This window comes from Micromonospora mangrovicola (genome assembly GCF_047200535.1).
In the GTDB taxonomy this organism is placed as follows: domain Bacteria; phylum Actinomycetota; class Actinomycetes; order Mycobacteriales; family Micromonosporaceae; genus Micromonospora.
The window spans coordinates 1-47,523 of the sequence record NZ_JBJZOG010000053.1 but is presented as its reverse complement, the minus strand read 5'-3'; the positions used below and the strand labels follow the sequence as shown (position 1 = coordinate 47,523).

The window sequence follows — 47,523 nt, the reverse complement described above, 5'->3', positions numbered from 1 at the left end:
CCCGGGACCGGTCAGGCCAGGGTGATCTGTTCCCCGGTGACCTTGATGTTCTTCGACGGCAGCGGCCTGGTGGCCGGGCCCTGCTTGACCGAGCCGTCGGCGATCGAGAACCGGCTGCCGTGGCAGGTGCAGTTGATGGTGCCGCCGTCGACGTTCGACACCGGGCAGCCCTGGTGGGTGCAGATCGGGTCGAAGCCCTTGAACTCGCCGGCCGCCGGCTGGGTGATCACCACACCCTTGCTGGCGAACACCGCACCGCCACCGACCGGGATGTCGGTGGTCCGGGCCAGCGGGCCAGTGCTGTCCCGGTTGCCGCCCTCGGCGTCGCCGGCGCCGGTCGCGCCGGGGCCGCCGCTGGTCGGCGCGGAGTTGCCCGGGCCCTGGTCGTCGTCGCTGCCGCAGGCGGCCAGCACGATCGCCGCGCCGACCGCGCCAGCGCCCGCGAGCAGGGTCCGGCGGGTCCGCGTACCCGGCTCGGTCAACTCCTGGTCATCACTCATGTCCGGCCTTTCTCTCGGCTGCCGCCGCCTGTCATGATCTACGGTCACACTGGTGGACACGCAACACTGTTCCGTACGGTTCATACTGACGCGTCACGAAATGGGTATGTAAAACGGGCGGGTCGGTGTCCCGGCCCGCCCGTCGTACGCCCGGGTCAGCGTGCCCCGGCGGGAACCTTGCGGCTGCTCCGCGACCGGGTGGTGCCGTTGGCCTTGGCGGCCCGCGAGGTGGCGGCGGCGGCCCCCTTCGCCTCCCCGTCGAGCTTGAGCATCGGCCGCAGGAACTGGCCGGTGTGGCTCTCGGGCACCTCCGCGACCTCCTCCGGGGTGCCGGTCGCCAGGACCGTGCCGCCCCGGTGGCCGCCCTCCGGACCCATGTCGATGATCCAGTCGGCCGTCTTGATCACGTCGAGGTTGTGCTCGATGGTGATCACGGTGTTGCCCTTGTCGACCAGCCCTTCGAGCACCATCAGCAGCTTGCGGATGTCCTCGAAGTGCAGGCCGGTGGTGGGCTCGTCGAGCACGTAGACCGTCCGCCCGGTGGAGCGCTTCTGCAGCTCGGAGGCGAGCTTGACGCGCTGCGCCTCGCCACCGGACAGGGTCGGGGCGGGCTGGCCCAGCCGGACGTACCCGAGGCCGACGTCGACCAGGGTCTTGAGGTGGCGGTGGATGGCCGGGATGGCGGAGAAGAACTCGGCCGTCTCCTCGATCGGCATGTCCAGCACCTCGGCGACCGTCTTGCCCTTGTAGTGCACCTCCAGGGTCTCCCGGTTGTACCGGGCGCCCTTGCACACCTCGCACGGGACGTAGACGTCCGGGAGGAAGTTCATCTCGATCTTGATGGTGCCGTCGCCGGAGCACGCCTCACAGCGCCCGCCCTTGACGTTGAACGAGAACCGGCCGGGACCGTACCCCCGGACCTTGGCCTCGGTGGTCTCGGCGAAGAGCTTGCGGATGTGGTCCCACACCCCGGTGTAGGTGGCCGGGTTCGACCGCGGGGTACGCCCGATCGGCGACTGGTCGACGCCGACGACCTTGTCGACGTGCTCCAGTCCGCCGATCCGGGTGTGCCGGCCGGGGACCAGCCGGGCGCCGTTGATCTGGTTGGCCAGCACCGTGTAGAGGATGTCGTTGACCAGCGTCGACTTGCCGGAGCCGCTGACCCCGGTGACCGCGATGAGCTGGCCGAGCGGGAAGCTCACGGTGAGGTTGCGCAGGTTGTGCTCGCGCGCGCCGTGCACCACCAGCTCCCGGCCGGGGGTCTGCGGCCGCCGGCCAGCCGGCGTCGGGATGGCCTTGCGCCCCGCCAGGTACGCCCCGGTGACCGACTCGGTGTTCTCCAGCAGGGCGGGCACCGAGCCGCTGTGCACGATCCGGCCGCCGTGCTCGCCCGCGCCCGGGCCGATGTCGACGATCCAGTCGGCGACCCGGATGGTGTCCTCGTCGTGCTCGACCACGATCAGTGTGTTGCCCAGCCCGCGCAGCCGCAGCAGGGTCTCGATCAGCCGGTGGTTGTCCCGCTGGTGCAGGCCGATGGACGGCTCGTCGAGCACATACAGGACGCCCACCAGGCCGGAGCCGATCTGCGTGGCGAGCCGGATGCGCTGCGCCTCGCCGCCGGAGAGGGTGCCCGCCGGGCGGTCCAGGGAGAGGTAGTCCAGCCCGACGTCGAGCAGGAACTTCAGCCGGGCGTTGATCTCCTTGAGTACCCGCTCGGCGATCATCTTCTGCCGGTCGGTCAGCTCGATGCCGGCGAGCAGGTCGGCCGCCTCGCCGACGGAGAGGTTGCAGACCTCGGCGATGCTCTTGCCGGCCAGGGTGACGGCGAGCACCTCGGGCTTGAGCCGGGCGCCGCCGCAGGCCGCGCAGGGCACGTCCCGCATGTAGCCCTCGTACTTGTCCCGCGACCACTCCGACTCGGTGTCCGAGTGCCGCCGCTCGATCCACTGCACCACGCCCTCGAAGCCGGTGTAGTAGGAGCGCTCGCGGCCGTACTTGTTGCGGTAGCGGACGTGCACCTGGTCGTCGGAGCCGTGCAGGATCGTCTTCTGCGCCCGCGACGGCAGCTTGCGCCACGGGGTGTCGAGATCGAAGTGCTCGGCCTCGCCGAGCGCCTCCAGCAGGCGCAGGAAGTATTCCAGGTTGTGGCCGGTGGCCCAGGGCTGGATGGCGCCCTCGCGCAGGGTGCGCTCCGGGTCCGGGATGACCAGCTCCGGGTCGACCTCCTTCTTCGTGCCCAGGCCGGTGCACTCGGGGCAGGCGCCGTACGGGGCGTTGAAGGAGAAGACCCGGGGCTCCAGGTCCTCGATCGCGAGGGGGTGGTCGTTCGGGCAGGCCAGGTGCTCCGAGTAGCGGCGCTCGCGGCCCGGGTCGTCCTCGGGCAGGTCGACGAAGTCCAGCAGCACCAGGCCGCTGGAAAGGCCCAGCGCCGCCTCGACCGAGTCGGTCAGCCGCTGCTTGGCGCTGGGCTTGACGCTGAGCCGGTCGATGACGACCTCGATGGTGTGCTTCTCCTGCTTCTTGAGCTTCGGCGGCTCGGTCAGCGGGTGCACCACGCCGTCGACCCGGGCGCGGGCGTAGCCCTTGGCCTGGAGCTCGGCGAACAGGTCGACGTACTCGCCCTTTCGCCCGCGCACCACCGGCGCGAGCACCATGAACCGGGTGCCCTCGGCCATGGCGAGGACCCGGTCGACGATCTGCTGCGGGCTCTGCCGGGAGATCCGCTCCCCGCAGATCGGGCAGTGCGGCTCGCCGATGCGGGCGAAGAGCAGGCGGAGGTAGTCGTAGACCTCGGTGATCGTGCCGACCGTCGAGCGCGGGTTGCGCGAGGTGGACTTCTGGTCGATGGAGACCGCCGGGCTGAGGCCCTCGATGAAGTCGACGTCGGGCTTGTCCATCTGGCCGAGGAACTGCCGGGCGTACGACGACAGCGACTCGACGTAGCGCCGCTGTCCCTCGGCGAAGATGGTGTCGAAGGCCAGGCTCGACTTGCCCGACCCGGAGAGCCCGGTGAAGACGATCAGGGCGTCCCGGGGCAGGTCGAGACTGACGTCACGCAGGTTGTGCTCGCGCGCGCCACGGATGATCAGTCGGTCGGCCACGTGCCTGTGCTCCCGGAAGACGAAATGTGAGGCGGATCTGTCCGCTCGGAGCGTGGTCTGAGCGGCTTTTTGAGGGTTGTCGAGGCGCGCAGAACACGCCGGGGCAACTCTAGCCCTGAGGTACGACAAACTCCGTCGCGCACACATTCCCCCAGCTCAGCACGGTCGGGCGGAACGCGTCGCGCCCCGCCCGACCGTCTCGCACCGGCGTGGTCAGAATCCCCCGGGACCGGGCGGTGGCGTCGGACGCGCGGTCCGCCGCCGCTGCCCCCGCCAGCTCCCCCGCCGCTGGGCGGCGAGCCGGGTCTCCCGGCGGCGGCTCTCGTACGCCACCTCCCGCTGGAGCCGGCGCCAGTTCTCCCAGCGCCGGACCGGCAGCTCGCCGCTCTCCAGCGCCTCGCGCACCGCGCAGGCCGGCTCGGCGTCGTGCGCGCAGTCGGCGTACCGGCAACCGGTGGCGAGCTCGGCGATGTCGGCGAAGGCCCGGTCCAGGCCGGCCGAGCCGTCCAGCAGACCGACCGCCCGGACCCCGGGGGTGTCCAGCACCGCGCCACCGCCCGGGATCGGCACCAGCGCCCGCCAGGTGGTGGTGTGCCGCCCCTTGCCGTCCACCCGCCGGATCGCCTGGGTACGCATCACCTCCGCCCCGGCGAGCGCGTTGGTCAGGCTCGACTTGCCCGCGCCGGAGGGCCCGAGCAGGCCGAGGGTGCGCCCGGGCGCGACGTGCCGACGCAGCGGATCCAGCCCGGTGCCCCGCTCGGCACTGACCGGCAGCACGGGCACCCCGGGGGCGAGCGCGGCGAGCTGCCGGGCGATCGCCTCCGGGTCGGCGGCCAGGTCCGCCTTGGTGAGCACGATCAGCGGTTCGGCGCCGGACTCGTGGGCCAGGGAGAGCAGCCGCTCGATCCGGGCCGCGTCCGGCTCGGGGTGGACCGGTTCCACCACCGCGGCGGCGTCGAGGTTGGCGGCGAGCACCTGGCCGCTGGCGTCCTTGCCGGCGGTCCGGCGCACCAGCGCGGTGCGCCGGGGCAGCACCGCCTCGACGGTGACCGGCCCGTCCGGCCAGCTCGCCAGCAGCACCCAGTCGCCGGCGCAGGGCAGCGCGGTCAGGTCGCGGGCGGCAGCGGCCAGCACCGCGCCGCCCAGGGTGGCGCGGATCGGCCCCTCCGTACGGAGGACGGTGCAGATCCCGCGATCGACGCGGGCCACCCGGCCCGGTCGGTGATCGGTACGTCGTCGTAGTTGTGCCGCCCGATCGGCGTCCCAGCCGAGGGCGGTCAGGTCGATGGTCATGGTGTCCTCATCGGTGTCGAGGGGGTTCATGGCGGAACACGCGTGCTACGACCGGCATGCTCACCACCTCCGCTCCGACTTCCGGTGCCGCGTTCGAGGCCGACGGTAGGGGGCGCGCCGACGCGCCGAAAGCGATTTCCCCGGCGACGCGGCGGCACGGTACCGCTAGGGTCGGTTCGTGAGCGCGAGGAGTGAGCCGATCCTGCGAGCCCCGCAGCCGCGAACCGAGGTGGCACCGTGAGCGCGAGGAGTGAGCCGATCCTGCGAGCCCCGCAGCCGCGGCCGGGATGGCGCCGTGACGAGTGATCCGCTGTTGCTGACCGGCGCGGTCGACGACGCCATGGCCCAACTCCTGGGTACCGTGGCCGGCTTCGGGGCCGCGGAAGTGGCCGGCCCGTCGCTGCTGCCGGGCTGGACCCGGGGGCACGTGCTCACCCACCTGGCCCGCAATGCCGACGGCTTCGTTAACCTGCTCACCGCCGCCCGCACCGGCGAGCCGATCCCGATGTACGCCAGCCCGGAGGCCCGGGCCGCCGACATCGAAGCCGGTGCCGACCGCGGCCCGGCTGACCTCCTCGACGACCTGCGCCGCAGCTCGGAGCGGTTCGCGGCGGCGGTCGAGGCGATGCCGGTGGAGGCCTGGGCGGCCACCGTCCAGGCTCGGCGTGGCCCGTGGCCGGCCGCGACCCTGGTCTGGGGCCGGCTGCGGGAGATCGAGGTGCACCACGTCGACCTCGCCGCCGGCTACCGCCCGGCCGGCTGGCCGGAGGCGTTCGCCCAGCGGCTGCTGCACGAGGTGGCGACCGGGCTCGCCGACAACCCGGACGCACCCGCCATGGTGCTGCGCTTCGACGGGGTCCGGCACGAACTCGTCGTGGGCGACCCCGAGGGGGCGCCCATGGTCACCGGCTCCGCGCCGGAACTCGCCGCCTGGCTGATCGGCCGCAGCGGGGGCGAGGTGCTCACGGTCACCCCCGACGGTCCGCTGCCCACCCCACCGGAATGGATATAGAAGTCTCATGACCTACACCGGAGACGTCACGCCCGGCGGTGCGCCGGACGTCCGCGACCTCGACCGGCTCACCATCACCAAGGTGTCGGTGGGTCCGATGGACAACAACGCCTACCTGCTGCGCTGCCGCACGACCGGCGAGCAGGTGTTGATCGACGCCGCGAACGAGGCGCCCCGGCTGCTCGACCTGATCGGCGAGGGCGGGCTGGCCGCGGTGGTCACCACCCACCGGCACATGGACCACTGGGTGGCCTTGGAGGAGGTGGTCGCCAAGACCGGCGCCCGCCCGCTGGTGCACGCCGACGACGCCGAGGGGCTGCCGATCGACGTTGAGCCGCTGCACGAGGGGGACACCGTCAAGGTCGGGGACTGCGCCCTGGAGGTGATCCACCTCAGGGGACACACGCCGGGCTCGATAGCGCTGCTCCACCGCGACCCGTCCGGCGTACCGCACCTGTTCACCGGCGACTCGCTCTTCCCCGGCGGGGTGGGCAACACGCACCAGGACCCGGAGCGGTTCACGCAACTCGTCGACGACGTCGAGCAGAAGCTCTTCGACCGGCTGCCCGACGAGACCTGGTTCTACCCGGGGCACGGCAAGGACAGCACCCTGGGCGCCGAGCGCCCCGCGTTGCCGCAGTGGCGGGCCCGCGGCTGGTGACCTCCTGGCTCGCCGGGCGCGCGACCACCGGTCCACGCCCGGCGAGGCGGAGCTCAGCCCGAGGTGTCGGGCGCGGTCAGCGCCCGCAGCCGGCGCCGCGTGCCGACCAGCACGGGCGCGGCCAGCAGCAGCCCCACCGCCATGGTGAGCAGTGCCGGGCTGGGCGCCCCGGGCAGCAGGGCGGTCAACGCCCGGGCCGCGGTGCCGAGGACCACGTAGAGGCCGGCCCAGAGCGTCGCCCCGACCGCCGCCGCGGCGAGGAACCTCCGGTACGACATGCGCAGGCCGCCCGCGGCCAGCGGCAGCAGCGCGTTGAGCACCGGTAGGAACGGCGCGACCAGCACCATCCGCCCGCCGCCGCGGCGCAGTATCGCCTCCGCCGCGGCCCACCGTGATTCGCCGATCCAACCGCCGAGCCGGCTACCCCGCAGCGACGCGCCCCAGCGCCGGCCGGCCAGGAAGCTCAGCGACCATCCGGCCAGACAGCCGGACACCACCGCCGCCACGGCGGCGATCCCGGTCGCCGGCCGGCCCGTCGCGACCACCGCGAGGACCGCGGCGTCGCCGGGCACCAGCACCCCGAGCAGGGGTACGGCGTCGGCGAGCATGACCACACCGAGCACCGCCATGAGGCAGGCGGTGGGCAGCTCGCCGACCTGAGCCAGCAGATCCGTCATGGTGCGTACGCTACGGTTGCCGGCTCGCCGGACGCATCGGGCTCGATCCCCTATCCGACCCTGATCGTGTCTAGGGGTGGGCCCTCACCCGGCGGTCGCTCAGCGTGGACGCAGCACGTGGACCCGGCGTACCGGGGAGTCGACGGAGGGCTCGGTGGTGGGCACCGGGTAGCTGGCCACCACCTCCAGCCGGTCGGGTGGCAGGTGTCCCCGGTCCGGGTCGCCGACCAGCACCTCGACGCCCCGCTCGACGGCCCGTTGCAGGAACGGCAGCACCCGCCCGGCCAGTTCGGCGTCGTAGAGGACGTCCCCGGCCACCAGCAGGTCGGCGCTGACCGTGCCGTCGAGCAGGTCGCCGCCGGTGGCCGCCACGGTCACCCGGTTGGCCCGCGCGTTGACCGTGACCGCGGCGACGGCGTACGGGTCGACGTCGTTGGCGGCCACCCGGTCGGCCCCGGCGAGCGCGGCGGCGATGGCCACCAGCCCGGACCCGCTGGCCAGGTCGAGCACCTGCCGGCCGGCGGCCAGCTCGGGGTGGTCCAGCAGGTGACGGGCGAGCGCCTGGCCGCCGGCCCAGACCGAGGCCCAGTACGGCGGCGGCAGGGACCGGCCGGCCGCGGCCTCCATCCGGGCCCACCAGAGGATCGCGTCCTCGGCCAGGTGCAGCCGCACCTCGGGCACGAACGGCGTGGCGACCAGCCGGAGCCGGTCCGGCCCCCCGCCGGGCTCGGCGATCTCCTGCTCCAGGTCGGACAGCGCCGTGTATCCCCTCACCGGCGCAAGCATGCCCCGCTCCGGCCCGACCCGGGGCCTTTTTACCGGTCAGCAGTATTCGAGAGGGCACGACGGCACTTCCGGCAGCAGATCCCGGTTCGGCCGGTTACTGTCGGGAAGGTACAGGGCGATCATCGGCCGCAGCCGGTGCTCACCCGCTTTGAACAGGGAGAGACGCATGGCAACCGGCACGGTCAAATGGTTCAACTCTGAAAAGGGCTTCGGCTTCATCGAGCAGGACGGCGGGGGGCCGGACGTGTTCGTCCACTACTCGGCGATCCAGACGGGTGGCTACCGCGAGCTGAACGAGGGCCAGAAGGTCGAGTTCGAGGTGACCCAGGGGCAGAAGGGCCCGCAGGCGGACAACGTCCGTCCGATGTAGCTCCGTGCCGGCGACGGCGGTCGGGACCCGACCGCCGTCGCAGTGCATCCTCAGGCCGCCGTCGCCGGCAGGTCGCGCCGCCGCCGCAGCGGCCCGACCAGCAGGATCAGCGGGCTGAGCGCCAGCCAGGCGGTCATCAGGCGGATCGCCCCGGCCGGCCCCCACGCGGCACCCAGTGCCCCGGCCGCCACCGCCGCGACGGGGATGGTGCCGTAGTTCAGCAGTTGCATGCTCACCGTCACCCGCCCGAGCAGCCGGAGTGGGGTGTACGTCTGCCGGAAGCTGCCCTTGATCACGTTTCCCACGGCGACCCCGAAGCTGACCAGGGCCCCGCCGAGCACCAGCCAGGCCACCCGCGAACCCGGACCGGCGAGCGGGATGAGCAGGGCGGGCGGCCCGGTGAGCAGGGCGGCGAGCAGGAGCGCCCGGGCGGTGCCGAGGCGACGGGCCAGCACGGTGGCCAGGCCCGCGCCGACGAGCCCACCCACACTGGCCAGTCCGATCAGCAGGCCGACCAGGCCGGCCGGCAGCTGCGCCGACCTGACCAGGAAGACCACCAGGACCGCCTGGTAGCCGCTGAGTCCGATGTTGCTGGCCGCCCCGAACACGGTCAGCACCCGCAGGTACGGGTCCCGGACCACGAACCGCAGCCCGTCGAGGACCTCGCGGCGCAGCGAGACGGGTCCGTCGGGAGGGCCCGGCCGGGGTTCGGCGGCCCGGATACGGCCGAGGCACAGGGCGGAGACCAGGAAGCTGAGCGCGTCGACCAGCACCGCGGTCACCGCACCGGCGAGCTGGGCGATCAGGCCGGCGAGCCCCGGGCCGACGAGGTAGCTGGCGGTCTCCGTGGCGTGCAGCTTCGCGTTCCCCTCGGGCACCTCCTCGGGCCGTAGCAGGACCGGCAGGTACACCTGGTGGGCGGTCTCGAAGAAGACCCGGGCCAGGCCGGCGCCGAGCGCCACGACCAGGAGCTGGCCGACGGTGAGCAGGCCGAGCAGGGCGGTGGCCGGGACGCTGAGGAACAGCGCCGCGCTGACCAGGTCGCAGGCGATCATCACGGGGCGACGGCGGACCCGGTCGACCCAGGCGCCGGCGGGCAGGCCGACCAGCAACCAGGGCAGCCAGGCGGCGGCGGTGAGCACCGCGACCTGGAAGGTGCTCGCGTCGAGCGCGGCCACCGCGACCAGGGGCAGCGCCACGGCGGTCACGTTGCTGCCGACCGCGCTGACCGTCTGTCCGACCCAGAGCAGCCGGAAGTCGCGGTGCCGGAGCAGGCCGCCACGCCGCGCGGGCGCGGGCGTGCGGGCCAGCGTGGTCACGGCTGCGCCGGGACGCCGTGGGCGAACAGGAACACCGGCTCGCGCCGGTGCCCGTCGTCCGGCACGGCGCGGTCCGCCCAGCGGGCGAACAGCTCGATCACCTCGTGGCCGAGCTGTTCCAGCTCCTCCGGGGTGAGGTGCAGCCACTTGTCGGTGCTGAACGGCCCCTCGCCCCAGGCCGCGTGGGCGTCGTCGCCGGCGGCGTGCCAGGCGCGGACCAGGGCGACATGCCGGTCCAGGTTGAGCGAGCTGGCGGCGTCGGCCACGGCCCGACCGGCGGGATCGCTGTCGAAGTCCGCGTTGGACCAGCGCACCCCGCGGTCGCGCAGCCGCCACCACCGCTCCCGGCGGTCCCGGGCCAGGTCGGGCGCCTCCGCCACCAGATCGGCGGCGGCCAGCATCTTGAGGTGGTGGCTGACGTTGGCCGGGGCCTGGCCGGTCCGCTCGGCGAGCAGCCCGACGGTGGCCGGGCCGTACACCTTGAGGACGTCCATGAGGCGGCGGCGCAACGGGTGGGCGAGCGCCGCGAGGACGCGGGAGTCGGTGACGTGTCGGACGTCGCGGTCGGTCATGCCGACAGCCTGACATTCGCAAGAAGCCTTGCGCAATAGTATTTGCGAATTCCTCGGGTCGGCCGGGCGGCGCCGCCCGGACACCGCCCGGCCGACCCGGTCAGGCCACCATCCGCCGGGCGATCTCGTCGGCGACGTCCTTCGCGATCTGCGGCGGGATCGCCCCGGCGATCGCCTCGGGGGTGAGCACCGCCAGCACCGCCGGCGCCACCTGCGCGGCGACCTCCTGCTCGTTGACAAGGTCCTTGGCCGCCAGCGCGGCGATGTCGGCGCGCAGGGCGGCGAGCTGCCCGCCGAGGCTGGTCAGGGTCGGGTGGGTGACCGGCTTCGCGTCCGGCATGTCGTCCTTGCCGACGGCCAGGCGCAGATACAGCATGCCGACCGTCTCCCGGCCGTCGGGCCTGGTCAGCATGGTCTCGATGTGCTTGAGCCGCGCGTCCTGCTCCGGCGTCATGTCGGCCTCCTCGATCAGTCCGATGGTGGTCAGGTAGCGGCGGAACAGCGGCGTCTGGTCGCGGCCCACCTTGGTCGAGTCGCGGAAGAAGCTGAAGTGGGTGTGCGTGAGGTGGCTGGAGTCGCCCGAGGTGCGCTTGCCCAGCCGGTCCCACCGCTTCACGGTCTTCCCGTCGGGGCTGTAGATGATCTCCCGGATGTCCCGGGTGTCGGCGGCGCCGGCGGCGCACTGCGCGACGAACCAGACCGAGAAGGTACGCAGGTCATGGGTCCGGCCACCGGAGACGACGCTGAACATGCCGACGTCCAGCGCGGACGCGTTGAGCGTCAGCCCGGAGGAGTCCCGGGTCGACTCCACCACCGAGTAGTCGTGCGCCACCACCCGGTCCGAGCCGCAGTGGTAGCCACCGAGGTGGTTGGCGTCGCCGACGATGCCGACCTCGCCGGGCTCGAGATCCGAGGCCCTGACGGTGTTCTTGTCGACGTTGAGATGGGTGAGCAACAGGCTGCGGACGGCCAACAGGTTCTGCGGGGCGGTCGTCATGCGTTCCCCTTTCGACGCTTCGCAACCGGACGCGGCCGTCACGACACGTAAGGGGATGCGATGCGGGACCGTCCCCGGCCGAGACGGTGCACAGCGCCGGGCACTTGCCCCGAGCGTATCCGCCATGCCGAAGGATCGCCCAGCTCAGAGGCACTATCTGGAACTATGGGGCGGCTGTGGACGGTGGCGGCAGCACCGGGAGCACAATGACCGAAGGGTGGCCCGGGTCGTGCAGCACCTCACGCCATCCGGCACGCAGAGTCACCGCGGTGCCGAGCGGTTCACCGGTGCCCGGGTTGCGGGCGTACCGCGGGTGGGCGCCACCGGAGACCTGGACACGCAGCCGGTGGCCGGGCGCGAAGCGGTGGGCTGCGGGCCAGAGGGTGACCGGGACCCGGACCACGCCGGCCGCGTCCGCGTCGAACCGGCCGGGCGCCACCCGGACCAGCCCGTCGCAGACGTTCCACGACCGGCCGCGGCGGTCCACGTCGCAGAGTCGTACGAACACGTCCAGGTAGGACAGCTCACTGCGGACGTGGATCTCGGCGTGTACCGGGCCGACCACCTCCACCGGCGCGTCCAGCGGGGCGCTGGTGTACGTCAGCACGTCCGGCCGCGCCTCCACCGGCCGGTTGTCCACCGCCCCGGCCCGCTGGGCGACCAGGAGCGGGCCACCCAGCGACGGCGTGGGATCGGCGGGGTCGTACCAGATCCGGTCGGGCCGGGCGCCGGCCGGCGGGGCCGGGTCGAGTGCCCGCCCGGCGTGCAGGTGCCACCGGGTCGGCACGGCCGGCGGCGGCCAGTCGGGCAGGTCCCGCCAGCCGCCACCCGTGCCGCCGACGTGCGCGCGAACGGGGGCGCGGCGGCGCGCCGGGCGGCCGGCGAGATGCTCGTCGAGCCAGTCGAGGCCCTCCCGCAGGGCGGCCACGAGGAGCCCGGGGCTGCCGTGGGTCCACGGGCCGACGGTGAGCCGGGGCCGCGCGCCGGCCGCCCGCAGCCGGGCGTAGTCGTCTAGCTGGGCGGGGAGGAAGATGTCCTGCCACCCGCCGACCATCGTCACCGGGGCGCGCACCTCGGTGATCCGGTCGCCGAAGCACCGCAGCCGCCAGTAGTCGGCGTCCGGGGTGTGGTGCCGCAGCCACTCCTGGAAGAACGGCACGGTCACGCCGGTGGCGATCCGGTCCGCCTCGGCGAGCGGCAGGTGGGCCAGCGCCCGGACCAGCCTCGGCTGCCCGCGCTTGAGCTCCCACTGCCGGGCCAGCCACGGGACCGCCTGCGCCTGGAGCAGTTCGGTCCAGGTGAGCACGGTGTCCAGGGCGAACGACTCCCCCGCATAGGTCGAGTCGCGGGTGGCCGAGGCGGTCACCACCGCCACCATCGCGCGCAGCTCGTCGGCCGCCTCGGCGGCCACCGCCCACTGCACGAAGCCCTGGTAGCTGGCGCCGAACATGCCGAACGCCCCGGACCACCAGGGCTGCCGGCGCAGCCAGTCCAGGGCGTCCAGGCCGTCGTCGCGTTCGTGCACCAGCGGGGCGAACTCCCCGCCGGAGCCGTACGTGCCCCGGCAGGACTGGATCACCACGTGGAAGCCGCGCTCGGCGAGCAGCCGCCCGAGCAGCCGCATCGGCCCACCCCGCCCGTACGGTGTGCGGATCAGCACGGTGGGCGCGTCCGGCAGGTCGGGGGCGTAGTGGTCGGTGCGGAGCGGGACGCCGTCGCGAACCCGGACCGCGATGTCGCGGGTCACCGTGATCCGCCGGGCACGGGCGGCGGGCAGGCGCAGCGCCGCGCCGGCGAGCCGGGTGACGAAGCGGTCCACGGGTTCAGTCCGCGACGGGTCCGGGGGTGCCGGGCTCCGCGGTCCCGCGCCTAGCCGGCTCGCCGCGGGCCGCGCGGACGGCGTCCCGGTGCTCCCGCATGGACACCACCATGTCGGTCATGAACCGGTGCACGATCTCGAGCTCCTCGTCGGTGTACCGGGCCATCACGTCGTCGGTGCGCCGGCCGAGCGGGGCGAAGAAGCTGCGGGCCAGCTCGGCGCCCCGGTCGGCGTAGTGCAGGAAGACCTTGCGCCGGTCGGCGGTGTCCCGGTCGCGCCGGATGTGGCCGGCCCGCTCGAGGCGGTCGATGAGCGCGGTCACCGATCCGGATGAGAGGTTCAGCCGCTCCCCCAGCCGGCCCGGGGTGATCGGATCACCGATCAGCTCGGCGTCCATCACGGCGATCAGCGCGTGCAGGTCGGTGGCGTTGAGCCCGTGCAGGCCGGCGAACGCGTGCCCGATGTGCTGCGCGTCCACCGAGTAGCGACGCAGGTCGTTGGTGATGTCCGCGATCATCTGTCCGCGTCGGTCGTCCCGCCGCCGGTACATGCCGTGCGCTGCCACGTCTCGTCGATGCCCCCTGTGCGAGTTGTCCGGTTGCAGCATAGAGCCTCCGTCGATAATCTCGACCGTCGAGATACTCGTCTGCCGAGAATAACCCCCGCTACGACCACCTGAGGGCCACCCATGTCACTGTTCACCCGCGTCGCCCGGGGCCGGCTGGCCGCCTGGCTCACCGTGGCCGCCGCGCTCGTCGTCGGCGCCGTCGTGTTCGGGCTACCCGAGCCCGCCAACCCCGACCCCGTCTCCGCCACCGGCCTCTCCGTCGAATGGCAGTCCACCCAGGTGGAGCGCCTGCAGGAGCAGCTGCCATCCAGCGGTGTCGAACCCGCTGTGGTCGTGGTCAGCCGTGCCGACCAGGCGCCGCTGAGCACGGCCGACCGGTCCGCCCTGGAGGGCGCGTCCGGCGCGCTGAGCCGGCTCGCCGCCGGCGGCAGGGTCGCCCCGGCCCAGGTCTCCCCCGACGGCACCGTCGCGCTGGTCGCCGTACCGCTGTCCACCGCCGGTGGCCAGCAGGCCGTGGTCGACGAGGTCGCCCAGGTCCGGGCCGCGCTGGCCGACCTGCCCGACGCGCTGACCGTGCAGGTGACCGGCGCGCCGGCCTTCACCGCCGACCTCACCAAGGTGTTCGAGGGCGCCGACGTCACCCTGCTCGCTGTCACCGCCGCCGTGGTGGCGCTGCTGCTCCTGGTCACCTACCGCAGCCCGTTCCTGTGGGTCGTGCCGCTGCTCGTGGTCGCCGCGACCGAGCAGGTCACCCTGCGCGCCGTCGACACCATCGTTCCGGCGCTCGGCATCCACCTCCAGGACGGCCAGGTCACCGGCATCGCCAGCGTCCTCGTCTTCGGCGCGGCCACCGACTACGCCCTGCTGTTGATCGCCCGCTACCGCGAGGAGCTGCGCCGCGAGGAGGACCGGTTCACCGCGATGAGCGCGGCCCTGCGCCGGACCGCCGAGCCGATCCTGGCCAGCGGCTCCACCGTCGTCCTCGGCGTGCTCACCCTGCTGCTGTCCGAGCAGGAGACCAACCGGGCGCTCGCGGTGGCCTGCGCCGCCGGCGTCGTGTTCGCCATGCTCTCCGCGCTCTACGTGCTCCCCGCCGCGCTGGTGCTCTTCGGCCGAGGGCTGTTCTGGCCGTTCGTACCCCGGCTCGGCGCACCGGCGCGGGAGGGCCGGCTCTGGGGTCGGCTGGGCGCGGCGGTGATCCGCCGACCGGCGCCGGTCGCGGCGCTGGCCACGCTGCTCCTCGCCGGTCTGGCCCTGGGCGGTCTGGGAATCCGCACCGGGCTGTCGGAGACCGAGCAGTTCCGGGAGAAGCCGGAGGCGGTGGCCGGGGCGGAGACCCTCGCCCGGGCCTTCCCGGCCGGGACCACCCAGCCGGTGGCCGTGCTCACCAACCCGGACACGGCGCAGGCCGTCACCGCCGCCGCCGGAGCGGTCGACGGGGTCGCCTCGGCCCGGCCCGGCCCGGCCGGCGAGCGGGTCGCCCAGGTCGACGTCGTGCTCACGGCCGAACCGGGCACCGCTGCGGCCGACCGCGCCGTCGCGGCCCTGCGGGACGCCGTCGCCGCGGTGCCGGACTCCGCGCCGCCCGCGGTCGCCGGCGCCGACGCCCCGCGGGGCGCGGTGGTCGGCGGCACGGTCGCCGCCAGCTACGACGCCGAGCGGGCGAACACGAGGGACCTGTGGCTGATCCTGCCGATCATCCTGCTGCTCGTCGGGGCGGTGCTGGTGCTGCTGCTGCGCGGCCTGGTCGCCCCGGTCCTGCTGGTGCTCACCGTGATCGCGTCGTTCTTCGCCAGCCTCGGCGCGGCCTGGCTCCTCTTCGACCACGTGCTGGACTTCCCGGCGCTGGACAGCGGTGTACTGCTGCTCGCCTTCGTGTTCCTGGTGGCCCTCGGCGTGGACTACAACATCTTCCTGGTCACCCGGGCCCGGGAGGACGCCCGCGGCAGCGGCACCCGGCAGGGCATGCTCTCCGCGCTGCGGGTCACCGGTGGGGTCATCACCAGCGCCGGGGTGCTGCTCGCGGCGGTCTTCGCCGTGCTCGGCGTGCTCCCGCTGATCACCCTCACCCAGATCGGGATCATCGTCTGCGTCGGCGTGCTGCTGGACACCCTGCTGGTCCGCACGGTGCTGGTGCCGGCGCTGGCGTTCGTGCTCGGCGACCTGTTCTGGTGGCCGGGCCGGATCCGGCGCGAGCCGGACGTCGCGGTTCGGCGGCGCTCGGCGACCGCCGAGCCGGTCAACGCCCGCGACTGAGCCGACCGGCGGGCCGGGCCCCGGTGGTCCCCGGGGCCCGGCCCGGTCGGTTCAGAAGCTCAGGCACTCGCACTCGGTCATCAGCGCCCGCACGTTGCGCACGTACTGCGGATTCGGGATGGTGAGCGGCTCGCCCTCCTGGGCCACCGCGTACGGCCCGTAGTTGTACGCCGCGATGATCGCGTTGAGCAGGCAGGAGTTCAGCTCGGCGGTGCACAGCGAGGCATCCAGCCGGAAGTCCGACTCGAAGTACATGTCACCGATGTACTTGGTCAGCCAGGCCAGGTAGTTGGCGCCCAGGTACGCGTTGTCCCGGTAGTCGTCGATGTCGTACGACTCGCCGAAACGCTGGTTCATCCAGTCCGCGGTGGCCGGCATGACCTGCATCAGCCCGATGCCGCCGTCGCAGGCCACGATGTCGGACTGCCAGCCGCTCTCCTGCCAGGCGGTGGCCTTGAGCAGGGTCAGTGGGATCTTGATGTCCGGCGCCGAGGTCGGCCAGTACGTCTTCGCGGCCGCGTCGGACAGCGCCGACTTCACCTGGCTGCGGGTGGCCCGGGTACCCCGGTAGCTGGGCTGGCAGCCGCTCGGGGCGGGCGTCGGCGGGGACGGCGGGACCTTCGTCTCGGTCGGCGGCTTCGGGGTCGCAAGCGGGCCGGAGGACGTCCGGGTGGGCTTCGGCCTGGGCTTCGCCTTGGCGCTCGCGCTGGGCGTGACGCTGGGCGCGGCACCCATCGCCGCGACTGCCGGCGGGTCCTCGGTCGGCGCGTCCGCGGGTGCCTCGACGGGTGCCTCCGTCGGCAGTTCGACCGCCACCTCGCGGGCCGGCCGCTCCTCGCCTCCGCATGCCGTGACGGCACCTGCCAGCACCAGTCCGGCTACCGCCACCGTCGCCCACCTGCCGAATCCTCGACGCATCGCCCCTCCCCGGTGGTCGTCCGGCCGGCACCCTAGCAGGGATCAACCGGGTCCCGGGGTACCCGCGACCCCGCCCAGGGCCGACGCGCCGGCCTTCCCGCCTCGCCGGGCTCCGCCGTGGCCAGCGGGTCCTCCCGGCCGACCGCCCGGTCGCGGGTGGCCCAGGCGACCACGAACACCGTGATCCAGACCGCCCCGAGCAGGATCGAGGTGGCGGTGCCGCTGGCCGTGCTCCAGCCCAGGTAGAGCCGGGCGCCGCCGACGGCGACCACACCCGCCAGGGCACCGGTCCACACCGCCACCGCCCCCGGCCAGCGCGCCCCCCGCGACAGCAGCCAGGCCAGCGTGCCGAAACTCGCCGTCACCACCGCGTTCTGGGTGGGAAACACCTCCGGGGTGGCGTCCGGGCCGGTCAGATCGGCGACCACGGCCAGCACGACCAGCGGCACGAACGCCCCCGCCGTGCCGACCACGCTGAGCGGGTCGGCCCGCCAGGGCCGGTGCCGCCAGGCCAGCACCGCCGCCACGACGGCCACCGCGACGATCAGGAACGACCCGCGCAGCACCGAGGCGACGGCCAGCGCCGCGTCGACCACCCCGGGCGTACGCCGGGCGGCGAACCAGTCCGCGACCAGGCCGTCGAGCACCCCGAGGCCGCTGTGCCGGACCACCGCCTCCAGCACCGCGGCGACGGCCAGTCCGGCGGCGAAGAGCAGCAACAGGCCGGCGGCGAGGCTGAGCAGCAGCGTCCAGGCCGGCCCGACCCGCATGGCGACCAGGAAGAACAGCACCCCGTACCGGGCGCGCAGCCAGCGCAGCGGGGGCAGGTCGACCGCCCGGGCGACCAGCGCCCGCGCCGGGTCGGGGTTGCGGCCGAGCCAGCGCCCGACCAGGACCACACCGAGCAGGCACAGCAGCAGCCCGAGCACCGCGCCGGTGGCCCGGCCGAGGAGCCGGGAGACCTGGTCGTACGACTCGCCGGCGGCGTACCCGGCGAGCACGGAGGCCACCACCCAGCTCACCACCCCGGCCAGGTTCCACGGCGCGAACCTCCGGTACGGCAGGCCCGCCGCACCGGCCAGCCGGGGTGCCAGCGTGCGGGCGAAGGCCACCCACCGGGCGACCAGCACGCCCCGGCCACCCAGCCGGTCGAGCAGTGAGTCGGCCCGCCGCCACCGCTCGGCGCCGATCCGGGCGCCCAGGCCGGAGGCGCGCAGCCGGGGGCCGTACCGGCGGCCCGCACGGAAGGCCAGTGTGTCCCCTGTCACGGCGGCGGCCGTCATGGCCAGCAGCGTCGGGGCGAGCCGTAGCGTCCCCGCGTACGCTAGGAACCCGACCAGCAGCAGGGTCGCCTCGCCCGGCACCAGCAGTCCGAAGATCACCGCGGTCTCCCCCGCGACGATCATCGCGGCGACCAGGTAGATCAGCAGGGACGGCAGACCCTGCAGCCACGTCAGCAGGTCAGGCATCCGGAACCCCACGCACGGGGGTCAGCATGCCAACCGACGGACCGGTCGGGACAGCAGTTCCACCAGAGATCCGGGCCGTCTCGGGGGTGACCCCGAGGCGTCCCCCGGCAACCGCAGACAGGAGTATGGAGGGTATGCAGCTACGCACCGACCTCCGCAACGTCGCCATCATCGCCCACGTCGACCACGGCAAGACGACCCTGGTCGACGCCATGTTGCGGCAGGCCGGCGCCTACGGCGCCCGCGGTGAGGTCACCGAACGGGTCATGGACTCGATGGACCTCGAGCGGGAAAAGGGCATCACCATCCTGGCCAAGAACACCGGCGTGCGGTACCTGCCGGCGGACGGCTCCGAGCCGGTCACCATCAACATCATCGACACCCCCGGCCACGCCGACTTCGGCGGCGAGGTCGAACGCGGCCTGACCATGGTCGACGGGGTGGTGCTGCTGGTGGACGCCAGCGAGGGCCCGCTGCCGCAGACCCGGTTCGTGCTCCGCAAGGCGCTGCGCGCCCGGCTGCCGATCATCCTGGTGATCAACAAGGTGGACCGTCCGGACGCCCGGATCAAGGAGGTCGTGGACGACACCTACGAGCTCTTCCTCGACCTGGACGCCGACGAGGAGCAGATCGACTTCCCGATCGTCTACGCCTGCGCCCGCGACGGCATCGCCTCGCTGACCCAGCCGGCCGACGGCGCGGTGCCCGACGACAGCCACAACCTGGAGCCGCTGTTCCGCACCCTGCTGGACACCATCCCGCCGCCGGCGTACGAGGAGGACGCGGCGCTGCAGGCGCACGTCACCAACCTGGACGCCTCGCCGTTCCTCGGCCGGCTGGCGCTGTGCCGGGTGCGGCAGGGCACCATCAGCAAGGGCCAGACCGTGGCCTGGTGCCGCACCGACGGCAGCACCCAGCGGGTCCGCATCTCCGAGCTGCTGATGACCGAGGGTCTGGAGCGCAAGCCGGCCGACTCCGCCGGCCCGGGCGACATCATCGCCGTCGCCGGCATCCCGGAGATCATGATCGGTGAGACCCTCGCCGACGCGGAGAACCCGACCCCGCTGCCGCTGATCACCGTGGACGAGCCGGCCATCTCGATGACCATCGGCACCAACAACTCGCCGCTGGTCGGCCGGGTCAAGGGCGCCAAGGTCACCGCCCGCATGGTCAAGGACCGGCTCGACAAGGAGCTGATCGGCAACGTCTCGCTGCGGGTGCTGCCCACCGAGCGGCCGGACGCCTGGGAGGTGCAGGGCCGCGGCGAGCTGGCGCTGGCCATCCTGGTCGAGCAGATGCGCCGCGAGCAGTACGAGCTGACCGTCGGCAAGCCGCAGGTGGTCACCAAGGAGATCGACGGCCGGACCTGCGAGCCGGTCGAGCGGCTGACCATCGACGCCCCCGAGGAGTACCTGGGTGCGATCACCCAGCTCCTCGCCACCCGCAAGGGCCGAATGGAGCAGCTGGTGAATCACGGCACCGGCTGGATCCGGATGGAGTGGCTGGTCCCCGCGCGCGGCCTGATCGGCTTCCGCACCGAGTTCCTCACCGAGACCCGGGGCACCGGCATCCTGCACCACGTCTTCGAGTCGTACGAGCCGTGGTTCGGTGAGCTGCGCACCCGCAACAACGGCTCGCTGGTCGCCGACCGCTCCGGCAGCGTCACCGCGTTCGCGATGACCAACCTCCAGGAGCGCGGCCAGCTCTTCGTCGAGCCGGGCACCGAGGTGTACGAGGGCATGATCGTCGGCGAGAACTCCCGCTCCGACGACATGGACGTCAACATCACCAAGGAGAAGAAGCTCACCAACATGCGGTCGTCGACCGCGGACGAGACCGAGAAGCTGATCCCGCCGCGCAAGCTGTCGCTGGAGCAGGCCCTCGAGTTCTGCCGCGAGGACGAGTGCGTCGAGGTGACCCCGGCCGCGGTCCGGATCCGCAAGGTCGTGCTGGACCAGACCCAGCGCGCCCGCACGGCCGCCCGCCGCAAGCACGCCGGCTGACCCACCCGGCCACCGGAGCCCGGCCCGCCCACCCGGCGGCGCCGGGCTCCGGCCTGTCCACCCCGGGAATCCCGTCGAGCACGAGGTCGCCGGCGATGCCGATCCCCGGAGCCGCCGCAGACCTCATGATCCACCCGAGCCGGGAAGGTGGGGATGCGTGGGGCCGGGGTCAGGTGGGTTTGACGGCCTGGAGAGCGAAGATGTCGGGCAGGGGGCCGGGGCCGGACTCCTCGACCCGGGTCGGGACGAGGCCGGCGGCGGTGACGGCGTTCAGCAGGTCGGCCAGCGGCAGGTGCCAGGCGCCCACCCGGGCCCGCACCCCGGTGGAGTTCCAGGACCGGAAGGTGCGCTCCCGCACGGCGTAGCCGCCGTCGACGACGACCCGCCCGGACTCGGACCGGTCGGCGAACCCGCCGACGTAGCAGGGGTGCACCCCCAGGTGGACCAGGCGCCCGCCCGGAGCCAGGACCCGGGCCGCCTCGGCGATCGCCGCCGGGTAGTCCGGCATGTCGGTGTGCGCGAGCAGACAGACCCCGGCCGGGAAGGTGGCGTCGCGCAGGGGCAGCGCGGTGGCGTCGGCGCGGACCACCGGCAGCCGGTCCCGCGCGTGGCGCAGTTGACCGGCGGACAGGTCCGCCCCGACCGGGGTCCAGCCCAGCCGGCGCAGCTCGGCGACGTGCGCGCCGGTGCCGCAGCACAGGTCGAGGCAGCGGCCGGAGCCGCTGCCCAGCAGCTTCGCCACCAACGCCCGGACCCGGTCGCTGTACTCCACGGCGGTGGTGGTGACGTAGTCCTCGTACCAGTCGGCGATGGCGTCGTACGCGGCGATCGTCATGACCGCACGCTAGACCGCCGACCACCCGCGCCGCTGCCCCGCCGAGCGCGATGATCCGCTACGGTCACCGGCATGACCTGGGAGGATCTCGACGCGCACCTGGACAAGGTGCCCGGCACCGTCTCCGCGTACGTGGGACGGCCGGGCGGGCGACCGACGTGGACCCGGCTGCCCGACGCCACCCACTACGCCGCGAGCACCATGAAGGCCGGCGTGCTGGTGGCGCTGCACCGGGCCGCCGAGGCCGGCCGGCTGGACCTGGACGCACCGATCCCGGTGCGCAACGACTTCGCCTCCGCGTTGCCCGACGCACCCCGCTTCGGCTGCGCCCGGCACTACGACAACGACGACGCCGTCTGGGACCGGGTCGGCGGCACCGCGCCGCTGCGCTGGCTCGCCGAGCGGATGATCGTCCGGTCCAGCAACCTGGCCACCAACATCTGCATCGGACAGGTCGGGCTGCCGGCGGTCGCCGAGGTGTGGAGCCTCGCGGGAGCCCGGCACAGCGTCACCGGCCGGGGCATCGAGGACTTCGCCGCCCGCGAGGCCGGCATCACCAACCTGGTCACCGCCGCCGACCTGGCCGCCCTGCTCGGCACGCTGGCCCTGGGCGCGCAGCGGCCCGGCCCGCTCGCCACCCCGGCCGCCTGCGCCGCCATGCTGGACGTGCTCTTCGCCCAGGAACACCGCGAGGACCTCGCCGCCGGCCTGCCCGAGGGCACCCGGATCGCGCACAAGAACGGCTGGGTGCGCGGGGTCCGGCACGGGGCCGGGGTGGTCTTCCCGGCCGACGCCCCGGCGTACGCGGTGGTCGTCTGCACCACCACCGACCTGGCCGACGGCGGCCCGAGCGGCGAGGAGGCCGAGGACGACGCCTGCCGGCTCATCGCCCACGTCTCCGCCCGGGTCTGGGCCGCCCGGCACGACCTGGTCGACTGACCGAACCCGCACGCCCGCCGGCCCGTCGACGCCCCGCGCCGGCGGGCCGTCCCGGCCGCGCGGCCCTCACTCCAGCAGGTTCGCCCGCAGCGCGGCGACCGTCCCGTCGTCCACCCCCAGCCCGTCCCGCAGGTACGCCCCGAACGAGCCGTGCACCCGGCGCACCTCGTCGTATGCGGCGTCCAGATAGTCCGGCCGGACCTCCAGCAGCGGCCGGGCGGTCGCCGGGTCCAGGTCCGGCTGCTGGCGGGTCATCGCGGCGAGCAGCACCTCGCGCAGGCTCTCGGTCAGCTCGTTGTGCCGCAGGTAGTCGGCCCGGATCGCCGCCTCGTCCACGCCCAGCGCGGTCAGCAGCACCACCGACAGCCAGCCGGTGCGGTCCTTCCCGGCCGAGCAGTGGAACAGCAGCGGCAGGTTCCCCGCGTCCGCGGCCAGCCGGACCGCCGCCCCGAACCCGACCCGCGCCGACTCCCCGGTGACGAACCACCGGTAGATCGCGCACATCGCCGCCGGCATGCCCTCCCGGGCCAGCTCGTCGTACGCGGACAGGTCGTGGCCGAGCAGCACCGCCGAGACGTAGGTGAACACCGGGTGGGCCGGGTCGTACACCGGCAGGTGCACCACCCGAGGCTCCCCGACCAGGCGGTCCGGCGGGGCGACCTGCTGCTCGGCGCCGTGCCGCAGGTCCACCACGCAGGCGGGGGCCAGCTTGCCCAGCAGCGGCAGGTCGTCGTCGGTGAGCCGGCCCAGCGCGGCGGTGCGGATCAGCCGCCCGGCCCGCACCCGCCGCCCGTCGGCCGCCGGCAGTCCGCCCAGGTCACGGGCGTTCGGCGCGCCCACCAGCTCCCAGTCCCGTCCCACCATCGACCCTCCCCTGTCGTCGACCACCTGCGTATAGGGTGCCGCACATGACGATCGCCGCGGTACGCACCCACCGGCTCTCCGCCCCCTTACACACCCCGTTCGTCACCGCGCTGCGCCGCACCGCCACCGTGGACACCCTGGTCGTCGAGGTCGTCGACACCGACGGGCGGTCCGGGTTCGGCGAGGCCCCACAGGTCTGGCAGGTCACCGGGGCGTCGATCGCCGGCGCCGAGGCGTGCGTCCGCGACCTGCTCGCCCCCCGGCTCGTCGGCCGGGACGCCGACGACCTGAACGCCCGCTGCGCCGAGCTGGTCCGGGCGGTGGTCGGCAACCAGTCCGCCAAGGGGGCCGTCGACGTCGCCCTGCACGACCTGGCCGCGCGGCGGCTCGGCGTACCCCTGGTGCGGCTGCTCGGTGGGACCGCGCTGCGCGTCCCGACGGACGTCACCCTGGCCGCCGGTGACGCGGTGGACCTGGCCGCGGCCGCCGCGCAGCGCCGGGCCGAGGGCTTCACCGTGCTCAAGCTGAAGGTCGGCACCGACGCCCGGGGCGACCTCGACCGGGTTCGCGCGGTCCGCAGCGCGGTCGGCCCCGAGGTGCGCATCCGGCTGGACGCCAACCAGGGCTGGACGCCGCGCGAGGCGGTCCGGGTGATCCGGGGCATCGAGGACGCCGGGCTCGACGTCGAACTGGTCGAGCAGCCGGTCCACCGCCGGGACCTGGACGGGCTGGCCTGGGTCAGCGACCGCGTCGACCTGCCGGTCCTCGCCGACGAGTCGGTCTTCGACCTGCGCGACCTGGTCGAGGTGATCCGCCGCCGGGCCGCCGACATGGTCAACGTCAAGCTGGCCAAGTGCGGTGGCCTGCACACCGCCCGGACGCTGCTCGACCTCGCCGCCGCTCACGGCATGGGCACCATCGTCGGCTCGATGATGGAGAGTCCGGTGGGTGTGGGGGCCGCGGCCAGCCTGGTCGCCGCGTACGGCACCAGCGCCGTCTCCGACCTCGACGCCGCCTGGTGGCTCGCCCGCTCGCCGGTCGGCGGCGGCATCCGGTACGACGGCGCGGCCGTCGTACTCCCGGACGAACCCGGCCTCGGCATCACCGGCGCGCATGAAGCAAACATTCAACGTACCGGTTGAGTGTTGTTGGAATTTTTCATAGGGTCGGCGCAGAGTGCCCGAGATGGGGGTGGACGTGGAACTGCAACCCGGCCGCGAGGCCGTCGTCCGGGTCCCGGTGGCGACCCTCTGGACCGCTCCCGAGGCGGTGCGGCCGGTCGACCGTCCCGCCCTGACCGCCCCGGCCGACATCACCGCCTGGATCGGCGGCATGGACCGCGACCAGCAGGTCGGCAACTGCGTACTCAGTCAGCTGCTGCTCGGTGAGCGGGTGCTCGTCACCGAGCAGCGCGCGGACGGGTGGGCGCACGTGGTCGCCCTCGAACAGCCGGCCGCCCGCCGCGATCCCCGCGGCTACCCCGGCTGGCTGCCCGCCGCCCAGCTGACCCCGCCCCGACCCGAGCGGCAGCGGTCGCCACAGTTCGTGGTCGACGCCCTCGTCGCCGACCTGCACGCCACGCCCGGCGGAGCGCCGGCGCTCGCCGGCGTCGTGCTCGGCACCCGGCTGCACCGGGCCGGTCCGCAGTTCGACGGCTGGCTGCCGTGCCACGTGCCCGGACACACCGATCCGCTCTGGATCCAGGCGACCGACGTGGTCCCGGTACCCGTCGAGCAGCCGGAGGTCAAGGAGGTCATCGCCGTCGCCGACCGGCTGCGTGACCTCGTGTACATCTGGGGCGGCCGCTCCAGCCACGGCATCGACTGCTCCGGCCTGGTGCAGCTGGCCTGGCGCCGGTTCGGGGTGACGCTCCCCCGGGACTCTCCCGACCAGGCCGAGTCGACCACCCCGCTGCCGCTGAACGAGGAGCGCCCCGGCGATCTCTACTTCTTCGCCCGCCCCGGCCGCCCGATCCACCACGTCGGCATCGTCACCGCCGAGCCGCACGGCGACCGGCGGCGCATGCTGCACGCCTGCTACCAGCAGCGCCGGGTGGTCGAGGAGCAGCTCCCCGCGGACCGGCTGGCCACCCTCGTCGCCGTCCACCGCGTCTGACCCCGTACGCGGGGATGGGGCGCTCCCGACGTCGGGAGCGCCCCATCCCCGACAGCGGGCTCAGCGCCGGGCTTCGGCCAGTTCGCGGCGCCGGTCGCGGGCCGACTTGGCCAGGCTGGCCGCGGTGGCGACCGCGAGGGTGCCCACGATGATGGTCAGCGACAGCCAGATCGGGATGTGCGGAGCCCAGGCGACCTGCTGGCCATTGTTGACGAACGGCAGGTTGTTGTCGGCGAGCGCCTCGAGCACCAGTTTGACGCCGATGAAGCCGAGCACCACGGCCAGGCCGTAGCTCAGGTAGATCAGCCGGTCCAGCAGCCCGCCGAGCAGGAAGTAGAGCTGCCGGAGCCCCATCAGCGCGAAGACGTTCGCGGTGAAGACCAGGTACGGCTCCTGGGTGATGCCGAAGATCGCCGGGATCGAGTCGAGGGCGAAGATCAGGTCGGTGGTGCCGATCGCGATCATCACGATCAGCATCGGGGTGAAGAGCCGCCGCCCGTTCTCGTGCGTGGTCATCCGGGCCCCGTCGAAGTCCCGGGACAGCGGCAGCGCCTTGCGGCTCCAGCGGATCAGCACGTTCTCGCTGAACTCGCCCTCGTCCGGCTCGCCCTGCCGGGCGAGGTTGACCGCCGTGTAGATCAGGAAGGCACCGAAGATGTAGAAGACCCAGGAGAACTGGGAGATCAGCGCGGCGCCGGCGGCGATGAAACCGCCGCGCATGACCAGCGCCAGCAGGATGCCGACGAGCAGCACCTTCTGCTGGTACTTCCGGGGCACCCCGAACCGGGCCATGATGATCACGAAGACGAAGAGGTTGTCCACCGAGAGGCTGTACTCGGTGAGCCAACCCGTGTAGAACTGGCCGGCCACGCTGGGTCCGGCGGCGAGCCAGAGCCCCATGCCGAAGACGAGGGCCAGGCCGACGTAGAAGCCGACCCAGAGGCTCGACTCACGGACGCTGGGCTCGTGCGGGCGACGACCGATGATGAAGAGGTCGGCGAGCAGGACCGCGATCATGACGACGAGGGTCCCGGCCCACACGTATCCGGACACGTTCAATTCCATCCTCCGGCAGACACACAGTGTCGGGCACACCGTACGCCGGGTAAGCGGCCGGGGTGCGTCGACGCTGACTCTGGTGACTGTCGGAGGTCTCTTCCGCCGCCGGCCCGGACATCGGACCGTCGACCGACGAAGCCGGGTCGGGCCACCGGGGAGGCCGGCGCTCTTCCGTGCTGACGACTCCGTCGCGAGGGAATACTCCCCTCCTCGGGCGCCATTGTTCACCATCACGCCCGGTCAGCGCATCTCCGGGGCCGGGATTGATGAGGGGGTCACGTTCCGGCGCGGTGGACATCGCACCCTGTGGCGCTTCCTAGGAGGCTAGGTGGACGGCCGCGACCCGCGGTTGATCGACACCGGGCGGCGGCAGTCCGCAGTGTCCGAGGCGGCGGACCTGCCGCGTGTCGAGCAGCTCCGCCGGGCCGCGCCGGCGGTGGTCAGGCGGGCAGCACCGGGTCGGCGAACGCCCAGCCGGCGGCGAGGAGCGCGTCGCAGGCCGCGACCGCGATCGCCAGTCGTGCCTCGTGCGGCCCGCGCAGCTCGACCACCGGCACCCCGCAGCCGGCCAGCTCCGCACGGAACCGGCCGGTCATCCACGCCCGCAGCTGCTCCCCGTCGCGCAACCCGTCGTCGACGAACGGCACACCCTCGTGATCGGTCAGCAGGTACAGCGCCGGCCGGCGGGCCGCCGCCCGCACCTGCGGGGAGGACGAGCCGAGGTAGCGCTCCTCCCAGACCGCGGTGGCGCGGGCGTCGGTGTCGCAGCACAGCAGCGGGCCACTGACCCGGGCCGCCGCGTCCTCGGCCGCCTGCTGCTCGCGGGCCACCTCGACGAAGTCGGCCCGGTCCCAGGCGACGTCGAAGACGGTCGCCTCCGGCCGCTGCCGCCGCAGCTCGGCGAGCTTCCTGGCGGTCAGCTCGCGGCCGTACTCGGGGACCCAGGCGGTGCCGTAGTGGGCGGCGAGCGCCGCCGCCATGGTGGTGGTGCCGGTGGACTCCGCGCCCACCACCACGACCCGGCGGACCAGCCAGGCCCGCACCGCCGGGCCCAGCAGGTGCCAGTGCGCCGCCGGGTCGGCCCGCACCGCCGTGCCGGAGACCGGCACCCCGCGCCGGTCCGGGTCCACACAGACCGGCACCGCGTCGAAACGGCGGGCCAGCTCCCCGCCGTACGCCTCCGAGGAGAAGACCGCGTCCACCAGCTTCCCGCCCAGCGCGTCCCGGAACACCGCGCAATGCAGGTCCCAGATCGCCGGGTCGGCGTAGTCGACCGGGTGGTCGTCGTACCGGCCGACGATCCGGACCCACGGGGTGGCGGCGTGCGCCTCGCGCAGCCACGCGACCCGGTCGGCGAGCGGGATCGACTCCCGGCGCGACGGCGCGACCACCACCGTGACCGCGGCGCAGCGGGCGGCGGCCGCCTCGATCAGCGCGTGGTGCCCGGCGTGCGGCGGGTAGAACTTGCCCACCACCAAGCCGTGCCGGAACTCGGGCCGACACTCCCCGGGGCCGGCCGCCGGGACGTCCGCGCCGGTCACACGGCCACCGGGGCCGGGCCGGGCGGCACCGGCGTGACCGCCGAGCGCCGGCGCAGGTCCGCCCGCCACTCCCGCAGCCCCATGACGCAGAGCGCCAGGAAGATCAGGTAGAGGCCGCCGGTCAGCCACAGTCCCTTGTACGCGTAGAGCGGGATGTAGATCAGATCGGCGGTGATCCAGAGCCACCAGCTCTCCACCAGCTTGCGGGTCTGGCCGTAGGTGGCCAGCAGGGACAGCGCGGTGGTGACCGCGTCGGCCAGGGGCACCGTGGAGTCGGTGGCCCGGTCCAGCAACGCCCACAGGCCGGCGGTGATCAGCACGCCGGCCACGCCGAGTGACCACCACTCCCGCCGCCCCGTCCGCGAGACGGTGAGTCGGGTGCGCCGCTCGCCGCCGTAGAGCCACGCCCACCAGCCGTACAGGCCGAGCGCGACGTAGACGATCTGCAGGCCGGCATCGGCGTACAGGCCGGCGGTCCAGAAGAGCAGCATCAGCAGCAGCACGTTGGCGATGCCGATCGCCCAGTTCGCGATGTGCTGCCGGGCCACCAGCCAGACGTTGACCACGCCGGTGGCGAAGCCGAGCAGCTCGGCCCAGGTGGTGCCGGTGCCGGCCACGGTGAACGCCGCGGCGGTCAGCCAGTCGAGCATAGAAGATCCTCCCCGGAAACCCGCGCTCACCCTAGAGCGGGCGCGGGTGGGACGGACACCCCCGGTTCGCCGCGACCGGCGGCCGGCGTGCGAGGCTTCGGGCATGGTTCTTGAGGTCGCGCTGATCGACGTAACTCCCGGGCACGAGGACGACTTCGCCGCCGCGTACGCGCAGGCGCGCCCGCTCCTCGCCGGCACCGAGGGCTGCCGTTCGGTACGGATGACCCGTGGCGTGGAGTCGCCGTCCCGGTTCGTGCTGCTGGTGGAGTGGGACTCGGTCGAGGCGCACGACGTCAACTTCCGGCAGAGCGAACGCTTCCCGCAGTGGCGCGCGCTGATCGGCCCGCACTTCGCCGGCCCGCCGCTGGTGGAGCACTTCGTCGACGTGCCGGCCTGAGCTGTCGTACCCCTGGCATAGCGTGACCCTGACGCGCCGGCCGCCGGTCCCGACGGACATCGGGGGCGCCGGGCCCGGCGGCCGCGCGTCGCGAAATTCGTGGCGGCCGCCGCGCCAGCCCGGATAGCTGTCGATCATGGATCGGGTCGCCCTGGTGACCGGGGTGAGCCGGCGGGTCGGCAGCAGCGCGGCGCCCGGCTCAGCTCAGCTCGGCTCGGAGACCCGGTCGTCCCTGGGCTCACGGGGCCGGGGCACCGACGGCGGGCCGAGCCGCCGGCCGAGCACCTCGACGGTCTCCTCCGCCGACAGCGCCGCCGCCAGCAGCCAGTCGATCAGCAGCTCGTAGCGGGCGATGTCGGCCTCGGCGACCAGCCGCAGGTCGGCCGTCAGGGTCTCCACCAGCACGGTGCGCGGGTCGGCGGGGTCGGGGTGCTCGTAGTAGGTGAAGGCGGCCAGCGGATGCACGCCGCCGTGCGGCGCGGCGTCACGGGACAGCAGCCGGACGGTGACGTGCGGGCGCTCGGCGACGGCGAGCAGGTGGCGCAACTGGTCCCGCCAGACGTCGTCCGGGGTGCCGCCGCGGTCGCAGACCCGCTCATCGATCAGGGCGGTGTACCGGGGCGGGTCCGGCCGGCGCAGCACCTCCTGCCGCAGGGCGCGGGCTCGGACGTCGGCGTCGACGTCCACCCGGTCGCAGAGCAGCGACCCGGCGGTGACCCGCAGCCGGGTGTACGCCGGTATCTGGAGCAGCCCGGGCACCACGGCGGGTTGGTACTCGACGATGCGCGCGGCGCCCACCTCCAGCTCCGCGTACGCCCGCTGCCGCTCCCCCATCTCGCCCAGGGCCTTGGACCAGCCACGGCCGGTGGCGGCGTCCCGGGCGATGACGATCAACTCGGTGCGCAGCTCGGGCGGCACCTCATAGACGTCGAGCAGGTCGAGCACGTCGGCCAGGTCGGGTCGACTCTGGCCCAGCTCGATGCGGGACAGCTTGGACGTGGACGCCCACCCGAGCCGGGCACAGACCTGCTCGAGGGTGAGGGATTGCCGGTGACGCAGCCGGCGCAGCTCCGCACCGAGCCGCACCCGCCGGACGACAGGACTTGCTGACAACGGCATGCGGGCCTCCCTGAGGGAGACTACGCACGGTCATCACTCTGGGCAATAGTGCGCTTGCTCAGTGCGATCAAGGGGTGGCCGTGTCCGAGCGGCAGAGCCAGGACGCTGCGTCCGGCCCCGGCTCAGGGCCGGTACGTGCCGAACGACCAGACCAGACCGGCCGGGTCCCGGGCCACGTACTCGCGGGAGCCGTAGTCGGTGTCGAAGGGCGGCCGGACGATCTCCGCGCCGGCCGCCCGGGCGCGCTCGTGGTGCCGGTCGACGTCGTCCACCGCGACGTAGAGGCGGTAGTCGTCGTCGGCCGGCCGGACCGTCGGGGCGGGGCCGGTGCCCAGCATGACGAGGCCCCCTCGGTAGCCGAGTTGGGCATGCCGCACCACACCGTCCGGTCCCTCGTGCAGCTCGTGCAGGGTGAGGTCGAACGCGGACCGGAGACGGTCGATGGCGGCGTGGGCGTCGGGATACCGCAGGACCGGGTAGATGCTCTGCATGCCCCGAGTCTGCCGGCGGCCTGGTCAGCCCGGCTTGGACGAATGTGACCCTGGACGGGCCAACACCGCCGGGGTCCGCCCGGCGAACTCCCGAAACTCACGGATCAGGTGCGACTGGTCGTAGTAGCCGCAGCGGACCGCCACCTCCGCCCAGCCCGCCACGTCCCGGCCAGGGCACCCGAGGTCGTCGCCCGGGCCGCCGGCACGGTCCACCCCGGGCACGTCGGTGAGTTCGAGGCCGAGGGTCGCGTACGCGCGCTGGAAGCGCACCAGCCGGCCGACGGTCTTCGGCGGCAGGCCGAACTCCCGCCGGAAGATCGCCGCCAGGTGCCGCCGGCTCCAGCCCACCTCGTCGGCCAGCGTGCCGACCCCGACGGCTCCACCGCTACCGGCGAGCAGCCGCCACGCCAGCAGCAGCCGCCGGTCCACCGGCCCGGCCACGGCCAGCCGGTCGGCCAGCGCGGCGTCGAGACGGGCGAACCGGCCCGGCCAGTCGGGAACGGCGGCCAGCTCGTCGCGGAGCCGGGCCAGCCAGCCGTCGAGCTGATCGACCGGCACCGCCCGGTTGGCCAGCTCACCCAACGGCAACCCGAGCAGCCGGCGGGCGGCCGGCGGCGTCAGCAGCAGCTGCACCCCGGCCCCCTCGCCCACCGTCCGGGTCGTGCAGTAGGCGTCGAACGGGCCGGCCACGAATGCGTTCACCCCGTACGCGCCCCGCGCGCCGGCCCGCGGGTCGCTGACGTCGAGCGGCGCACCCCAGCCGAGGATCAGCACCACGAACGCGCCGGCGACCTCGTGGCGTACCAGAGGTCGGGCGGCGTGCTCCCGGTAGCCGAGGTAGCGGTCGACGTACGGACGCAGCCAGGGATCGGGCCGGCCGACGACCGCCTCGATCACCATGTTGTCCTCCCGGCCGCCGATCGCGTCACTTCACGCCGGCGGCGTCCATCCCGCGCAGCTCCTTCTTGAGGTCGGCGATCTCGTCGCGGATCCGGGCCGCCAGTTCGAACTGCAACTCCCGCGCAGCGGCGAGCATCTGGTCGTTGAGCTCCTGGATGAGATTGGCCAGGTCGGCCCGGGCCATTCCCTCCCGGGACGGGGCTGCCCCGCCCCGGCCACGGCTGCGGGTCTCCTTGACCGGGGCCTTGCCCCGGGACAGCTGCCGGGCGGCCCCGCCGACCCTGGTGTTGTTCTCGGTGTCCTCCGCCTCGCGGTAGATGTCGTCGAGGATGTCGTGGATCTTCTTGCGCAGCGGCTCGGGGCTGATCCCGTGCGCCTCGTTGTGCGCGATCTGCTTCGCCCGCCGCCGGTTGGTCTCGTCGATCGCGTCCGCCATCGACGGGGTGATCTTGTCGGCGTACATGTGGACCTGACCGGAGACGTTGCGGGCGGCCCGGCCGATGGTCTGGATGAGTGATCGGCCGCTACGCAGGAAGCCCTCCTTGTCGGCGTCCAGGATGGCCACCAGGGAGACCTCGGGCAGGTCGAGGCCCTCACGGAGCAGGTTGATGCCGACCAGCACGTCGTAGTCGCCCTTGCGCAGCTCGCGCAGCAGCTCCACCCGGCGCAGCGTGTCGACCTCGGAGTGCAGGTAGCGCACCCGGATGCCGTTCTCCAGCAGGTAGTCGGAGAGGTCCTCGGCCATCTTCTTGGTCAGCGTGGTGACCAGCACCCGCTCGTCCCGCTCGGTACGCAGCTTGATCTCGTGCATCAGGTCGTCGATCTGCCCCTTGGTGGGCTTCACCACGACCTCGGGGTCGACCAGGCCGGTCGGGCGGATCACCTGCTCGACGAACTCGCCCTGGGACTGCTCCAGCTCCCAGGGGCCGGGGGTGGCGGAGAGGAAGACCATCTGGCCGACCCGCTCCAGGAACTCGTCGAAGCGCAGGGGCCGGTTGTCGGCCGCACTGGGCAGCCGGAAGCCGTGGTCGATCAGCATCCGCTTGCGGGACGCGTCGCCCTCGTACATGCCGCCGATCTGCGGGATCGTCACGTGCGACTCGTCGACCACGGTGAGGAAGTCGTCCGGGAAGTAGTCGAGCAGGCAGTGCGGCGGGCTGCCCGGCAGCCGACCGTCGATGTGCATCGAGTAGTTCTCGATGCCCGAGCAGAACCCCACCTGCCGCATCATCTCGATGTCGTAGGTGGTGCGCATCCGCAGGCGCTGCGCCTCCAGCAGCTTGCCCTGCCGCTCCAGCTCGGCCAGTCGCTCACCCAGCTCGGTCTCGATGTCGCGGATCGCCCGCTCCATCCGTTCCGGGCCGGCCGCGTAGTGGGTCGCCGGAAAGATCATCAACTGGTTGACCTCGCGGACCACGTCCCCGGTGAGCGGGTTGAGGTAGTAGAGCTTCTCGATCTCGTCGCCGAAGAGTTCGATCCGGACGGCCAGCTCCTCGTAGGCCGGGATGATCTCCAGCGTGTCGCCGCGGACCCGGAAGGTGCCGCGCTGGAACGCCATGTCGTTGCGGGTGTACTGAATGTCGACCAGGCGGCGGAGCAGTTGGTCGCGGTCGAGCTCCTGACCGACCGCGACCCGGACCGCGCGGTCCAGGTATTCCTCGGGGGTGCCCAGACCGTAGATCGCCGACACGGTGGCCACCACGATCGTGTCGCGGCGGGTGAGCAGCGACATGGTCGCCGAGTGCCGCAGCCGCTCGACCTCCTCGTTGATCGAGGAGTCCTTCTCGATGTAGGTGTCGGTCTGCGGGATGTACGCCTCGGGCTGGTAGTAGTCGTAGTAGGAGACGAAGTACTCCACCGCGTTGTGCGGGAGCAGCTCCCCGAACTCCTTGGCCAGCTGGGCGGCGAGTGTCTTGTTGGGCGCGAGCACCAGGGTGGGGCGTTGCAGCCGCTCGACCAACCACGCGGTGGTGGCGCTCTTGCCGGTGCCGGTCGCGCCGAGCAGCACGGTGTTACGGTCGCCACGCCGCACACGCCGCTCAAGCTCGTCGATCGCCGCCGGCTGGTCGCCGGCCGGCTGGAACTCGCTGACGACCTGGAAGCGGCCGTCGAGCCGGGGAATGTCGAGCGCCATGACCCCAACGGTACGCCGGTGGTCCGACAGTTCCGGGCCGACCACGGAGGGTCCGTGATCGGCTTCGATATTCCCATTGTGGGCCACATCTCACCCGGCTACCCTCGTACCGTAGGCCGCTCGCGGCGGCCGACCGGGCCGGTGGCCGCCCCTCGGGGCCCGGCCGCCCCCGGCACCAGGGTCGCAGCACCCGGGACGACCGGCGTGCGCACCCGAGGTGGTCGCGCTGGACGCGCAGACCGGCCGCCGCGAGCGCCCCTGCTCGTCACCCGATCCCGGTCGCCGCGTTCTCCACTCGTGGAGACCTCCCCCGGACGCCGGCATCAGCCGGCACTCGACGCCACTCCGCCCTCCGCCACCGATCCCCCCGCCATGCCCGGCGCGGCACCCGGCGGCGACACGGCGCAGAGCCCGCCCGACCGCCGGCCGGTCACCGAGCCGCCCGGCGGGCGCGCCTCTCCCGCAGCGCCCACCACGGCGACGGACCCGGCCGACCGCGGGCGCTCTCCCGCAGCGCCCACCGCGCCGACGGACCCGGCCGACCGCCGCGGCACCGAGCCGCCCCCGACGTCAGACCTGGCGACCAGCCCGGCCACCGGCCGTCGCCGCGCCGGGTTGTTCCGCCGCGTCGCCGGGCGCGACCCGAGCCCCGGGCCGGGCGCCACCGGCGTGGTGCCGCGCGAGCCGGGCCGGGGACACCGGCGGGCCGGGCCCGTCCTCGGCACCCGCTCGCCGGCCGGTCAACCCCGCCGCCGGCCGGCGGAGCCACCCACCACGGGCACCGCCACCCGCGCCGACGCCACGCCCTTGGAGGAGGCCGACCTGGACGGCTCCGGCGATCCGCCGGAGCGGCCGACCCGGCGGCGCGCCATCCTCGCCGCGCTCGGGGTGATCGCGGCGGCCTCGGCGGCCGCGCTGGTGGCCGGGCTACCGCAATGGTCACCCGAGCCGGCCGACCCGCCCCGCCGGCTGACCCGGGGCGAGGTCGAGCGGCTGGCGGCCATGCGGGTCACCAACCAGCGGGACGTCCGGGCCGGCGTCCGCGTCTCGGTCGGCACCGCTGCGGCCCGCACCGAACTGGTCGGCTGGGTGGACTGGGGCCGACCGCTGGTCTACCTGCACGTCGGCGGGCCGGGGGCGGGAACCGAACGGGGCCTGGTCCAGGCCACCGACGGCACGGTGGTGCTGCGGCCCGCCACCACCGCGGCGCCCAGCCCCGCCCCGCCCCCACTGGTGCCCCCCGGCGATCACTGGCGGCTGCGGGAACCGCCCCCGACGGACGGCGTGGCCGCGGTCCGCGACCTGCTGCTCGGCCTCCGCGCGGACCGGACCGACCTGGTGTCCGTGCAGGCGCGCTGGCGGGGCCGGGGCACCGCGGACGGTACGCCGGTCGACATCCTCGAGACCCCCTTCCCGGCGGACCCGCCGTCCGCACCGGCCGGACAGGTCCGCCTCTGGCTCGACGGGGACGCCCGGCTGCACCGGCTGGAGGGGCGGCTGCCCGACGGCCGGCCGGTCACCGTGGAGCTGGCCCGCAGCGACCGGCCCACACTCCACCCGGTGGCGGCGCTGGGCGGCCGCGCCGGACTGCCGCGCGCCCTCACCGACGGCGAGACCGACCGGCTGGCCCGGCTCCCCGCCCGGCTGCGGGCGCTCCGGGGCGCCACGGTGACCGTGACCGCCCCGCTCGGCCCCACCGCCAACCTGCGCGGCACCGGCTGGCTGAGCTGGACGGAATCCGCCGCGTACCTGGCGGTGGGCGAGGCCGACAACCCGGGACGCCGGACGCTGCTGCGGTGGCGGGGTGGACGGGTGGCCCGCGCACAGGTCCCCGCCGACCCGGCGGCCGAGGCGCCGGCCGCGCCACCCCTGCCGCCGCCGGCCGGACTCACCTGGTCGGCCGCCCGAGCACCCGGGGACGACCTGGACCGGCTACTGGGGGCCGCGCTGCGCGCCGGTGTCGCCGCCGCACCGGCCCGCTCGGCGGTCCGGGTACGCGGCGACCGGACGGCCGACCGCAGCGTGGATGTCATCGAGGTACGCGCCAGCGGGACGACCCTGCGCTACTGGATCGACCGGGACGGGCTGCTGCGCCGGCTCGAGCTGCTGACCGGGCGGCGGGTCTGGGCCCAGCTCGACCTCACCCCCGGTCGGGTGCCCACCCTGCCCGGCGCCCCTGCCGCGCCGAAACCGCGACGCCGCTGACCGGGGTCAGGGCCGCCAACCGGTCTGGGCGGCCCACTCCTCGGCGCGCAGGTACTCCTCGTCGAACCAGGGGTCCTTCAGCGTCCCGTACGTCGCGCTGTCCGGCGCGGCGGCGGCCAACTCCCGCTTGACCTGCAGATAGGCAGCCCGCTGGGCCGGGTCGGCGCGGAGGTGGTCGCGCATGAGCAGCGCGTACCGCCAGCCGGGCGAGTCGGCGACCCGCAGATGCAAATTGACCGGACGGGCCGGGTCGGCGCTGCCGTGCAGCCGCTTCTCCCAGTAGGCGCTGCCCGCCGGGCGGGGGTTGTCCCACCAGTCGCCGGGCAGCCGGGGGAAGCCGGCGTCGGCGAGCCGCCCGGCCAGCGGCCCGTCCGCCTCCGCCAGTGAGGACACGGTGAGCTGGACATCGATGACGTCCTTCGCGGCCAGCCCGGGCACCGCGGTGGAGCCGATGTGGTCGACCCGCAGATCCGCGCCGGCGGCGTGCCGGATCCGGGCGGCCAGTCGGGCGTACTGCTGGGGCCAGGTCGGGTCCGGCTCGGTGAGCACCACCCGCTCCGGCCGGACCGCGCGGCGTTCGCGGACGTTCCGCTCGAACGGCAACAGGCGGTCGCGCCACAGCGCGTCCACCGCCGCGTGCAGCTCGTCGAGGGTGCCGTCGTTGGTGAGCAGCACGTCGGCCACCGCCTGCCGGCGGGCGTCATCGGCCTGCGCGGCGATCCGCCGCTCGGCCTCCGCGCGATCCATGCCCCGGTCCCGGTCCAGCCGGGCCAACCGGGTGGCCACCGCCGTCTGCACCACCACCACCAGGTGGTACGTCGGCGCGAGGCCCACCTCCGCCAGCAGCGGCACGTCGTTCACCACGACGGCGTCCGAGGGCGCCGCGGCGGCCAACTCTGCGGCGCGGGCGCGCACCCGGGGGTGGGTGATCCCCTCCAGCCGACGGCGGGCCGCCTCGTCCCCGAAGATCAGCGTGCCCAGCGCAGCCCGGTCCAGGGCCCCGTGCGCGTCGAGCACCCGCTCGGAGAAGGCGGCGACGACCTCGGCCAACCCCTCGCTGCCCGGGGCGACCACCTCGCGGGCGATCCGGTCGGAGTCGATGAGCACCGCGCCCAGCGCCGTCAACCGGTTCGCCACCGCGCTCTTGCCGGACCCGATCCCACCGGTCAAACCCACCTTCAGCACGCGACCAGTCAACCCGATCACCGCGCCACCCGCCAAACCGGGCACCGGCCGGCGTCGACCGGCCCTGCCCGTGCCCCCGAGCCCCGTGCCGGGCGACGCCCAGCCCGGCCCGGGCAGGCCGCCCGGCACCCGGCGAGGGGCACTCGTCCGGCGAGAGGTGGCAGGTGGCCCGGGCGGTCGCCCGCGATGATCGACTCGCACTGCCGCAACTTGCTGCTTGCTGCCAGCGGGACAGCCCGACCTGCCGCAATCCGAGTCGATCAAGGGCTGGCGCGAGGGCGAGCGGCCGGCGCGACGGGCGGGCGGTGGGCGGGGGCGGGCGCGACGGGCCGGTGCCGGGGCGGAGATACGCGAGGGCCCCGCCCCCGGCGGTCCGGTTGTACCGGATCGCGGGGGCGGGGCCCGTCGTCGTCAGCGACGCTCCTGGTCAGCGCGCGGCGTCAGCCGCGCCGAGCCGGGGTTGTCGCAGGCCTCACTTGCCGCCGGCGAGCTTCTCCCGCAGCGCGGCGAGCGCCTCGTCGGTGGCCAGGGTGCCCGCCGGCTCCTCGGCCTGACGGCTCGGGGCCGTGGTCGAGGTGGTGGTGCCGGACACGGCCGGAGCCGGGTTGGCAGCGGCCTCGGCGTCGGCGGCGCGGGAGGACTGCACCTGCTTGGTGTGGGCCTCCCAGCGCTGACGCGCCTCGGCGTACTGGTTCTCCCAGGTCTCGCGCTGCTTGTCGTAGCCCTCGAGCCACTCGCCCGTCTCCGGGTCGAAGCCCTCCGGGTAGATGTAGTTGCCCTGCTCGTCGTAGGTCGCGGCCATGCCGTAGAGGGTCGGGTCGAAGTGCTCCTCGCCCTCGACGAAGCCCTCGTTGGCCTGCTTGAGCGACAGCGAGATCCGGCGACGCTCGAGGTCGATGTCGATGACCTTGACCATGACCTCGGAGCCGACCTGGACGACCTGCTCCGGGATCTCCACGTGGCGCTCGGCCAGCTCGGAGATGTGGACCAGGCCCTCGATGCCGTCGTCCACCCGGACGAAGGCGCCGAACGGCACGAGCTTGGTGACCTTACCCGGCACGATCTGCTGGATCGCGTGGGTGCGGGCGAACTGACGCCACGGGTCCTCCTGGGTCGCCTTCAGCGACAGCGAGACCCGCTCGCGGTCCAGGTCGACGTCCAGGACCTCGACCTCGACCTCCTGGCCCACCTCGACGACCTCGGACGGGTGGTCGATGTGCTTCCAGGACAGCTCGGAGACGTGCACCAGGCCGTCCACGCCGCCCAGGTCGACGAACGCGCCGAAGTTGACGATCGAAGAGACGACGCCCTTGCGGACCTGGCCCTTCTGCAGCTTGTTGAGGAACTCGGTGCGCACCTCGGACTGCGTCTGCTCCAGCCAGGCCCGGCGGGACAGGACCACGTTGTTGCGGTTCTTGTCCAGCTCGATGATCTTGGCTTCGAGCTCGCGGCCGACGTACGGCTGCAGGTCGCGCACCCGCCGCATCTCGACGAGCGAGGCGGGCAGGAAGCCGCGCAGGCCGATGTCGAGGATGAGACCACCCTTGACGACCTCGATGACCGAGCCACGGACGACGCCGTCCTCGTCCTTGATCTTCTCGATCGTGCCCCAGGCCCGCTCGTACTGCGCCCGCTTCTTGGAGAGGATCAGGCGACCCTCCTTGTCCTCCTTCTGGAGGACAAGGGCCTCGATGTGGTCACCGACCGAAACCACCTCGGCCGGATCCACGTCGTGCTTGATCGACAACTCCCGAGAGGGGATCACGCCCTCGGTCTTGTAGCCGATGTCGAGCAGGACCTCGTCCCGATCGACCTTGACGACGGTGCCTTCGACAATGTCGCCGTCGTTGAAGTACTTGATGGTCTCGTCGATCGCGGCGAGGAAAGCTTCCTCAGAGCCGAGGTCGTCGACGGTGACCTTGTTGGCGCTCGAGGTGGCCTCGATGCTGCTCGTCATGTGGGCGGTTGCTCCGGTCGGATGGGTTGTCACAGCAGGCATGGGCGTCGCGGTGACTCAGTCCGCGCCAGCGGATCCGTCGCCGGGCACACCGAACGATCGCCGTCAGAAGATCATTAGTGGCTCCGGTGACCGCGCACCTGCTCCCTGCCGAGGCACACGATCCGCGAGCGCATCGTCTAGCCTACCCGCTGCATTACCACAGCGTGCAAGCCCTCCCAGGTCTCCTCGGGCTCGTCAGCTGCGAAAGCGGGAATTTCGCGCGGTAAGGGGCCACCGCTGTCTCGTCCGTCACATCTGCCGCACCCGGCACACCGGCCCGGTGGGCCGACGTCGGGAACCGCCGGCGGGGGCCCTAGCGTGAGCGCGTGGACGACGACAGGGTGACCCGGCGCCGGGTCGGCGCCGCCGAGATCCGCCGGGCCAACCGTGGCTGGTGGGACACCGACGCGGACGACTACCAGGCAGAGCACGGCGCGTTCCTGGGCGACCTGGACTTCGTCTGGTGCCCGGAAGGGCTGCGCGAGGCCAATGCCCGGCTGCTCGGCGAGGTCGCCGGCCGCCGGATCCTCGAACTGGGGTGCGGCGCGGCGGCCGCCGCCCGCTGGCTGGCCGCCCAGGGGGCCCGGCCGGTCGCCCTGGACCTCTCCGCCGGCATGCTGCGGCACGCCGCGCAGGCCGCCGACCGCACCGGCGTACGGGTGCCCCTGGTGCAGGCCGACGCGCTCGCGCTGCCCTTCGGCGACGCCGCGTTCGACACCGTCTGCACCGCCTTCGGCGCGATCCCGTTCGTGGACGACTCGGCGGGTGCGATGCGGGAGGTCGCCCGGGTGCTGCGCCCCGGCGGCCGCTGGGTCTTCTCGGTCACCCACCCGATGCGCTGGATCTTCCTGGACGACCCGGGCGAGGCCGGGCTGACGGCCGTGCACTCGTACTTCGACCGCTCCCCCTACGTGGAGCAGGACGAGCACGGGGTGGCCACCTACGTCGAGCAGCACCGCACGCTCGGCGACCGGATCCGGGAGCTGGTCGGCGCCGGATTCCGGCTGGTGGACCTGGTGGAGCCGGAGTGGCCGGCGGGGCACGAGGGGATCTGGGGGCAGTGGAGCCCGCTGCGCGGCCGGCTCTTCCCCGGCACCGCCATCTTCGTCGCCGAGAAGCCGGCGCGCTGAGCGAGCCGGACAATCAGTGCTGTTCATCCGACCAGTGACGAAGTTACGCAGGCCGGGTGAGGGGATCGGTCCGGGCGGCGAGCGGCAGTACGAGCTGGTCGCCGACAGCGCCGAGCTGATCGAGCTGGCCGGGCCGTTCGAGATCAAGCTTCCGATCACCGAGATCATCCCCTGACACGGCGTCGTTTCCGCCTGCCCGCCCCGGGTAACCGGGCGGCATGGCCGAAGAGGAATTCCGCCCGGGCGACCACGTCTCCTGGGCCAGCCACAGCGGCCGGGCGCACGGGGTCGTCAAGGAGAAGCTCATCGACCGGACCCACATCCGCGGCCACGCCGTGAACGCCACGCCGGAGGACCCGCAGTACCGGATCCGCAACGACGACTCGGGCCGGGACGTCGCCCACCGACCGGAGGCGCTGCGCCATGAGCCGAAGCGCTGATCCACAGCAGACCTACCAGGAGTTCACCGAGGCGGTGAACATGAAGCCCGCCGAGCTGCAGAAGTGGCTGGACACCGAGAAGTCCAAGCACGTCGGCTGGCGGAAGAAGGGCACCAAGGGCGGGGAGACGGTCGGCCACGAGTCCGGACGGAAGATCATCGACCTGCTCCGCCGCAAGCGAGACCAGCTCTCCGACGCCGACTACAAGCACATGCGCAAGGTCGTCGGGTACGTCCGGCGGCACATGGCGCAGCGACCGAGCGGCGACGTACGCGACACCCGGTGGCGGTACTCCCTGATGAACTGGGGCCACGACCCCGTCAAGGCGCCGCTCCCGCCGCCGGGTGGTCCGTCCCGCAAGGCCCTGCAGCGGCACGGCGCCCCGCCGAAGGAGCGCCGGGGACCGGGACGCTGACCGGCCGGGCCCCGAACCGGCCAGAGTGCCGCGGCCCGGCCAGGGTGCCGCGGCCCGGCGGCGTCGCGGTTTCCCCGGCCTGCGGAGACCGCGACACCGGCGAAGAGGGACCGATCAGTGGTCGGCGCTGTTCCAGTCCCGGCCCTCGCCGACCGAGACCTCCAGCGGCACCGACAGCGGGTACGCCTCGCCCATCTGGCTGCGGACCAGGGCCTCCAGGCTGTCCCGCTCGCCCGGAGCGACCTCGAAGACCAACTCGTCATGCACCTGGAGCAGCATCCGGGACCGCAGCCCACCCTCGCGCAGCGCGGTGTCGACGTGCAGCATGGCGACCTTGATGATGTCGGCCGCGGAGCCCTGGATCGGTGCGTTGAGTGCCATCCGCTCGGCGATCTCCCGCCGCTGCCGGTTGTCGCTGACCAGGTCGGGCAGGTAGCGCCGGCGGCCCAGGATGGTGGAGGTGTAGCCGTCCTGCCGGGCCCGGGCCACCACCTCCTGCAGGTAGTCGCGGACCCCGCCGAAGCCGGCGAAGTAGTTCTCCATCAGCCCGCGCGCCTCCTCGGTGCTGATCCCGAGCTGCTGGGAGAGACCGAACGCGCTCAGCCCGTACGCCAGGCCGTAGTTCATCGCCTTGATCTTGCGGCGCTGGTCGGCGGTGACCTGGTCGACGGGGACGCCGAAGACCGACGAGGCGGTGGCGGCGTGGAAGTCGTGCCCGGAGTTGAACGCCTCGATGAGCGCGTCGTCCGACGACAGGTGCGCCATGATCCGCATCTCGATCTGGCTGTAGTCGGCGGTGAGCAGGCACTCGTAGCCCTCGCCGACCACGAAGGCCCGCCGGATCCGCCGCCCCTCCTCCGTGCGGATGGGGATGTTCTGCAGGTTGGGCTCGGTGGAGGAGAGCCGCCCGGTGGCCGCCACGGTCTGGTTGAACGTGGTGTGGATCCGCCCGTCGTCGGAGACCGACTTGAGCAGCCCGTCGACGGTCGACTTGAGCTTGGCCACGTCCCGGTGGCGCAGCAGGTGGTGCAGCAACGGGTGCTCGGTCTGCGCGTAGAGCCACTGCAGGGCGTCGGCGTCGGTGGTGTAGCCGGTCTTGATCTTCTTGGTCTTGGGCAGGGCCAGCTCGCCGAAGAGGATCTCCTGGAGCTGCTTGGGCGAGCCGAGGTTGAACTCCCGGCCGATCACCGCGTACGCCCCCTGCGCGGCGGCCTTCACCTCGGCCGCGAAGTGCGCCTCCAGCTCCGACAGGTAGTGCGTGTCGGCGGCGATGCCGGTGCGCTCCATGGCGGCGAGCACCCGCATCAGCGGCAACTCCACGCCGGCCATCAACCGGGCGGACTGCTCGCCGTCGCGGGACAGCTCGGCGTCGATCGCGTCGGCCAGGTCGAGGGTGGCCCGGGCGTGCAGCATCAGGTTCTGCTCGGCCGCGCCGTCGTCGCCCAGCCCATCCAGGGTGAGCTGGCCGGTCTCGGGCGCGTCCACCCGCAGCTCCCGGTGCAGGTAGCGCAGCGCGAGGTCGGTCAGGTCGTACGAGCGCTGGTCGGGGCGGGCCAGGTAGGCGGCGATCTGGGTGTCCCGGGCGATGCCCCGCAGGTCCCAGCCGTGCGCGGCGAAGGCCAGCACCGCCGGCTTGCTGTCGTGCAGCACCTTGGGGCGGGCGCCGTCGGCGAGCCAGCCGGAGAGGGCACTCTCGTCGCCGGGCTCGAGGGTGGCCGGGTCGAACCAGGCGGCCGCGCCGCCGGCGGTGGCCAGCGCCATGCCGGTCACCACGGCGGTGTGCCGCCGGTTCGGGCCGGTGTCGAGCTTGACCGCGAGGCCGACCGGGGTGCCGGCCGGCGCGTGCGTCTCCAGCCAGCCGGCGAGCGCGCCGGGCTCGGTGAGCACCTGGCCGGCCAGTTCGAAGCCGGCCTCCGCCTCCGGCTCGACCGCCTCCAGGTACTGGTACAGCCGGTCGCGCAGGATGCGGAACTGGAGGGTGTCGAAGACCTGGTGCACCGCCTCCCGGTCCCAGCCCTGCCAGCGGGCGTCCTCGGGGCGGATCGGCAGCTCCAGGTCGGAGACCAGGCAGTTGATCTCGTAGTTGCGGATCACGTCGGCGAGCCGCTCACGCAGGCTGTCGCCGGCCTTGCCCTTGATCTCGTCGGCGCGGGCGACGACGCCGTCCACCCCGCCGTACATGTTGATCCACTTGGCCGCGGTCTTCGGGCCGACGCCCGGCACGCCGGGGAGGTTGTCACTGGTCTCGCCGACCAGGGCGGCCAGGTCGCGGTAACGGTCCGGGCCGACGCCGTACTTCGCCTCGACCGCGGCCGGGTCCATCCGGGCCAGGTCGGAGACGCCCTTGCGCGGGTAGAGCACGGTGATGCTGTCGCCGACCAGCTGGAACGCGTCCCGGTCGCCGGTGGTGATCAGCACCTGCATGCCCTGGTCACGAGCCTGGCAGGCGAGGGTGGCGATGAGGTCGTCGGCCTCGTACCCCTCCCTCTCCACGACCGGGACGCGCAGCGCGGCGAGCACCTCCTTGACCAGGCTGACCTGGCCCTTGAAGTCGGTCGGGGTCTCGCTGCGGCCGGCCTTGTACTCCGCGTACTTCTCGGTGCGGAAGGAGCGGCGGGACACGTCGAAGGCGACCACGATGTGGGTGGGCTGCTCGTCGCGGAGCACGTTGATCAGCATCGAGGTGAAGCCGTAGACGGCGTTCGTCGGCTGCCCCGTGGTGGTGGAGAAGTTCTCCACCGGCAGGGCGAAGAAGGCCCGGTACGCCAGGGAGTGTCCGTCGACGAGGAGCAGGCGCGGCGTCGTAGCTGTCACGGCAGCGACTCTAGTCCGTACGCCCGACAACCCTCCGCCGGCGGCACCGCGTCGGTGCCGGAATGCGGACACCGGGACGGAAAAGCAGGCGGCCGGCCGCCCGCGAGGGACGACCGGCCGCCGACAGCACGCCTCAGGCCACGCCGAGGTACGCCTCCTTGACCGCCGGGTCGTGCAGCAGGTCCCGGCCGGTGCCCTCCTTGACGATCCGGCCGGTCTCCAGCACGTAGCCCCGGTGGGCGCGGGAGAGCGCCTGCTGGGCGTTCTGCTCCACCAGCAGGATGGTGGTGCCCTGCTCGTTGATCCGGGTGATGATCTCGAAGATCTGCTGGATCAGCATCGGCGCGAGACCCATCGAGGGCTCGTCGAGCAGCAGCAGCCGCGGGCGGGCCATCAGCGCCCGGCCCACCGCCAGCATCTGCTGCTCACCGCCGGAGAGCGTGCCGCCGTGCTGCTTGCGCCGCTCGGCGAGCCGGGGGAAGAGGTCCATGACCATCTTCATGTCCTCGGCGATGCCCGACCGGTCCCGGCGGGTGTACGCCCCCATCTCCAGGTTCTCCAGGACGGTCATCCCGGGGAACACGCCCCGGCCCTCGGGCGCCTGCCCGATGCCCCGGATCACCCGCAGGTCGGCCCGCATCCGGGTGACGTCCGTGCCGTCGAAGACGATCGAGCCGGAGGCCACCGGGCGCAGCCCGGAGATGGCCCGCATGGTGGTGGTCTTGCCGGCGCCGTTCGCGCCGATCAGGGCCACCACCTCGCCCTCGTTGACGGTCAGGCTGATCCCGTGCAGCGCCTGGATCCGCCCGTACAGCAGAGTCAGGTCCTTGATCTCAAGCAGCATCGGTCGGCACCCCCAGGTACGCGGCGATCACCTTCGGGTCGTCCCGGACCTCGGCCGGCAGGCCCTCGGCGATCTTCTTACCGAACTCCAGCACCACGATCCGGTCGGTCACTCCCATGACCAGCCGCATGTCGTGCTCGATGAGCAGCACGGTAGTCCCGTTGTCCCGGATCTTGCGGATCAGGCCGAGCAGTTCCTCCTTCTCCGCCGGGGTGAAGCCGGCGGCCGGCTCGTCCAGGCAGAGCAGGGTGGGGTCGGTCGCCAGGGCCCGGGCGATCTCCAGCCGGCGCTGCTCACCGTACGAGAGGTTGCGGGCCAGGTCCCCGGCGCGGCGGTCGATGCCGACGAAGCGCAGCAGCTCGTACGCCTTGTCGCGACCGTGCCGCTCCTCCCGCCAGTGCCGCGGCAGCCGCAGCATCGCGGAGAGCACGCTGGTCTTGTGGTGGGCGTCCGCGCCCACCATCACGTTCTCCAGCGCGGTCATCTCCGGGAAGAGCCGGATGTTCTGGAACGTCCGGGCGATGCCGGCCTTGGTGATCCAGGACCGACGCTTGCCGTTGGTCCGCTGCCCCTTGAACCGGATCTCGCCCTCGGTGGGCCGGTAGACGCCGGTCATCGCGTTGAAGCAGGTCGTCTTGCCGGCGCCGTTCGGGCCGATCAGGCCGAGGATCTCCCCCTTGTACAGGGTGAACGCGACATCGTCGAGGGCGACCACACCGCCGAAGCGGAGGGTGACGTGGTCGACCTCCAGCAGCGGCTCCCGCCCGTCCGGGGCGGTCTCGCCGGGGGTGGGCTCCACCGGCGTGTCCGCGCCGGACTCCGGCGGGGTGCCGACGGTGGCGCGACCGTCGTCGGCGATGTCCCGCTCGCTGGTTTCGTCCCGCTCGCTGTGCATCTGCGGCTCACTCATTGGGCACCGCCTCCTGGGGGACCGCTTCCTTGCGCCGGTCGGCGAACTCGGCCGCCCGGCGCCGGTTCGGCACCAGACCCTGCGGCCGGAAGATCATCATGATGATGACCACGAGACCGAAGACCAGAATCCGGTACTCGGCGGCGTCGAAGTCGACACCGAGTGTGCCGCCGATGCCGCGCAGCCACTCCGGCAGGTACCAGGTGATCGCACCGCCGACGATCGCGCCCTTGAGGTTGCCGGCACCACCGAGGATGACCGCGGCGAGCACCAGGATCGAGTTCTCCAGCAGGAAGCTGTCCGAATTGATGAACGTCTGCTTGCCGGCGAAGATCGCGCCGGTCAGCCCGCCGACCGCCGCGCCGATGGCGAACGCCCAGAGCTTGTACTTGAACGTCGGCACGCCCATGATCTCGGCGGCGTCCTCGTCCTCGCGGATCGCCACCCAGGCCCGGCCGACCCGGCTGTTGGTCAGGTTCCGCATCGCGAAGATGATCACGATGATCACCGTCAGGATCAGCCAGTAGTACGGCTTCGAGTCCACCACACCGAAGAGCGGCCTGCCGTCCGAACCGGTGCCCGGCGGGTGCGGCACCTGCGGAATACCCCGCTGCCCCTGGGCGATGCCCTCGTTGCGGGCCGCGTAGAGGCGGATCATCTCGGCGAAGCCGAGCGTCACGATGGCCAGGTAGTCACCGCGTAGCCGCAGCGTCGGGCCGCCGAGGATGACCCCGGAGACCATCGTCACCAGGATCGCCACCGGCACCGCCGCCAGCCACGGCCAGTTCGTGCCGAACCGGCTCTCCGGCGAGGTCAGCAGCGCCACCGTGTACGCGCCGACCGCGTAGAAGCCGAAGTAGCCCAGGTCCAGCAGGCCGGCGAAGCCGACCACGACGTTCAGGCCCACGGCCAGCAGCACGAAGATCGAGGTGTCGAAGAGCACCGCGGCGAAGTCCGACCGGGTGGTGTAGAACGCGAAGTACTCGCTGCCGATCGGGAAGCCCAGGTACTCGTAGAACCACCGGTTGGGCAGGATGTAGAGGAAGACCACCAGGGCGGCGAGGCCGACCCAGCGGACCTGCTTCGGCATCGCGTCCCAGCGGGTGCGGAGCGCCGTCATGCGGCCCTTGTTGTCCGAGGTGGCGGTCATGCGCGCGCCCTCCCGAGAGACTCGCCGAGCAGGCCGGTGGGGCGGAACATCAGCAGCACGATCAGCAGCACGAAGCCGGTGAAGTCCTTCCAGTCGCCGCCGAACAGGCCGGCGGCGTAGTTCTCCACGATGCCGAGCAGCAGACCGCCGAGCAGCGCGCCGCGCAGGTTGCCGATGCCGCCGAGCACCGCGGCCGAGAAGGCCTTGAGCCCGATCAGGAAGCCGACGTTGAACTTGGTGAAGCCGAACCGGAGGTCCCACAGCAGGGCGGCCACGCCGGCCATCAGGCCACCGAGGACGAAGACCAGCAGGATGACGCGGTTCTTGTTGACGCCCATCAGGGCGGCGGTGTCCGGGTCCTGGGCGACGGCGCGGATGCCCCGGCCGAGCCGGCTGCGGTTCACGAACTGGTCCAGACCGATCAACATGATCAGCGTCACGCCGAGGATCAGCAGCTGGAGGTTGGTGACCGGCGCGCCGAACAGGTGGAACAGCGTCTTCTGCGGGATCAGGTCCGGCATGCCGAACGGCGCCCGCTCCGTGCCGATGCCGAAGGACTCGGAGAGCACGAAGGACGCACCGATCGCGGTGATCAGGAAGGCCAGCGGCGGGGCGTTGCGGCGGCGCAGCGGCCGGTAGGCGACCAGCTCGACGGCGACGGCGGTGGTGGCCGAGGCGACCATCGCCACCACCAGGCCGGCGACGACCGCCAGGATCAGCGGACCGAAGGCCGGAGCCGGGGTGTTCTGGTCGTAGCCGAGGGCCTGCCAGGTCCACAGGGTGGTGAAGGTACCCACCATGAAGACCTCGGAGTGGGCGAAGTTGATCAGGCGCAGAACGCCGTACACGAGGGTGTAGCCGAGGGCGACGAGCGCGTAGATCGCGCCCTGTTCCAGCCCGGTGATGGTCAGCGCCGGGAAGTTCCCGAAGAGCTCATCGAAGTTCAAGTGGGGGCTCCAACTGTGCGGCCAAGCGGTGCGGGGGGGGGGGGGGGCGCCCCCACCCCTCCCCCCCCCCCCCCCCGCCCCGGGACGACCACAAGACTCTCTTCCTTTTGTCCTACGTT

42 protein-coding genes are annotated in these 47,523 nt (G+C 73.1%); 14 read left to right on the top strand and 28 right to left on the bottom strand.

Translation table 11 applies throughout. The features are described from left to right. Nucleotides 1-11: 11 nt before the first annotated feature. The 3 genes from ACL02O_RS20890 to rsgA form a co-directional block, all read right to left on the bottom strand. Nucleotides 12-500, bottom strand: a complete 489-nt coding sequence (locus tag ACL02O_RS20890; RefSeq protein ID WP_412819798.1) for a Rieske (2Fe-2S) protein — start codon at nt 498-500, stop codon at nt 12-14. A 155-nt stretch (nt 501-655) separates the two neighbouring features. After that, a complete protein-coding gene (gene uvrA, locus ACL02O_RS20885; protein ID WP_412819797.1) occupies nt 656-3,601 on the bottom strand; it encodes an excinuclease ABC subunit UvrA in 2,946 nt (981 codons plus the stop codon). Between the two features lie 213 nt (nt 3,602-3,814). Further along, nucleotides 3,815-4,894 carry a ribosome small subunit-dependent GTPase A gene (gene rsgA / locus ACL02O_RS20880; RefSeq protein ID WP_412819800.1) on the bottom strand — a complete coding sequence of 360 codons (1,080 nt, stop codon included), beginning with the start codon at nt 4,892-4,894 and terminating at the stop codon, nt 3,815-3,817. A 295-nt stretch (nt 4,895-5,189) separates the two neighbouring features. Here rsgA and ACL02O_RS20875 point away from each other — a divergent pair, with 295 nt between their 5' ends. Both ACL02O_RS20875 and ACL02O_RS20870 read left to right on the top strand, forming a co-directional pair. Next, entirely contained in the window at nt 5,190-5,906 is a 717-nt protein-coding gene (locus ACL02O_RS20875; RefSeq protein ID WP_412819796.1) for a maleylpyruvate isomerase family mycothiol-dependent enzyme, read from the top strand. A gap of 7 nt (nt 5,907-5,913) precedes the next feature. Next, nucleotides 5,914-6,567, top strand: coding sequence for an MBL fold metallo-hydrolase (locus tag ACL02O_RS20870; protein ID WP_412819795.1), 654 nt, complete (start codon nt 5,914-5,916; stop codon nt 6,565-6,567). 53 nt (nt 6,568-6,620) lie between these two features. On the opposite strand, the gene ACL02O_RS20865 is transcribed toward ACL02O_RS20870, so the two are convergent. Continuing rightward, nucleotides 6,621-7,244 (bottom strand): DedA family protein, encoded by a 624-nt coding sequence (locus ACL02O_RS20865; protein ID WP_412819794.1) that lies wholly within the window; start codon nt 7,242-7,244, stop codon nt 6,621-6,623. Nucleotides 7,245-7,343: 99 nt separating this feature from the next. Next, the gene (locus ACL02O_RS20860; RefSeq protein ID WP_412819793.1) at nt 7,344-8,030 is read right to left on the bottom strand and encodes a class I SAM-dependent methyltransferase; all 687 of its coding nucleotides are present in this window, start codon (nt 8,028-8,030) and stop codon (nt 7,344-7,346) included. A 166-nt stretch (nt 8,031-8,196) separates the two neighbouring features. Here ACL02O_RS20860 and ACL02O_RS20855 point away from each other — a divergent pair, with 166 nt between their 5' ends. Continuing rightward, nucleotides 8,197-8,400 carry a cold-shock protein gene (locus tag ACL02O_RS20855; RefSeq protein ID WP_412819792.1) on the top strand — a complete coding sequence of 68 codons (204 nt, stop codon included), beginning with the start codon at nt 8,197-8,199 and terminating at the stop codon, nt 8,398-8,400. A 50-nt stretch (nt 8,401-8,450) separates the two neighbouring features. On the opposite strand, the gene ACL02O_RS20850 is transcribed toward ACL02O_RS20855, so the two are convergent. From ACL02O_RS20850 to ACL02O_RS20830, 5 genes are all read right to left on the bottom strand, one after another. After that, nucleotides 8,451-9,719 (bottom strand): MFS transporter, encoded by a 1,269-nt coding sequence (locus ACL02O_RS20850; protein WP_412819791.1) that lies wholly within the window; start codon nt 9,717-9,719, stop codon nt 8,451-8,453. Then, on the bottom strand, nt 9,716-10,291 hold the full coding sequence (locus tag ACL02O_RS20845) for an ArsR/SmtB family transcription factor (protein WP_412819790.1): 576 nt from the start codon (nt 10,289-10,291) through the stop codon (nt 9,716-9,718). The genes ACL02O_RS20850 and ACL02O_RS20845 overlap by 4 nt, the downstream gene beginning before the upstream one ends. A 100-nt stretch (nt 10,292-10,391) precedes the next feature. Beyond that, nucleotides 10,392-11,288, bottom strand: coding sequence for a hypothetical protein (locus ACL02O_RS20840; RefSeq protein ID WP_412819789.1), 897 nt, complete (start codon nt 11,286-11,288; stop codon nt 10,392-10,394). A 163-nt stretch (nt 11,289-11,451) separates the two neighbouring features. Continuing rightward, nucleotides 11,452-13,107 carry a CocE/NonD family hydrolase gene (locus tag ACL02O_RS20835; protein WP_412819788.1) on the bottom strand — a complete coding sequence of 552 codons (1,656 nt, stop codon included), beginning with the start codon at nt 13,105-13,107 and terminating at the stop codon, nt 11,452-11,454. 4 nt (nt 13,108-13,111) lie between these two features. Next, nucleotides 13,112-13,657: a MarR family transcriptional regulator gene (locus ACL02O_RS20830; RefSeq protein WP_412819799.1), complete on the bottom strand. Its 546-nt coding sequence runs from the start codon at nt 13,655-13,657 to the stop codon at nt 13,112-13,114. Between the two features lie 138 nt (nt 13,658-13,795). Here ACL02O_RS20830 and ACL02O_RS20825 point away from each other — a divergent pair, with 138 nt between their 5' ends. Next, entirely contained in the window at nt 13,796-15,931 is a 2,136-nt protein-coding gene (locus tag ACL02O_RS20825) for an MMPL family transporter (protein WP_412819787.1), read from the top strand. 51 nt (nt 15,932-15,982) lie between these two features. On the opposite strand, the gene ACL02O_RS20820 is transcribed toward ACL02O_RS20825, so the two are convergent. Both ACL02O_RS20820 and ACL02O_RS20815 read right to left on the bottom strand, forming a co-directional pair. Beyond that, nucleotides 15,983-16,849, bottom strand: coding sequence for a transglycosylase SLT domain-containing protein (locus ACL02O_RS20820; RefSeq protein WP_412819786.1), 867 nt, complete (start codon nt 16,847-16,849; stop codon nt 15,983-15,985). A 32-nt stretch (nt 16,850-16,881) separates the two neighbouring features. Further along, a complete protein-coding gene (locus ACL02O_RS20815) occupies nt 16,882-18,318 on the bottom strand; it encodes a DedA family protein (RefSeq protein ID WP_412819785.1) in 1,437 nt (478 codons plus the stop codon). Nucleotides 18,319-18,452: 134 nt separating this feature from the next. On the opposite strand from ACL02O_RS20815, the gene typA reads away from it, so the two are divergent. Then, the gene (gene typA / locus ACL02O_RS20810) at nt 18,453-20,321 is read left to right on the top strand and encodes a translational GTPase TypA (protein WP_412819784.1); all 1,869 of its coding nucleotides are present in this window, start codon (nt 18,453-18,455) and stop codon (nt 20,319-20,321) included. 169 nt (nt 20,322-20,490) lie between these two features. On the opposite strand, the gene ACL02O_RS20805 is transcribed toward typA, so the two are convergent. Beyond that, nucleotides 20,491-21,156, bottom strand: coding sequence for a class I SAM-dependent methyltransferase (locus tag ACL02O_RS20805; RefSeq protein ID WP_412819783.1), 666 nt, complete (start codon nt 21,154-21,156; stop codon nt 20,491-20,493). Between the two features lie 72 nt (nt 21,157-21,228). Here ACL02O_RS20805 and ACL02O_RS20800 point away from each other — a divergent pair, with 72 nt between their 5' ends. Then, nucleotides 21,229-22,095 (top strand): serine hydrolase, encoded by an 867-nt coding sequence (locus ACL02O_RS20800; protein ID WP_412819782.1) that lies wholly within the window; start codon nt 21,229-21,231, stop codon nt 22,093-22,095. A gap of 66 nt (nt 22,096-22,161) precedes the next feature. Here ACL02O_RS20800 and ACL02O_RS20795 read toward each other — a convergent pair whose 3' ends face one another. Beyond that, nucleotides 22,162-22,959, bottom strand: coding sequence for a tyrosine-protein phosphatase (locus tag ACL02O_RS20795; protein WP_412819781.1), 798 nt, complete (start codon nt 22,957-22,959; stop codon nt 22,162-22,164). Nucleotides 22,960-23,003: 44 nt separating this feature from the next. On the opposite strand from ACL02O_RS20795, the gene ACL02O_RS20790 reads away from it, so the two are divergent. After that, nucleotides 23,004-24,101 carry a mandelate racemase/muconate lactonizing enzyme family protein gene (locus ACL02O_RS20790; protein WP_412819780.1) on the top strand — a complete coding sequence of 366 codons (1,098 nt, stop codon included), beginning with the start codon at nt 23,004-23,006 and terminating at the stop codon, nt 24,099-24,101. A 43-nt stretch (nt 24,102-24,144) separates the two neighbouring features. Then, on the top strand, nt 24,145-25,074 hold the full coding sequence (locus ACL02O_RS20785; protein WP_412819779.1) for a C40 family peptidase: 930 nt from the start codon (nt 24,145-24,147) through the stop codon (nt 25,072-25,074). A 60-nt stretch (nt 25,075-25,134) separates the two neighbouring features. Here ACL02O_RS20785 and ACL02O_RS20780 read toward each other — a convergent pair whose 3' ends face one another. The 3 genes from ACL02O_RS20780 to pnuC all read right to left on the bottom strand — a co-directional run bounded on the left by ACL02O_RS20780 (nt 25,135) and on the right by pnuC (nt 28,324). Further along, nucleotides 25,135-26,133: a TerC family protein gene (locus ACL02O_RS20780; RefSeq protein ID WP_412819778.1), complete on the bottom strand. Its 999-nt coding sequence runs from the start codon at nt 26,131-26,133 to the stop codon at nt 25,135-25,137. A 440-nt stretch (nt 26,134-26,573) separates the two neighbouring features. Continuing rightward, nucleotides 26,574-27,674 (bottom strand): AAA family ATPase, encoded by a 1,101-nt coding sequence (locus tag ACL02O_RS20775; protein WP_412819777.1) that lies wholly within the window; start codon nt 27,672-27,674, stop codon nt 26,574-26,576. Then, on the bottom strand, nt 27,671-28,324 hold the full coding sequence (gene pnuC, locus ACL02O_RS20770) for a nicotinamide riboside transporter PnuC (RefSeq protein WP_412819776.1): 654 nt from the start codon (nt 28,322-28,324) through the stop codon (nt 27,671-27,673). Before pnuC ends, ACL02O_RS20775 begins: the two co-directional genes overlap by 4 nt. A gap of 103 nt (nt 28,325-28,427) precedes the next feature. On the opposite strand from pnuC, the gene ACL02O_RS20765 reads away from it, so the two are divergent. Next, nucleotides 28,428-28,721 (top strand): antibiotic biosynthesis monooxygenase family protein, encoded by a 294-nt coding sequence (locus ACL02O_RS20765; RefSeq protein ID WP_412819775.1) that lies wholly within the window; start codon nt 28,428-28,430, stop codon nt 28,719-28,721. Nucleotides 28,722-28,925: 204 nt separating this feature from the next. On the opposite strand, the gene ACL02O_RS20760 is transcribed toward ACL02O_RS20765, so the two are convergent. From ACL02O_RS20760 to uvrB, 4 genes are all read right to left on the bottom strand, one after another. After that, nucleotides 28,926-29,840 carry a helix-turn-helix domain-containing protein gene (locus tag ACL02O_RS20760; RefSeq protein ID WP_412819774.1) on the bottom strand — a complete coding sequence of 305 codons (915 nt, stop codon included), beginning with the start codon at nt 29,838-29,840 and terminating at the stop codon, nt 28,926-28,928. Between the two features lie 122 nt (nt 29,841-29,962). Then, the gene (locus ACL02O_RS20755; RefSeq protein WP_412819773.1) at nt 29,963-30,331 is read right to left on the bottom strand and encodes a VOC family protein; all 369 of its coding nucleotides are present in this window, start codon (nt 30,329-30,331) and stop codon (nt 29,963-29,965) included. A 24-nt stretch (nt 30,332-30,355) separates the two neighbouring features. Further along, complete coding sequence (locus tag ACL02O_RS20750; protein WP_412819772.1) at nt 30,356-31,231, bottom strand: AraC family transcriptional regulator; 876 nt, start codon at nt 31,229-31,231, stop codon at nt 30,356-30,358. 25 nt (nt 31,232-31,256) lie between these two features. Further along, nucleotides 31,257-33,365 carry an excinuclease ABC subunit UvrB gene (uvrB, locus tag ACL02O_RS20745; RefSeq protein WP_412819771.1) on the bottom strand — a complete coding sequence of 703 codons (2,109 nt, stop codon included), beginning with the start codon at nt 33,363-33,365 and terminating at the stop codon, nt 31,257-31,259. 372 nt (nt 33,366-33,737) lie between these two features. Between uvrB and ACL02O_RS20740 the strand changes: the two genes are divergently transcribed. Further along, complete coding sequence (locus ACL02O_RS20740; protein ID WP_412819770.1) at nt 33,738-35,570, top strand: hypothetical protein; 1,833 nt, start codon at nt 33,738-33,740, stop codon at nt 35,568-35,570. 6 nt (nt 35,571-35,576) lie between these two features. On the opposite strand, the gene coaE is transcribed toward ACL02O_RS20740, so the two are convergent. Together coaE and rpsA are read right to left on the bottom strand one after the other, a co-directional pair. After that, a complete protein-coding gene (coaE, locus tag ACL02O_RS20735) occupies nt 35,577-36,755 on the bottom strand; it encodes a dephospho-CoA kinase (protein ID WP_412819769.1) in 1,179 nt (392 codons plus the stop codon). Nucleotides 36,756-37,227: 472 nt separating this feature from the next. Further along, nucleotides 37,228-38,712: a 30S ribosomal protein S1 gene (gene rpsA, locus ACL02O_RS20730; RefSeq protein ID WP_412819768.1), complete on the bottom strand. Its 1,485-nt coding sequence runs from the start codon at nt 38,710-38,712 to the stop codon at nt 37,228-37,230. 368 nt (nt 38,713-39,080) lie between these two features. Here rpsA and ACL02O_RS20725 point away from each other — a divergent pair, with 368 nt between their 5' ends. From ACL02O_RS20725 to ACL02O_RS20710, 4 genes are read left to right on the top strand one after another with little or no spacing between them, the layout of a single operon-like run. Then, the gene (locus ACL02O_RS20725) at nt 39,081-39,884 is read left to right on the top strand and encodes a class I SAM-dependent methyltransferase (protein WP_412819767.1); all 804 of its coding nucleotides are present in this window, start codon (nt 39,081-39,083) and stop codon (nt 39,882-39,884) included. A gap of 34 nt (nt 39,885-39,918) precedes the next feature. After that, a complete protein-coding gene (locus tag ACL02O_RS20720; RefSeq protein WP_412819766.1) occupies nt 39,919-40,059 on the top strand; it encodes a hypothetical protein in 141 nt (46 codons plus the stop codon). A 43-nt stretch (nt 40,060-40,102) separates the two neighbouring features. Next, nucleotides 40,103-40,324: a hypervirulence associated TUDOR domain-containing protein gene (locus ACL02O_RS20715; RefSeq protein ID WP_412819765.1), complete on the top strand. Its 222-nt coding sequence runs from the start codon at nt 40,103-40,105 to the stop codon at nt 40,322-40,324. Further along, nucleotides 40,308-40,739, top strand: coding sequence for a DUF3140 domain-containing protein (locus ACL02O_RS20710; protein WP_412819764.1), 432 nt, complete (start codon nt 40,308-40,310; stop codon nt 40,737-40,739). Before ACL02O_RS20715 ends, ACL02O_RS20710 begins: the two co-directional genes overlap by 17 nt. Nucleotides 40,740-40,853: 114 nt before the next feature. On the opposite strand, the gene polA is transcribed toward ACL02O_RS20710, so the two are convergent. From polA to ACL02O_RS20685, 5 genes are all read right to left on the bottom strand, one after another. Then, nucleotides 40,854-43,553 carry a DNA polymerase I gene (polA, locus tag ACL02O_RS20705; RefSeq protein ID WP_412819763.1) on the bottom strand — a complete coding sequence of 900 codons (2,700 nt, stop codon included), beginning with the start codon at nt 43,551-43,553 and terminating at the stop codon, nt 40,854-40,856. A gap of 133 nt (nt 43,554-43,686) precedes the next feature. Continuing rightward, complete coding sequence (locus ACL02O_RS20700; RefSeq protein ID WP_412819762.1) at nt 43,687-44,397, bottom strand: ABC transporter ATP-binding protein; 711 nt, start codon at nt 44,395-44,397, stop codon at nt 43,687-43,689. Further along, nucleotides 44,387-45,307, bottom strand: coding sequence for an ABC transporter ATP-binding protein (locus tag ACL02O_RS20695; protein ID WP_412819761.1), 921 nt, complete (start codon nt 45,305-45,307; stop codon nt 44,387-44,389). Before ACL02O_RS20695 ends, ACL02O_RS20700 begins: the two co-directional genes overlap by 11 nt. Continuing rightward, complete coding sequence (locus ACL02O_RS20690) at nt 45,300-46,457, bottom strand: branched-chain amino acid ABC transporter permease (RefSeq protein WP_412819760.1); 1,158 nt, start codon at nt 46,455-46,457, stop codon at nt 45,300-45,302. Before ACL02O_RS20690 ends, ACL02O_RS20695 begins: the two co-directional genes overlap by 8 nt. Beyond that, nucleotides 46,454-47,404 carry a branched-chain amino acid ABC transporter permease gene (locus ACL02O_RS20685; protein WP_412819759.1) on the bottom strand — a complete coding sequence of 317 codons (951 nt, stop codon included), beginning with the start codon at nt 47,402-47,404 and terminating at the stop codon, nt 46,454-46,456. Before ACL02O_RS20685 ends, ACL02O_RS20690 begins: the two co-directional genes overlap by 4 nt. Nucleotides 47,405-47,523: the final 119 nt, after the last annotated feature.

What these genes read in the sequence shown, in the direction of transcription:
- ACL02O_RS20890 (WP_412819798.1), bottom strand. Translation starts at nt 500, where the DNA reads ATGAGTGATGACCAGGAGTTGACCGAGCCGGGTACGCGGACCCGCCGG.
- rsgA (WP_412819800.1), bottom strand. Translation starts at nt 4,894, where the DNA reads ATGACCATCGACCTGACCGCCCTCGGCTGGGACGCCGATCGGGCGGCA.
- ACL02O_RS20870 (WP_412819795.1), top strand. Translation starts at nt 5,914, where the DNA reads ATGACCTACACCGGAGACGTCACGCCCGGCGGTGCGCCGGACGTCCGC.
- ACL02O_RS20865 (WP_412819794.1), bottom strand. Translation starts at nt 7,244, where the DNA reads ATGACGGATCTGCTGGCTCAGGTCGGCGAGCTGCCCACCGCCTGCCTC.
- ACL02O_RS20860 (WP_412819793.1), bottom strand. Translation starts at nt 8,030, where the DNA reads ATGCTTGCGCCGGTGAGGGGATACACGGCGCTGTCCGACCTGGAGCAG.
- ACL02O_RS20855 (WP_412819792.1), top strand. Translation starts at nt 8,197, where the DNA reads ATGGCAACCGGCACGGTCAAATGGTTCAACTCTGAAAAGGGCTTCGGC.
- ACL02O_RS20845 (WP_412819790.1), bottom strand. Translation starts at nt 10,291, where the DNA reads ATGACCGACCGCGACGTCCGACACGTCACCGACTCCCGCGTCCTCGCG.
- ACL02O_RS20840 (WP_412819789.1), bottom strand. Translation starts at nt 11,288, where the DNA reads ATGACGACCGCCCCGCAGAACCTGTTGGCCGTCCGCAGCCTGTTGCTC.
- ACL02O_RS20830 (WP_412819799.1), bottom strand. Translation starts at nt 13,657, where the DNA reads ATGTACCGGCGGCGGGACGACCGACGCGGACAGATGATCGCGGACATC.
- ACL02O_RS20825 (WP_412819787.1), top strand. Translation starts at nt 13,796, where the DNA reads ATGTCACTGTTCACCCGCGTCGCCCGGGGCCGGCTGGCCGCCTGGCTC.
- ACL02O_RS20820 (WP_412819786.1), bottom strand. Translation starts at nt 16,849, where the DNA reads ATGCGTCGAGGATTCGGCAGGTGGGCGACGGTGGCGGTAGCCGGACTG.
- ACL02O_RS20815 (WP_412819785.1), bottom strand. Translation starts at nt 18,318, where the DNA reads ATGCCTGACCTGCTGACGTGGCTGCAGGGTCTGCCGTCCCTGCTGATC.
- typA (WP_412819784.1), top strand. Translation starts at nt 18,453, where the DNA reads ATGCAGCTACGCACCGACCTCCGCAACGTCGCCATCATCGCCCACGTC.
- ACL02O_RS20805 (WP_412819783.1), bottom strand. Translation starts at nt 21,156, where the DNA reads ATGACGATCGCCGCGTACGACGCCATCGCCGACTGGTACGAGGACTAC.
- ACL02O_RS20800 (WP_412819782.1), top strand. Translation starts at nt 21,229, where the DNA reads ATGACCTGGGAGGATCTCGACGCGCACCTGGACAAGGTGCCCGGCACC.
- ACL02O_RS20795 (WP_412819781.1), bottom strand. Translation starts at nt 22,959, where the DNA reads ATGGTGGGACGGGACTGGGAGCTGGTGGGCGCGCCGAACGCCCGTGAC.
- ACL02O_RS20790 (WP_412819780.1), top strand. Translation starts at nt 23,004, where the DNA reads ATGACGATCGCCGCGGTACGCACCCACCGGCTCTCCGCCCCCTTACAC.
- ACL02O_RS20785 (WP_412819779.1), top strand. Translation starts at nt 24,145, where the DNA reads ATGGGGGTGGACGTGGAACTGCAACCCGGCCGCGAGGCCGTCGTCCGG.
- pnuC (WP_412819776.1), bottom strand. Translation starts at nt 28,324, where the DNA reads ATGCTCGACTGGCTGACCGCCGCGGCGTTCACCGTGGCCGGCACCGGC.
- ACL02O_RS20765 (WP_412819775.1), top strand. Translation starts at nt 28,428, where the DNA reads ATGGTTCTTGAGGTCGCGCTGATCGACGTAACTCCCGGGCACGAGGAC.
- ACL02O_RS20760 (WP_412819774.1), bottom strand. Translation starts at nt 29,840, where the DNA reads ATGCCGTTGTCAGCAAGTCCTGTCGTCCGGCGGGTGCGGCTCGGTGCG.
- ACL02O_RS20755 (WP_412819773.1), bottom strand. Translation starts at nt 30,331, where the DNA reads ATGCAGAGCATCTACCCGGTCCTGCGGTATCCCGACGCCCACGCCGCC.
- ACL02O_RS20750 (WP_412819772.1), bottom strand. Translation starts at nt 31,231, where the DNA reads ATGGTGATCGAGGCGGTCGTCGGCCGGCCCGATCCCTGGCTGCGTCCG.
- uvrB (WP_412819771.1), bottom strand. Translation starts at nt 33,365, where the DNA reads ATGGCGCTCGACATTCCCCGGCTCGACGGCCGCTTCCAGGTCGTCAGC.
- ACL02O_RS20740 (WP_412819770.1), top strand. Translation starts at nt 33,738, where the DNA reads ATGCCCGGCGCGGCACCCGGCGGCGACACGGCGCAGAGCCCGCCCGAC.
- rpsA (WP_412819768.1), bottom strand. Translation starts at nt 38,712, where the DNA reads ATGACGAGCAGCATCGAGGCCACCTCGAGCGCCAACAAGGTCACCGTC.
- ACL02O_RS20715 (WP_412819765.1), top strand. Translation starts at nt 40,103, where the DNA reads ATGGCCGAAGAGGAATTCCGCCCGGGCGACCACGTCTCCTGGGCCAGC.
- ACL02O_RS20710 (WP_412819764.1), top strand. Translation starts at nt 40,308, where the DNA reads ATGAGCCGAAGCGCTGATCCACAGCAGACCTACCAGGAGTTCACCGAG.
- ACL02O_RS20700 (WP_412819762.1), bottom strand. Translation starts at nt 44,397, where the DNA reads ATGCTGCTTGAGATCAAGGACCTGACTCTGCTGTACGGGCGGATCCAG.
- ACL02O_RS20695 (WP_412819761.1), bottom strand. Translation starts at nt 45,307, where the DNA reads ATGAGTGAGCCGCAGATGCACAGCGAGCGGGACGAAACCAGCGAGCGG.
- ACL02O_RS20690 (WP_412819760.1), bottom strand. Translation starts at nt 46,457, where the DNA reads ATGACCGCCACCTCGGACAACAAGGGCCGCATGACGGCGCTCCGCACC.